This window comes from Candidatus Zixiibacteriota bacterium (genome assembly GCA_036480375.1).
Classification (GTDB): domain Bacteria; phylum Zixibacteria; class MSB-5A5; order GN15; family JAAZOE01; genus JAZGGI01.
Window position 1 is genome coordinate 57672 of record JAZGGI010000033.1, and the last position, 57671, is coordinate 115342.

At 46.5% G+C, this 57671-nt stretch carries 47 protein-coding genes, 1 tRNA gene and 1 pseudogene (2 of these 49 cut by a window edge); 9 read left to right on the plus strand and 40 right to left on the minus strand.

The features are described from left to right. The 3 genes from cmk to V3V99_10415 all read right to left on the minus strand — a co-directional run. Positions 1 to 127, minus strand: the beginning of a protein-coding gene (gene cmk, locus V3V99_10405) for a (d)CMP kinase (GenBank protein ID MEE9443063.1). It extends 575 nt beyond the left edge of the window; 127 of the gene's 702 nt are visible here — the first part of the coding sequence; the start codon lies at positions 125 to 127; the stop codon falls past the left edge of the window. Positions 128 to 286: 159 nt separating this feature from the next. Further along, positions 287 to 1075 carry a hypothetical protein gene (locus tag V3V99_10410; protein MEE9443064.1) on the minus strand — a complete coding sequence of 263 codons (789 nt, stop codon included), beginning with the start codon at positions 1073 to 1075 and terminating at the stop codon, positions 287 to 289. 428 nt (positions 1076 to 1503) lie between these two features. Then, a complete protein-coding gene (locus V3V99_10415) occupies positions 1504 to 2376 on the minus strand; it encodes a hypothetical protein (protein MEE9443065.1) in 873 nt (290 codons plus the stop codon). 260 nt (positions 2377 to 2636) lie between these two features. Between V3V99_10415 and V3V99_10420 the strand changes: the two genes are divergently transcribed. Further along, entirely contained in the window at positions 2637 to 3263 is a 627-nt protein-coding gene (locus V3V99_10420) for a DUF3365 domain-containing protein (protein ID MEE9443066.1), read from the plus strand. Positions 3264 to 3436: 173 nt separating this feature from the next. Here the strand turns inward: V3V99_10420 and fusA are convergent, their stop codons facing one another. The 24 genes and pseudogenes from fusA to V3V99_10540 form a co-directional block, all read right to left on the minus strand. Continuing rightward, positions 3437 to 5515 (minus strand): elongation factor G, encoded by a 2079-nt coding sequence (gene fusA / locus V3V99_10425; protein ID MEE9443067.1) that lies wholly within the window; start codon positions 5513 to 5515, stop codon positions 3437 to 3439. A gap of 295 nt (positions 5516 to 5810) precedes the next feature. Then, a complete protein-coding gene (locus V3V99_10430) occupies positions 5811 to 8234 on the minus strand; it encodes an ABC transporter permease (GenBank protein ID MEE9443068.1) in 2424 nt (807 codons plus the stop codon). 968 nt (positions 8235 to 9202) lie between these two features. Beyond that, positions 9203 to 10453 (minus strand): isocitrate dehydrogenase (NADP(+)), encoded by a 1251-nt coding sequence (icd, locus tag V3V99_10435; protein MEE9443069.1) that lies wholly within the window; start codon positions 10451 to 10453, stop codon positions 9203 to 9205. A gap of 13 nt (positions 10454 to 10466) precedes the next feature. Next, positions 10467 to 11393 (minus strand): malate dehydrogenase, encoded by a 927-nt coding sequence (mdh, locus tag V3V99_10440; protein ID MEE9443070.1) that lies wholly within the window; start codon positions 11391 to 11393, stop codon positions 10467 to 10469. Positions 11394 to 11425: 32 nt separating this feature from the next. Next, entirely contained in the window at positions 11426 to 12640 is a 1215-nt protein-coding gene (locus V3V99_10445; GenBank protein ID MEE9443071.1) for a lactate racemase domain-containing protein, read from the minus strand. A gap of 6 nt (positions 12641 to 12646) precedes the next feature. Further along, entirely contained in the window at positions 12647 to 13045 is a 399-nt protein-coding gene (gene ndk / locus V3V99_10450; protein MEE9443072.1) for a nucleoside-diphosphate kinase, read from the minus strand. Positions 13046 to 13053: 8 nt separating this feature from the next. Further along, positions 13054 to 13653 carry a 2-oxoacid:acceptor oxidoreductase family protein gene (locus V3V99_10455; protein ID MEE9443073.1) on the minus strand — a complete coding sequence of 200 codons (600 nt, stop codon included), beginning with the start codon at positions 13651 to 13653 and terminating at the stop codon, positions 13054 to 13056. 1 nt (position 13654) lies between these two features. Continuing rightward, complete coding sequence (locus V3V99_10460; GenBank protein ID MEE9443074.1) at positions 13655 to 14500, minus strand: 2-oxoacid:ferredoxin oxidoreductase subunit beta; 846 nt, start codon at positions 14498 to 14500, stop codon at positions 13655 to 13657. Further along, positions 14500 to 15645 carry a 2-oxoacid:acceptor oxidoreductase subunit alpha gene (locus tag V3V99_10465; GenBank protein MEE9443075.1) on the minus strand — a complete coding sequence of 382 codons (1146 nt, stop codon included), beginning with the start codon at positions 15643 to 15645 and terminating at the stop codon, positions 14500 to 14502. The genes V3V99_10460 and V3V99_10465 overlap by 1 nt, the downstream gene beginning before the upstream one ends. A 10-nt stretch (positions 15646 to 15655) precedes the next feature. Next, positions 15656 to 15931, minus strand: coding sequence for a 4Fe-4S dicluster domain-containing protein (locus V3V99_10470; GenBank protein MEE9443076.1), 276 nt, complete (start codon positions 15929 to 15931; stop codon positions 15656 to 15658). A gap of 31 nt (positions 15932 to 15962) precedes the next feature. Beyond that, complete coding sequence (gene sucD / locus V3V99_10475; protein MEE9443077.1) at positions 15963 to 16937, minus strand: succinate--CoA ligase subunit alpha; 975 nt, start codon at positions 16935 to 16937, stop codon at positions 15963 to 15965. Positions 16938 to 16946: 9 nt separating this feature from the next. Then, positions 16947 to 18089, minus strand: a complete 1143-nt coding sequence (sucC, locus tag V3V99_10480) for an ADP-forming succinate--CoA ligase subunit beta (protein ID MEE9443078.1) — start codon at positions 18087 to 18089, stop codon at positions 16947 to 16949. Between the two features lie 33 nt (positions 18090 to 18122). Beyond that, entirely contained in the window at positions 18123 to 19463 is a 1341-nt protein-coding gene (locus tag V3V99_10485; protein ID MEE9443079.1) for an HD domain-containing protein, read from the minus strand. A 25-nt stretch (positions 19464 to 19488) separates the two neighbouring features. Then, positions 19489 to 20451 carry a carbamate kinase gene (arcC, locus tag V3V99_10490; GenBank protein ID MEE9443080.1) on the minus strand — a complete coding sequence of 321 codons (963 nt, stop codon included), beginning with the start codon at positions 20449 to 20451 and terminating at the stop codon, positions 19489 to 19491. Positions 20452 to 20457: 6 nt separating this feature from the next. Then, positions 20458 to 21795 carry a cyclic 2,3-diphosphoglycerate synthase gene (locus tag V3V99_10495; GenBank protein ID MEE9443081.1) on the minus strand — a complete coding sequence of 446 codons (1338 nt, stop codon included), beginning with the start codon at positions 21793 to 21795 and terminating at the stop codon, positions 20458 to 20460. A 169-nt stretch (positions 21796 to 21964) separates the two neighbouring features. Then, the gene (locus tag V3V99_10500; protein MEE9443082.1) at positions 21965 to 23461 is read right to left on the minus strand and encodes an aldehyde dehydrogenase family protein; all 1497 of its coding nucleotides are present in this window, start codon (positions 23459 to 23461) and stop codon (positions 21965 to 21967) included. A gap of 272 nt (positions 23462 to 23733) precedes the next feature. After that, positions 23734 to 24513 carry a class I SAM-dependent methyltransferase gene (locus V3V99_10505; protein MEE9443083.1) on the minus strand — a complete coding sequence of 260 codons (780 nt, stop codon included), beginning with the start codon at positions 24511 to 24513 and terminating at the stop codon, positions 23734 to 23736. Further along, complete coding sequence (locus V3V99_10510) at positions 24488 to 25240, minus strand: class I SAM-dependent methyltransferase (GenBank protein MEE9443084.1); 753 nt, start codon at positions 25238 to 25240, stop codon at positions 24488 to 24490. The genes V3V99_10505 and V3V99_10510 overlap by 26 nt, the downstream gene beginning before the upstream one ends. Further along, on the minus strand, positions 25183 to 26337 hold the full coding sequence (locus tag V3V99_10515; GenBank protein MEE9443085.1) for a glycosyltransferase: 1155 nt from the start codon (positions 26335 to 26337) through the stop codon (positions 25183 to 25185). Before V3V99_10515 ends, V3V99_10510 begins: the two co-directional genes overlap by 58 nt. After that, positions 26330 to 27358, minus strand: a complete 1029-nt coding sequence (locus V3V99_10520) for a glycosyltransferase (protein MEE9443086.1) — start codon at positions 27356 to 27358, stop codon at positions 26330 to 26332. The genes V3V99_10515 and V3V99_10520 overlap by 8 nt, the downstream gene beginning before the upstream one ends. Further along, positions 27355 to 29259 (minus strand): DUF2723 domain-containing protein, encoded by a 1905-nt coding sequence (locus V3V99_10525; GenBank protein ID MEE9443087.1) that lies wholly within the window; start codon positions 29257 to 29259, stop codon positions 27355 to 27357. Before V3V99_10525 ends, V3V99_10520 begins: the two co-directional genes overlap by 4 nt. 88 nt (positions 29260 to 29347) lie before the next feature. Beyond that, complete coding sequence (locus tag V3V99_10530; protein MEE9443088.1) at positions 29348 to 29779, minus strand: prepilin-type N-terminal cleavage/methylation domain-containing protein; 432 nt, start codon at positions 29777 to 29779, stop codon at positions 29348 to 29350. Positions 29780 to 30123: 344 nt separating this feature from the next. Further along, a pseudogene (locus tag V3V99_10535) lies at positions 30124 to 30306 on the minus strand (prepilin-type N-terminal cleavage/methylation domain-containing protein). A 259-nt stretch (positions 30307 to 30565) separates the two neighbouring features. Then, positions 30566 to 31939, minus strand: a complete 1374-nt coding sequence (locus tag V3V99_10540; GenBank protein ID MEE9443089.1) for a sigma-54 dependent transcriptional regulator — start codon at positions 31937 to 31939, stop codon at positions 30566 to 30568. 279 nt (positions 31940 to 32218) lie between these two features. Between V3V99_10540 and V3V99_10545 the strand changes: the two genes are divergently transcribed. Next, complete coding sequence (locus tag V3V99_10545) at positions 32219 to 32674, plus strand: GAF domain-containing protein (GenBank protein ID MEE9443090.1); 456 nt, start codon at positions 32219 to 32221, stop codon at positions 32672 to 32674. A 10-nt stretch (positions 32675 to 32684) separates the two neighbouring features. Next, on the plus strand, positions 32685 to 32849 hold the full coding sequence (locus V3V99_10550) for a DUF5668 domain-containing protein (GenBank protein ID MEE9443091.1): 165 nt from the start codon (positions 32685 to 32687) through the stop codon (positions 32847 to 32849). A gap of 240 nt (positions 32850 to 33089) precedes the next feature. Here the strand turns inward: V3V99_10550 and V3V99_10555 are convergent, their stop codons facing one another. Continuing rightward, a complete protein-coding gene (locus tag V3V99_10555; protein ID MEE9443092.1) occupies positions 33090 to 33530 on the minus strand; it encodes a hypothetical protein in 441 nt (146 codons plus the stop codon). 61 nt (positions 33531 to 33591) lie between these two features. Here V3V99_10555 and V3V99_10560 point away from each other — a divergent pair, with 61 nt between their 5' ends. Both V3V99_10560 and V3V99_10565 read left to right on the plus strand, forming a co-directional pair. Next, positions 33592 to 34920 (plus strand): FG-GAP-like repeat-containing protein, encoded by a 1329-nt coding sequence (locus V3V99_10560; protein MEE9443093.1) that lies wholly within the window; start codon positions 33592 to 33594, stop codon positions 34918 to 34920. A gap of 203 nt (positions 34921 to 35123) precedes the next feature. Next, on the plus strand, positions 35124 to 38177 hold the full coding sequence (locus V3V99_10565) for a PKD domain-containing protein (GenBank protein ID MEE9443094.1): 3054 nt from the start codon (positions 35124 to 35126) through the stop codon (positions 38175 to 38177). A gap of 139 nt (positions 38178 to 38316) precedes the next feature. On the opposite strand, the gene V3V99_10570 is transcribed toward V3V99_10565, so the two are convergent. The 12 genes from V3V99_10570 to V3V99_10625 all read right to left on the minus strand — a co-directional run bounded on the left by V3V99_10570 (position 38317) and on the right by V3V99_10625 (position 55058). Continuing rightward, positions 38317 to 38589 (minus strand): hypothetical protein, encoded by a 273-nt coding sequence (locus V3V99_10570; GenBank protein MEE9443095.1) that lies wholly within the window; start codon positions 38587 to 38589, stop codon positions 38317 to 38319. A 200-nt stretch (positions 38590 to 38789) separates the two neighbouring features. Further along, positions 38790 to 38879, minus strand: a tRNA-Ser gene (locus V3V99_10575). Between the two features lie 92 nt (positions 38880 to 38971). Continuing rightward, positions 38972 to 39463: a hypothetical protein gene (locus V3V99_10580; GenBank protein ID MEE9443096.1), complete on the minus strand. Its 492-nt coding sequence runs from the start codon at positions 39461 to 39463 to the stop codon at positions 38972 to 38974. After that, a complete protein-coding gene (gene tadA, locus V3V99_10585; GenBank protein MEE9443097.1) occupies positions 39460 to 39942 on the minus strand; it encodes a tRNA adenosine(34) deaminase TadA in 483 nt (160 codons plus the stop codon). The genes V3V99_10580 and tadA overlap by 4 nt, the downstream gene beginning before the upstream one ends. A gap of 73 nt (positions 39943 to 40015) precedes the next feature. Next, positions 40016 to 40171 (minus strand): hypothetical protein, encoded by a 156-nt coding sequence (locus V3V99_10590; protein ID MEE9443098.1) that lies wholly within the window; start codon positions 40169 to 40171, stop codon positions 40016 to 40018. Positions 40172 to 40255: 84 nt separating this feature from the next. Beyond that, positions 40256 to 41242 carry an MBL fold metallo-hydrolase gene (locus tag V3V99_10595; protein ID MEE9443099.1) on the minus strand — a complete coding sequence of 329 codons (987 nt, stop codon included), beginning with the start codon at positions 41240 to 41242 and terminating at the stop codon, positions 40256 to 40258. Then, positions 41220 to 43874, minus strand: coding sequence for a protein kinase (locus V3V99_10600; GenBank protein ID MEE9443100.1), 2655 nt, complete (start codon positions 43872 to 43874; stop codon positions 41220 to 41222). Before V3V99_10600 ends, V3V99_10595 begins: the two co-directional genes overlap by 23 nt. Next, positions 43864 to 44061: a hypothetical protein gene (locus V3V99_10605; GenBank protein ID MEE9443101.1), complete on the minus strand. Its 198-nt coding sequence runs from the start codon at positions 44059 to 44061 to the stop codon at positions 43864 to 43866. The genes V3V99_10600 and V3V99_10605 overlap by 11 nt, the downstream gene beginning before the upstream one ends. Positions 44062 to 44070: 9 nt before the next feature. Beyond that, on the minus strand, positions 44071 to 46500 hold the full coding sequence (locus V3V99_10610; protein MEE9443102.1) for a protein kinase: 2430 nt from the start codon (positions 46498 to 46500) through the stop codon (positions 44071 to 44073). A 384-nt stretch (positions 46501 to 46884) separates the two neighbouring features. Then, the gene (locus tag V3V99_10615; GenBank protein ID MEE9443103.1) at positions 46885 to 50481 is read right to left on the minus strand and encodes a tetratricopeptide repeat protein; all 3597 of its coding nucleotides are present in this window, start codon (positions 50479 to 50481) and stop codon (positions 46885 to 46887) included. A gap of 290 nt (positions 50482 to 50771) precedes the next feature. Beyond that, positions 50772 to 52025 carry a dockerin type I domain-containing protein gene (locus V3V99_10620; GenBank protein ID MEE9443104.1) on the minus strand — a complete coding sequence of 418 codons (1254 nt, stop codon included), beginning with the start codon at positions 52023 to 52025 and terminating at the stop codon, positions 50772 to 50774. Between the two features lie 312 nt (positions 52026 to 52337). Then, positions 52338 to 55058, minus strand: coding sequence for a dockerin type I repeat-containing protein (locus V3V99_10625; protein ID MEE9443105.1), 2721 nt, complete (start codon positions 55056 to 55058; stop codon positions 52338 to 52340). A gap of 343 nt (positions 55059 to 55401) precedes the next feature. Between V3V99_10625 and panD the strand changes: the two genes are divergently transcribed. The 4 genes from panD to V3V99_10645 all read left to right on the plus strand — a co-directional run. Beyond that, entirely contained in the window at positions 55402 to 55755 is a 354-nt protein-coding gene (gene panD, locus V3V99_10630; GenBank protein MEE9443106.1) for an aspartate 1-decarboxylase, read from the plus strand. An 8-nt stretch (positions 55756 to 55763) separates the two neighbouring features. Continuing rightward, a complete protein-coding gene (locus tag V3V99_10635; GenBank protein MEE9443107.1) occupies positions 55764 to 56516 on the plus strand; it encodes an NTP transferase domain-containing protein in 753 nt (250 codons plus the stop codon). A gap of 116 nt (positions 56517 to 56632) precedes the next feature. Beyond that, the gene (locus V3V99_10640) at positions 56633 to 57109 is read left to right on the plus strand and encodes a hypothetical protein (protein MEE9443108.1); all 477 of its coding nucleotides are present in this window, start codon (positions 56633 to 56635) and stop codon (positions 57107 to 57109) included. 56 nt (positions 57110 to 57165) lie between these two features. After that, on the plus strand, positions 57166 to 57671 hold the 5' portion of the coding sequence (locus V3V99_10645; GenBank protein ID MEE9443109.1) for a LytR C-terminal domain-containing protein. The gene runs 16 nt beyond the window's last position; the window shows 506 of its 522 coding nt (coding positions 1–506); it begins with the start codon at positions 57166 to 57168; its stop codon lies off the right edge, out of view.

Here is a 57671-nt window from a genome sequence, read left to right on the forward strand (position 1 = left end):
TATCCAGGTATGTGAAGCCCAACCGATTTGCCAATTGTTTGGCAGTGGTTGATTTTCCCGAACCTGCCGGGCCATCAATGGCGATGATTTTTCCTTGAAAACTTAAGAGCTTAATTGGTACCGCCATAACAGCCCGACATAATAACAGAAATATATAAAAAAGCAAGGGTTAAATTTCGTAGCAAATCGGATATTTTCTTAACAAGGTCAACTAACCATTTTTTTCCACAGCAAGACTGCCGGCAACCGATAATATTTTATTTATCGAAACCAAAGGGTTTCCGATCTACAGACTTTTTACATCAACCTCATCAATCAGGCCATGAATCGAATTTAATCGAATTTTCATCGATCTGATGAGCGGGTAAATGGGAGCATCATCGAGCGTCAACTTGCTGCCCCACACGCTTTCAGGCACTAAATCTTTGGCGTAATCGCGGACCGCCTTATCCCAGGATTGCGCACCCGAAAAGGGATTTGGCATTTCGTCTGCATTAAGAAACCCAAGATACACAAGTACAACCGGGATGCCGAGAGTCGCGAGTTTCCAGCTCCACGCGAAGCGGTTACAGAGCTGGTAATGGTTTTCGTGAGATAAGTTCCAGCCATCCCGGACCTTGTTGAGACCGTCATTGGCCGCGTGAATGGCCTCTCCGATTCGTTCGAAATTCCTTTTATTGCTGGCGCCACAACGATCGTCTTGCTTCAACTCCTCATGATGTGCCTTAGCCTCAACCAGAAGTAAACCACATTTGCCATCAATAGTACAGGTGCTTGCGATATCCCAGTTTGGTGTCACCGAATTGCGCCTGGCAACGGCAAGCCACCACGACTTGAGCGCCTGACCATACGGATTTACATCGAGCAAACGCTGCGCATTGTGCAACTGGGCTTCTTTAACATCATCGAAGCCCTGCGGCATCCAGTTGTCGGTCGCCGCAACCAAACCCCACGGGGTGATCAACCTGGTCAACCGCTCGGCGACCTGCTCGGGAGCGCCGTGCGTTAATAGATGGCAACGCGGCTTACTACCAGCTCTTTGATTCGACTTCAGACTTTGCAATAAATTATTCATCGGTACAACCCCTTCTGCTTTGGCCCTGTACAAAACGCAGGTGTCCTACATCTTGCTGTGGAATTCGATTTATTGTCTCTATAATTCACATTATCTAAGATCATTTACCTCAGTGCCCCAAACGATACAATCCTGCAATAATTACTGCCTAAACCGCAGGGAGGTTAACTTACAAAATTAATAATGCCACAATTATATCTTAACGGCAAGATAAATTATGTTATCATGCTAGCGAAAGCTGGCTTCCATGCAGACTCATCGTCAACTGACAAACACAACAATTCTCCAAACGTAGTATGGATTCCCGACTCGTCTCCCGTGAAATGGGAGACTCTCGGGAATAACAGGGATTTAATCAGGACAACTCGATAGTTGTCGCTAATGGTTGAAGCCCGACGGGCTTCAGCCCTAAAGAACTTACGGCCGCGTCATCGGTTGGTTGGGAAAGCGGCTTCTACTTTAATACCGAAGACTCCACTTAAAAAATCATTCAAATCATCATCCAACGGAATCTGATAATACAGGGAAGGTCGGACCGGAAAATCGGTGATACCCATACCAATACCGACGAAATGGTCAAAGCGCTCCCCAAAATCATCAACATCACTGGTCACCGCGAAGACCCCCAGAAATTCTGCAAAGATAGCAACATTGGGCGCATCAAGCCCCATGGTCAAGCCGTAGTGCATCATTAATTCCGTATCATCATTATTATCGCCGGTCGGAATAAATAACTGCGGTCCCAGTTCAAATCCAAAGTATCCGCCGACATCCTCCGGCTCGCCGGTCAGCATCCAATAAGCGGCATTACCGCTGATAGTAAAAACCTCGGGTAAAATTCTCTGAGCCTCATACTCATTACAAATAAGGCCCATATAATGGGGAGCCCATTCATCTTTATCAGCCGTGGGAATGTTTACCCCAAATGAAAAAATGGTACCTTTAAATTTCTGAAATTCTTCAATCGGCTGATGATACTGAAAACCAAAATAAATATTACCAATCGCCTGTTTACTATCAATCGGATAAGGGGAATCATATCCTATACCGGAAAACGGGAATTTCAATTCGAGATTGATTTTAGGCGATACCGGCATGTTGACATATAAATCATACGTCCCGGTAAAAGTAGTAATATACGACTTGGCTTTATAATTCGGATGGAGAAAGCGAAAACCGACTTTTGTATTGTTTTCCGGAGGGGGCGTCGTTATAAATGTCTGTCCAACCGCTGATGACGCAAATACACAAAGAAGCATCAACAATAATGAGATTTGAACACAATCCGATTGTCTGTTCATAATGTGATTCCTTTCTTCCAACTATCTGCAACATTTTTACACTGCGAGGGGTGATCCCCCAAAGTAGAGCGATTAATAATAATTCATTTATCAAAAAACCGCAAGATATAATTTTGCATGTGCTCAGATGTGGACAGGCTGCCGCTCACATAACTCGTATATTTGACCTATTTATCCATTGCGTCATGTTTCGGGTGTAACTATCTTGCTACCCTAATACACTAAGCTGTCAACATAACTTCAGATAAGGAGGAAAACCCGTGCTCACAAACAAAATGTCCGTCAAATGGCTGGTGACGGCGGCTGTGCTGGCGATGGTAGTCCCAATAACTATGTCACTGGCTGAGCCGGAGAAAATGTCGAAACCGGAAACCGGGCAGAAGTGGCTGGACAAGAGCGGTGATGAAGAACTGGCCTATCTGCTGGTCAAGCTTGAGAAGCGAACCCGCGCGGTGATTGCCGGGCACTACGGTCGTATGCAGGACGGAGGCCCGGATGAAACTCTTGAATACAAAGAGACACTTATCCGAAACCGTATCCTGCCAGCGGCGGTGGCCGATCCTATCTTCGCGGAGGTAGTGCCCAAAGCTACCGGGGGTCGCGCCTGGGTCAGGATGGTTGTGCCCGAACCAAGGAATCCGAACAACATTGGTGACGATGTTGCCCTTGAAATACTGGCTGAGCTAAAACAGGGAGCCGAATCGGTCTGGCGCAACGCCGACGGCGCCGTGTATTACGGCGAACCGATTACGACAAAGCCGGGCTGTTTCACCTGCCATGGTGTACCGGCGGGCGAGGCGGACCCGTACTTTCCGCAGTACAAGAAAAACGGATGGAAGCCGGGCGAAGTGGTCGGGGGCGTGATCGCGCGCGTGGCGCCGGAGTAGTCTGACGAGCCCGGGCGATGTCGACATCTGCCTCGCACAGGCAAAAGCCTGTTTTTGGCTGTCGGGGATGTCATCCCTTTTTAGCTGTCGCGCGGTGTATCTAAAATATTTGGAATAAAAAAAAGGCGTACCTGCCGACGCGCCTTTGAAACTTCTTTGATTCGCCTGTATCTTTAGCTGTTTTTCTTTTCCCTTTGCTCTTCAATGACTTCTTCTTCGATGTTTTTGGGGAGCGGCAGATAACTCATAAATTCCATCGAAAAACTGGCCCGACCGCTTGAAAGCGTACGCAGAGTAGAGGCATATCCGAACATCTCCTTTAACGGTACTGCTCCATTTAGCTTTTGCGAGCCTTTTCTGAAACGACGAAGTCTCTCGATTTTGCCCCGGCGGCGGTTGATATCGGCAATGATATCGCCCATATATTTATCAGGAGTGTTTATTTCTATTTTCATTACCGGCTCCAGAAGCTGCGGTCCGGTTTTATGAATAATTTCTTTCAACGCCTGAACAGTACAAATCCGAAAGGCCATTTCGCTTGAATCAACATCATGATGCGAACCGTCGATGAGGACGAATTTCAAATCAACCATCGGGAATCCGGCCAAAAGCCCATCCTCGGCCGTTTTTCGAAATCCCTTCTCGACACCGGGAATATATTCTCTGGGAATATTTCCGCCCTTAATATGATTGATGAATTCCATTCCTTCACCGGGATTCGGTTCAATCCGAAATTCGATGTGCGCATACTGTCCCCTCCCGCCGGTTTGTTTTTTGTATTTATAATTATGCTGATACTCGGACGTAATCGTCTCCCGAAACGCCACCGCCGGTTCTCCGACTTTGACATCGACTTTATGTTCGGTTTTCAGCCGATCGACGATAACTTCAAGATGCAGCTCGCCCATCCCCGATATAATTGTCTCCTCGGTTTCCTCATCAAACCGGGCCGTAAACGACGGGTCTTCCAGAGATATTTTGCCGAGAGCCAGCCCCAGTTTATCCCGATATTTCTTGTCTTCCGGTTCGATCCGCAAATCAAGAACCGTTTCGGGGTAATGAATTTTCTCGAGAAGAATCGGATTTTCCTCATCGCTTAGCGTATCGCCGGTCGTGGTTGATTTCAATCCAATCAGCGCGGCGATATCCCCGGCTTTAATCTCCGTCATCTCTTTGCGGTCGCCGGCGTGGATGCGCATAATTCTCCCGACCCGTTCGCGTTTGCCACGAGAGGAATTGTAAATATAACTTCCCGCTTTCAACTCGCCCGAATAAACCCGGATAAAAGTCTGCTGGCCGACGTAGGCGTCATTTATAATCTTGAACGACAGCGCCGAAAACGGTCCATTGACCGAGGGACGACGGGTAATCGTCGTCTCGGGATCGTCAATATCGATGCCCCGAACGATTCCCCGATCAATCGGCGACGGCAGATAATTAACTACCGCGTCAAGCAAAAGCTGGATGCCTTTATTTTTAAAAGCCGAGCCACAAAAAACAGGCGTAATACAGTTCCCCAAAACGGCCGTGCGGGCGGCGCGCATAATATCTTCAGTCGATATATCCTGTTCGTTGAGATATTTATCCATGAGATTGTCATCGTAATCGGCCAGAGTCGCAATCATGCGGTCATGCAGCTCCTGAGCTCTGGGGAGCAAATCATCCGGAATGTCCTTTTCGACGCGCTGTAATCGGTCATAGAAAGTCGCCTTCATCGTTACCAAATCGATGATGCCCTCAAAATTATCCTCTTCCCCGATCGGCATCTGGAATGGAACGGCATTAGCGCCGAGCATCTCGTTCATAAGTTCAATGGTATGGAACATATTCGCGCCGGCGCGATCCATTTTATTGATAAACGCTATCCGGGGGACTTTGTACCTATCAGCCTGATGCCAGACAGTTTCGCTTTGAGGCTCGACGCCGCCAACGGCACAGAAGATCATGACGATACCGTCGAGCACCCGCAGGGAGCGTTCGACTTCGAGAGTAAAATCGATATGTCCGGGCGTATCGATAATATTGACTTTATGATCGTTCCAGTCGGCGGTTATCGCGGCGGATGAAATCGTGATGCCCCGTTCCTGTTCCTGCTTCATGAAATCCATGACGGCCTGGCCGTTATGCACCTCGCCCAGCCTGTGAATCATCCCCGTAAAAAAGAGGATTCGTTCGGTGGTCGTGGTTTTTCCGGCATCGATATGCGCGACGATTCCGATATTTCTAATCTTTTGTATAGTAGCCTGATCCATTATTTCCATTTCAAAAAAATACTTTCCGGTAATTAATCATCAAGTAAGGAGACCGGCGAAGATAATCATTTTTTTGAATTCGTCAAGCCTTATTTACACACTCGGGATGAATCTCTGAATATTGTTGAATAAATGACCTGATAATCAGTTCCGGCAACCTTATTTTCCTATGGAGAAACGGGTAATTAGGTAATTTGCTCCGGATTTTTCCCCTACAGCAAAGCCGTGGACCACTCGAGCTATGTTAGTTCAAGACAGGAAGCGAAAGTCATAATCCCGGCCCGTGTCCGCGCCATCATTCATGCTTCAACGCATCAACCGGATTCGCCCGTGCTGCATTTACTGCGCGAACACATATCGTGGCTCCAGCCAGAACCAATGTAATGACTCCCGCTAGGAAGAAAAGCTCAAGGCCGATCTGGGTTCGAACCGCGTACTCTTCCAGCCAGCCTTTGGCGAGCAAGTACGCGGCGGGCCAGGCCAACGCATTGGCAATAGCAACCAGGATTATAAAGTTCCGGGCAACAAGCCAGATTACGCGGGGGACAGATGACCCCAGCACTTTACGGATACCGATCTCTTTCGTGCGTTGTTCAACCAGGAATGACACCAACCCAAAAAGACCCAGACAGGCAATACCGATTGCCAGAATCGTCGCATAAGAAAAGATATCCTTAGTTCTCTCGATTGAGCCGAATTGCCAGTCGAAATTCTCATCGAGAAAGAAATAGTTGAAAGGTTCATCCGGAATGATTGACTTCCAGTTCGTCTCAAGGCCGGCAACCACACTTTCCACCTGGTCTGGCTCGAACCTGACTGTGATCAAGCTAAGTTTGTTATAATACGGCGGGTAATCAAGGTCGTTGCCGATATAAACTGGTTCGATGTTAGTCGCGACTGATCGTTGCGAAAAGTCCTTGACTACTCCGATTACAGTCTTGAGCAGCCATTCGTATTCTTCGGAAGAACTTTCTGGGTCAATCGACATAATCGTTTTTCCGATCGGATCGTCCCAGCCAAACTGTTTGGCCGCTGTTTCATTAATTATCACGGCATTGCGCTCGGACGCACCCGATTCTGAGGAGAAGTTCCTCCCCCGGACTATCTCCATTCCCATAATCGGAATGTAATTTTCATCCACATTCAGTTCCAACATGCGCTGTTCCTGGTTTCTTGGGTACCCTTCCGGAATCTTGCCGTTGGTTGGCCCACCCCAGCCCGGAATACTCGATGATGCCGCTGCGCCGACCACACCCGGTACGTTCGCCAGAGTATTCCTGACAATCTGGGGACTTACGGACGGGTTCCTTCCGATCTGAACAACCAGCACATTCTCCTTGTCAAAACCGGTATCCACATCCTTCAAGTGGGTGAGTTGCTGACCGACGATGCCGGAAAGGACAATTAGGGCACATGATGCCGTGAACTGACCGATGATCATGGCGTTACGAACTAATGTTCTTGGACGACCGGTTCTGGTCTGCCCTTTCATCAAGTTCGTCGGCGTAGACGATGAGAGAAAAAACGCCGGATAACTGCCGGCAATGAATCCTATAAAAAGCGTCAATCCCACCATCGCCGGAACCGTCCAGAAAGTCTCCACAGCCGAGAAACTGAGCTGCTCACCGGTTATCGCCGAGACATGCGGAAGCGTCAATTCTACCAACACCAAAGCCACCAAGAGTGCGATGGTACAGAGTAACATCGCCTCACCGAGGAATTGGATCATGATCTTACGTCGACCCGCGCCGAGCACCTTCCGCATACCAACTTCTCGAACTCGGGACATCGAATTGGCCGTGACAATATTCGCGAAATTGACACATGCTATGACCAAAATAATGAGCGCCAGACCAGTGAAGATATAAACGTAGAACAAGGGCCCAGTGTTTTGTCCGATGGGGCGCAGATATATGTCTCTGAGGGGATGAAGAAAGAGCTCGCATTTGAGGCCGCTGGCATCCATTTTCTCGCGGGCATATTTGTCAGTGAGATTACTAACTTTCGCAGTAAGGCTTTTATAATCGACGCCGTTTCGCAATAGCGCATAAGTTCTGAAATTGAATGACATCCAATCAGTCAGCTGACTTGAGGCCGGACCATCGGATGTGTATAGAGTGCTGAACGAACAGAGGGCCTCCGGTCTGAGATGAGAATTGGAAGGGATATTCTCCATAATGCCGGTGACGGTGTAGTCTGCACCATCAGCCAGTTTCAGAACTTTTCCAACCGGATCCTGGCTATCGAAAACCCTGGTCGCTGCATCTTCAGAAATCACTATCGAATGCGGATCAGCCAAAACTGTTTCAATGTTGCCGGTGATTAAAGGCCATGTAAAGACGTTGAATACCGATGGGTCGGCATAACTTATTCGGCTAATTCGGAATTTCTCACTTTCGTAGGCTATACTCGAACCTGGACCTCTGCCAAGGCGAACGGCATACTCCACCTCTGGAAAATCGCTCTTCAGAGCGTCTGCCGTAACCCCGTTACTGGAGCCCCACCACAGTTCTTTCCCATTGTCCTCAAATCGGGCACAAACCCGAAAGATCCGGTCGCCCTTATCATGGTAATTGTCAATGCTGAGTTCAGACCGAACATAGCTGAATATCATTATGCAGCCGGCAAGGCCAATAGACAGGCCTATAATATTGACAGAATTGTACAGCTTGTTCTTCCGGATCTGCCTGAAGGCCAGTTTGAAAAAGTGTCTGATCATCGGTGTCTCCTTTCAAATTCGTTCATGACATCTCAATTATCGCAGAAAGTGTCGCATCATCCGTCTATTGTGTAGAGGCAGATGCAAACCCACCCACCTAACTACTGACATTATTCTAGCAAATTTAATGCCAAATCGCTACGACGCTATAGTCCAAGTACTTAATAAAACCGAAATCTTCCGGCAGTGTTCATTTTCGCGCATAGAGCGTCCGTCTACGGACAAGGCTATTTATAGTATACGCGTTAGATGTCCATAACTGTCCGTAATCACCATCAAACTAATAGCAAATAGCTAAAAATGGACCGGTGGCCCACTGCAACTTGTTGCGGTGGGTTCCCGCACAGAGCATCTGCAATTACCCAACCAATACACTGTATTTTCCGAATTCATCCTTATATGTAGATGAAACATATTACAATTAAGCAATCGCACGTAGCAGCGCGATTTCCGCGCCCGCGCGGATATATTAACTATATTTTTTGCGGACCGGGAAACCCGGCGCCTACAGAAAAACAGGCCATCGCCTGTCGTAATCACCACCGATTTGATATGACCAAAAACGTTAATCTGAGGAAACAAACCCATTTTAGAAGTTGCTCACTGTTCCGTCGGTTCCTTAGCGAAGCGGCGAACCGACGGTAGGCCATCTACGCGACAGCCAAAAAGGGATGATATCCCCGACAGCCAAAAAGGGATGACATCCCCGACAGCTGAAAACAGGCCTTTGCCTGAAAAAGGACAAAACGAACCCAATTCCCTGTAACTCATACGGGAACATTTACATATAAGGAATTTCCAGAAATGCAATTGTGGATAACTCTACTGGATTCCCGACTCGTCCCCGTTTCACAGGGACTCTCGGGAATGACAGGCTTGTAGTCTAATACAAAAAAAGCAGGAGCTTCGAAAAAAGCTCCTGCCTGTGATAGCAAATTATGTCGATCAAAGATGCAATATCACATAGTCTATCTCATATTCTTAATAATCGCTTCGGCGTATTTGGAAGTCGAAAGTTTTTTGGCGCCTTTCATCAGACGATGCAGATCATATGTAACCGTCTTTTTCTGAATCGTCTTTTGAATCGCCTTGACCACCATTGTCGCCGCCTTATCCCAGCCGAGATACTCAAGCATCATCACACCGGAAAGAATCAGCGAACCCGGATTGACCATGTCTTTGTCGGCGTATTTCGGCGCAGTGCCGTGAGTAGCCTCAAAGAGACCGACATAATCGCCAATATTGGCGCCGGGAGCCATGCCCAGCCCGCCTACCTGCGCGGCGGCGGCGTCGGACATGTAATCGCCGTTCAGATTCGGCGTCGCGATAATATCGTACTCGTCGGTGCGGGTCAGAATCTGCTGGAACATCGAATCGGCGATGCGATCCTTGATGACAATTTTGCCTTTCGGCTGTTTGCCATTGTATTTGCTCCAGAGTTCATCTTCGGTGATGGTCTTTTTCGGAAATTCCTTTTTAGCCAGTTTATAACCCCAGTCGCGGAAAGCGCCCTCGGTGTATTTCATGATGTTGCCTTTGTGCATCAGCGTCACCGATTTCAGCTTGCGGTCGATGGCGTACCGAATCGCTTTGCGGACGAGGTTATTGGTGTTTCTTACCGAAATCGGCTTGATGCCAATACCGGAATCGAGACGGATGCTGCGCTTCATATTCTTGTTGATCCAGTTGATGACCTTCCTGGCGTCCCTGGTGCCTTTCTTCCATTCGATTCCGGCATAAACGTCTTCGGTATTTTCACGGAAAATAACGACATCCATCTTTTCCGGATTTTTCACCGGCGAGGGAACGCCTTTGAAATAGCGCACCGGACGGACGCAGGCATAAAGGTTCAGAACCTGACGCAACGTCACGTTGAGCGAACGAAAACCGCCGCCAATCGGAGTGGTCAGAGGGCCCTTGAGAGCGACATAATAATACTTGATAGCGTCAAAAGTTTCCTGCGGAGCCCACTCTTTGTAAATTCGGTTGGCGTTTTCACCGGCGTAAACATCCATCCAGGCGATTTTCTTTCTGCCTTTGTACGCCTTTTTGACGGCGGTATCAAGAACGATGCGCGTCGCTTTCATGATGTCGCGGCCGATACCATCCCCTTCAATAACCGGGATAATCGGCTTGTTGGGGATTCTGAGTTTTTTATTCTTAACAGTTATTCGTTGTCCGTTTTCGGGAATCTTAATATGCTTAAATTTTGGTGCCACAATTATCCTCCGATTAATAGCCGATTTCCTTCAATACGCCGCCGTACTTTTTGGCTGACGTCTGCAGATCTTTCATTTCTTTTTTGGTCAAATTCAGTTCAATTATTTTCTCCACGCCCTTGCCACCGAGAACCGCCGGGACGCCAATATAGATATCTTTGACGCCGTATTGGCCGCTCAGGTAACACGAACACGGCAGAACACGTTTTTCGTCGCACAGGATGGAACGAGCCATCTGAACCGAGGCCGCCGCAGGAGCGTAATAGGCTGAACCGGTCTTGAGCAGTTTGACGATTTCGCCGCCACCGAAACGGGTGCGTTCGGAGATTTCCCTAATCCGTTTGGCGTCGATCAGTTCCTTGATCGGAATACCGGACACGGTCGTATATCTCGGGAGTGGAACCATGGTATCGCCGTGCCCACCGAGAACCATCGCCTGAACATCGGTGTAGGCAACGCCGAGTTCCATAGCGATAAAAGCGCGGAAACGGGTCGAATCCAAGATACCCGCCTGGCCGCAGACACGATTCTGCGGGAAGCCGGTAACTTTCCACATATGATAAGTCATAATGTCGAGAGGATTGGATACGACGATAACAAACGCTTTGGGTGCGTATTTTTTGACATTCTTGGCCGCGCCGCCAACAATTTTGGCATTCATATTAAGTAGATCTTCGCGCGACATGCCGGGTTTACGAGCCAGTCCGGCGGTCATGATGACGATATCGGCGCCCTTGATATCTTTATAATCGTTACTGCCGGTAACCATGCCGTTGTATCCGCGGACCGACGCGGCCTGAGTCAAATCGAGAGCCTTGCCCTGTGGGAATCCCTCAATAATATCAATCATGACAACTTCGGCCAGATTAGCTTCCGCGGCGTATTGGGCCACCGAAGCGCCCACATTTCCCGCCCCGATAACTGCGATTTTCTTATTCATTAATTGCCTCCGATTCTATTTGTTTGTTAGTCCTATTTAGCAACCATTTGTCCGGCATCCCGGACAATCAATATATTTAAATTTTCTTTTTGGTATCTTAATTTTTGAATTTCGGCGTCAATCGATACCGCCGGTTCCCAATAAATCTGTTCTACTATTTCCGGTTTCAGACCGGTCAGCGCTCTGACGTTAATCCGTTTTGACATCATGATAATACGCGACAGTTTGTGAATTCCCATCGGCGGATTATCCATCGCGGCGTGCGAGAGAACCATACTTTCATCAGATAGTTTTCCCGCCAGCCGATAAAATTCATCGTTTCCAATACCTTCGGAACAAGAGGAAACCGCCAAAACCGTGCCTCCGTCGGCAACAACCATCTGACAATTTTCGACGGCCTTTTGCAACTGGTACAGATTTCTGTCTAACGGCGGAAGCATCTCGGCGATGACAAGGTCGAAAGAATGGGACGCTTTGTAGGCATATAAATCTTCAACAATCGAAACCGCTTCGTCAAACGAAGTTTTTAAATCTCCCGCAAAGGCATCGATTATTTTATGATTGCGGTTTAGGACCAGTTGAATCGAAATCAACGGCGGCAGAGAAATGATATCGATCAAATCCTGCAAATTCTCCGCCATCGGATTGCCATTTAGCCGTAGCGGCTGAGCTTCCGGAGAAACGGCAAGGGCGTGATTTCGCCGAGTCGTTTCAAAATCAGCCAATCCCGGTATGATGGATTTGCGTCCGCCAGTGAAGCCGGCAAAGTAATGGGGTTCGACCGATCCGATAATAATAATTGCCGGATACTCAAAGAGAAGCTTATTTACAAGTACAGGTCTCCTCTCAAATTCTCCCCCATTACGCATCGATTCCGGATTTCGGGAATCGTGGGAAAATATTCTTTCACCCTCGCCGAGCTTATATCCGGAAAAAATCATGGCGACATCATCATCATCGGGGGCCGGATGATTGCCGCAGGCAATAAGGTAATCGGCCTGAAATTCAGGATACCACTTTTTAAGATGAGAAAGAACTGTTCCGGTCGGCGTCGGTCGGAAGGCGTCATTGACGATCACCAGGGGCCGGTTTTCGATAAAACTATCAAAACCAGCTTCCTTTAGCCGTTCCTGAAAAACCGTTTCGTCAAGAAGCGGTACATCATCGGACGGCTCGGCGATAATTAATGTATCTCCCGACTCTATCGAGAAGGAATGTTGTTCATTCCCGAAAGCAACCGAAGGCATAATCACCTATGTGAAGAAAAACGGAATTTCGATTTCGGCCGATTCAGTAGAATCGGAAGCATGAACCGAGTTCCGTTGTTTATCTATTCCGATCTCGTCGCGTAATGTCCCACAATCGGCTTCGGCGGGATCGGTGGCGCCAATTAATGTCCTCAAATCCGCGATAGCATTATCTTTTTCAAGAACCATGGGAACAATTCGCACCGACGACATATAGTCAGTCAAGGCATTGAAAAAAGGGCGTTCCTTGTGGACAAAATAAAACTCCCCGGCTTCCTCTTTGGAAAGCTTTACCATCTTCATTTCGACAATGGTAAAATTAGCCTTTTCCAGCCAGCTGATGATATGGCCGATCAAGTTTCTTTCCGTCGCGTCCGGCTTGATAATCAATAATGTTCGTTCCATTATTATCCCTATGGCTGCTTGACCTTTTTGGCCAGTTTGAATCCGATTTCCAGAGCTTTTAGGTTTTTCTCTTCGGTACCCTTGGGAGCGCGCTCCTTGACGACCTGTCTAATAGAGTCGCGAGTGACGATCCTGGTCAGTTCAACGATTACTCCCAGGGCCATCACATTGGCGACCATCGGATGACCGACCTGTTCTCGGGCATTGCGAATAAAGGGAAACCCATGGCTGTTCTTAAGCGGAATCTTGGTTACCATATTGGATTCGACAATGAGAATACCGTCGGATTTTAAATCCTTATAGTATTTGTCGCACGCTTCCTGAGTAAAGGCCAGAAGCAAATCAAGCTTCATGGTCTTGGGATAATAAATTTCGCCTTTGGAAATTACGACATCGGCGCGGCTGGCCCCTCCGCGCGCTTCCGGACCATAGCTTTGTGTCTGAACGACGTTCAATTTTTGGTCTGAGGCAGTAGCCTGGGCCAATAAGATGGCCGCCAGGATAACGCCGTGTCCGCCGGATCCGGAGATTCGGATTTCATACCGATCGTCTGAAGGCGATTTTTTCTTTTTATTTATATGCGCCTTTTCTTGAGTTGTCGTAGCCATATCAGTCTCGCTCTTCTTTCTGGAATCTTTGAATTATCTTTTCGTATTCATCGCAGAATTCCGGTTTTTCGATATCCCATAAAACACCGGTCAAAAATTTTCCTTCCAGTTTTTCGGGGGGAAGCGATTTGGCCGCTTTGATCGGCATCGCATGCGATTTCATCCATTTGAGCATTGCCACGGCGTCGCCTTCTTTATTCATGCGTCCGTAGTATGTATGACAGTTAGACACCGCTTCGATTAATGAAAAACCTTTCTTTTCGAGGGCGCCGATAATCAGTTTATCCAGTTGCTGAACATGATATACGGTTCCGCGGGCAACGTAGGTCGCTCCCGCGCCTTTGGCCAGAGCGGCGGCATCAAAGTTGTTCTCTACATTTCCATAAGGCGCCGTGGTCGCAAAAGACTTCGACGGGGTCGCAGGACTGCATTGACCGCCGGTCATGCCGTAAATCTGGTTGTTTATCATTATCGTAGTGATATCGATATTGCGGCGGCAGGCGTGGATGAAGTGATTGCCTCCGATAGCCATCGCGTCACCGTCGCCGGTGACAACGATAACCTTCAGGTTGGGCCTGGCCAGCTTGACGCCGGTCGCGAATCCAATCGCCCGGCCATGCGTCGTATGCAGGGTATTGAAATCACAATAGACCGGAAGGCGGCTGCTGCAGCCGATTCCGGACACGATCGCGATATTATTCTTGCGATATTCCAATTTATTGATAGCGCGGATGATTGATCCCATGACGATTCCGATACCGCAACCCGGGCACCAGACGTTGGGAAAATTCTTCTTTACCCTTAGATAGTGATGGATAACATCCGAAGCTTGTACTGTGCCGGGCATTATTTTACCTCCAGTATTTTCTTGAAAATTTCAACCGGGTTGAGAACTTCGCCGTCGTAGCGGTTTAGCTGTTCGACTTTACATCCGCGCGGAGCGATGCGCCTGATCTCGTTGACCAACTGACCCATATTCAATTCCGCGACGAGAACCTTGCGAGCGTGCGATAAATGCTCCCGTATCTGTTCATCGGGGAATGGCCAAATAGTAATGGGGCGAATCAAACCGGCGTGGATTCTCTTTTCCCGAGCCATATGCACTGCCTGGCGAGCCGCCCGGGCGGCGATACCATAGGCGATTACGCAAATTCTGGCATCTTCGGTCATTTCCGTCTCGAGCTGAACCAGTTCGTCGGCGAAGCGCATAATCTTATTGCGGAGTTTATCCAGTTTTTGCTGAATTTCTACCGGCTTGGCGGTTGGAAATCCTTCCTGGTCGTGAGTCAATCCGGTAACATGGAATCTGTAACCATCACCGTAACCGGCCATAGGTGAAATCAGGCTGGGCGTTATTTCAAAATGATGATACCATTCCGTGGGGACGTCCGGCCTTTCGCGATCGATGACTTCCAGTTCGCCTTCTTCCGGTAAAACGATTGTTTCGCGCATATGCCCAATAACTTCATCGGTCAGAATAGTAACCGGAGTACGGAATCGTTCGGCAAAATTGAAGGCCTTAACGGTTTGCTCAAAACATTCCCTGACGGAAGCCGGGGCAACCGCTATCGCAGTATAATCGCCGTGAGTTCCCCAACGGGCCTGCATCGTATCAGACTGAGAAACTTTGGTGGGAAGACCCGTAGAAGGTCCACCTCTTTGGACGTTGACGATGACGCAGGGAGTTTCGGTCATATAGGCGTAGCCGATATTTTCCTGCATCAACGAATATCCGGGTCCGCTGGTCGCGGTCATTGATTTGACGCCGGCAATAGAAGCTCCCACAACAGCGGCCATGGAACCGATTTCATCTTCCATTTGAATGAAACGGCCACCGTACTTGGGGAGCATCCGAGCCAACCCTTCGGCGATTTCGGTCGAAGGGGTAATCGGGTATCCGCCGAAGAAACGGCATCCAGAATAAATCGCGGCGAGTGCGCAGGCTTCATTACCCTGGATTAACTTGCGGACGGAATTTTTATTGTTCGACATTACACCATCCTCACTTGTAGTTCGAGGTTATGACAAAATCAGGGCAATGCAGCCAGCAGATGGCACATTGCGAACACTGTTCGGGTCTGGCCAGTATCGGTTTTCCGTCCCGGTCAGGATCAAAGACGTCCAGGGGACAGAAGGCGATACAGATATTGCAGGCCTTACACCAGTGCAAATATAGGTTTAAGGGCGGGAGGCCTTTGCCTTCCTGATAAGGATACTTGATCTTCTTTTCCTTAGTTGCCTCTTTGGAAGACTGACCTTTCGTTTTTTCCTCAGCCATGATGTACTCCTGAGTATTCACTGCTTGATATTTATTTTTTTCTGGCGGTCGCTTTTTTGGTTTTTTTAGCGGCCGTCTTTTTGACTGTTTTCCTGGTTGATTTTCTGGCAGTCCCCTTCTTCGCTACCTTCTTCTTCTCTTTCATTTTTTCGGCCATAAGACCGGGTAAATCCAGTGGAGAAGTGGCGACAGGGATACCGGCTTTGTTCAGAGCGGCCACTTTATCGGCGGCAGTTCCCGAAGAACCCGAAATTATCGCTCCGGCGTGACCCATTCTTTTTCCGGGAGGGGCTGTCCGGCCGGCGATAAAGGCCACGACCGGTTTGGTCATTTTCTTCTTTATGTAACGAGCGGCATCCTCCTCATCCGATCCGCCGATTTCACCAATCATGACTACGCCTTTGGTCGAGCGATCATTTTCGAAAGCCTCGAGGCAATCGATGAAATTGGTTCCAATGACCTGATCTCCTCCGATACCGATACAGGTTGACTGACCCATTCCTCCAGCGGTTAAGGCAAAAATAACTTCATAAGTCAGCGTTCCACTTCGGGAGACGACGCCAATATTCCCGCGTTTGCATATTTTGCCGGGAATAATTCCAACTTTTGACAGTTCGGGTGAAATGATACCGGGGCAGTTCGGCCCTATCAGGCGAACACCGCGATGCTTGATATAGTGATAAACTTTCATCATATCATTGGCCGGTATTCCTTCGGTAATGCAGACCACGGTTTTTATACCGGCATCGACCGCTTCATAAATTGAATCGGCGGCGAACGCCGGAGGAACGTAAATTACCGATGTATTCACATTGGTTTTGGCGACGGCATCGGCGACTTTATTAAATACGGGAATTCCCGAAATTTTTGTACCGCCTTTACCCGGGGTGACTCCGGCGATGACATTGGTTCCATATTTTTTCATTTGTTGAGCATGAAAGGAACCATCGCGGCCGGTAATTCCCTGGACAACGACTTTGGTTTTTTTATCTACAAAAATGGCCATAATTTTCTCCTACTCCTCATTCAGCCCGGCCTGTTTAATTGCCTTTTGCACGACTTCATCGAGAGTCGGAGCGGTGGGCAAGTTGATCGCTTTCATGATTTTTCTGGCGGCAGCTTCGTTGGTGCCGGTTAGCCGAGTTACTACCGGTACATCCGGGTTCAACTCCTTAAAGGCGGCAACAATTCCATTGGCAACGTCATCGCAACGAGTAATTCCACCGAAGATATTTATCAGGATTGCTTTAACGTTGGAGTCGCTTAGAATAATTCTCATTGCCTTGAGAACTTTTTCCGGGTTAGAGGAACCACCGATATCAAGGAAATTAGCCGGGTCGCCGCCATAATGCTTGACCAGGTCCATGGTTGTCATCGCCAAACCGGCGCCGTTTACGATACATCCGATACTACCATCTAATTTGATAAACGACAGCCCGGCTTCACGAGCCTCGACTTCGGCGGGAATTTCGGCGTCAATATCGCGCATGGCTTCAATTTCCTTCTGACGAAACAGACCATTATCGTCAATATTGAGCTTGGCGTCAATAGCGATGACCTGATTTATCGGAGTAGTAATCAAAGGATTGATTTCTATCAGGGAAGCGTCAACTTTCCAGAAGATGTCATACAATTTCAAAATGATATCAGAGACTTGACGAACCAGTTTAATATCGCGGAAAACTCTATAAGCCAAATTACGGGCCTCAAAGGGGCGCAAACCGACTTGCGGATTGACGGTCAATTTATGAATTTTCTCCGGTGTCTTGGCAGCCACTTCCTCAATATCAATACCGCCCGCAGCCGAAATCATTATCACCGGCATTTTGGTCGCGCGATCAAGAATAATTCCAAGATATGTTTCTGAAGTAATCTCTACCGCTTCGGTAATTAAAACCCTTTTGACCGGCAGGCCCTTAATTTCCATACCGAGAATTCTCTGGGCCCAAATTTTCGCGTCTTCGAGATTTTCAGCGTATTTGACGCCCCCGGCTTTGCCTCTGCCGCCAACATGCACTTGAGCCTTAACCATCACCGGGCGAGCCAGCCTGTCGGCAATTTCCACAGCTTCCTGTACGGTCGTGGCGATTTTTCCTTGCGGCACGGGAATTCCGGCCGCTTGAAAAATCTCCTTAGCCTGATATTCATGAACTTTCATCAAACAGCTCCATTGGTTATATCTATTCCAAAATTATTTGTTTTCCAAGTACTCCCGGGCGTAGTTTAACAAAATCTCAGATGTATTGTCTTCCGGATTATCCAACACCTTTTCCAGAAGATAGTCGATAACCTCCCCTATCACGGGTGATTCGTCCATCCCAAATACACATTGCAAATCATTTCCATCGATTTTTAAATCCGAGCGTCCAAAAGGCGGTTTGCGCTTGATTTCTTCTTTGATAGCTTGCTCCATCTCGTCAACATCTTCGATTGTTCCTCCCATTCCCTGGGCGATTACATCGGCCCGGCGAAGATCCAGCAAATCGGGAATCAAACGCTGGCCGATGCGGCGAATAAAGCGCCTGAGACCTTTGGGGCCTACTTCGGTAGTGAACATATGGCGGTCAACGAGAAGCGCGACGTCTTTAATTAAATCATTCGAATAGCGCAGACGTTTCATTACTTTTTGGGCAACATTGGCGCCCGTGCCTTCATGCCCGTAGAACGTCGCTCCCGAATCCGTAACCCGCTTATGTTTGGGTTTGGTAATGTCATGGAACAGAGCCGCCAACCTCAATGCCAGCCTTGGAGGACAGGCGTCCACGATATGCAGAGTGTGCTCAAAAACATCATAAGCATGAAACCCGCCGGGTTGCTCGCACCCCATAGCCGGCAATAATTCGGGAATGATAAATTCCAACAGGCCGCTCATCTCCATTAATCTCAAACCTATCGACGGCTTCTCAGCCCGCAGGAATATTTTATTCAATTCTTCAGCTATGCGTTCGGGAGATACCGATTCAATTAAATGGGCGTTATCTTTCAATGATTGAAAAGTTGATGTTTCGATTTCGAATTCGAAACGAGCCGCGAATTGAACCGCGCGCAGCATCCGTAAAGGATCGTCATTGAATGAATTCTCAGAAACGACGCGAATAATTTTCTTTTCAATATCAATCTGCCCGCCGAAAGGATCGATTATTGAACCGTCGGCCAGGCTGCGAGCCATAGCGTTGATGGAAAAATCCCGTCGTAATAAATCTTTTTCAACCGGCAGGTCGGGATTAAAATCGACATCGAAATCGGTATGGGCCGGACCGGTAGAGATTTCAGCGCGGGGAAGCGAAACATCGTAAGTTACGGGAACTTCTGATAACATAGATTTTTGACATGGCGTGAATTTAATCACACCGAACGACCGACCAACCAGATCGACCCGGCCGTGTTTAAGCATTAATTGCCTGAGACGTTGAAACGGTATTCCGGTCACAAGATAGTCGAGATCTTTCATATCGACTTTTCGATTCATCAAAGAATCGCGTACACAGCCGCCAACTTCGTAAATGTGCCCTTCCCGTAAAATTTCCTGCACTATGTTTTCCTTCAAAGGCAAATTCCTAATCGGGCACTATGCGGGTTCCGTGCTTTCCGGCCAGCGCATCAGTCGCCTTTTCGATTGAGGTAATAATAACCTCTTTACCTCCGTTATTCAAAAAATCAATCGCCGCTTCCATTTTGGGTCCCATCGACCCAGGCGGAAATTGGCCCTCACTCAGATAATTTTTCGCTTCGGTAACGATAATGTTATCGAGCCATTGTTGATTATCCTGTCCGAAATTTATAGCGACTCGATCAACCGATGTCAGGATAATTAAAATTTCCGCGCCGATTTCTCGACCCAAAACGGCTGAGGCACGATCTTTGTCTATTACCGCGTCAACGCCTTCCAGTCCCAGTACGGGATCGACATAAACCGGTATTCCCCCTCCGCCGGCGGCCAGGACAATCACATGATTGTCAAGAAGCAGTTTGATTATATCTTTCTCGACACAGGTTTGCGGGATGGGAGAAGCGACAACGCGCCTCCATCCGCGATCGGCGTCTTTTTTGACCTTCCATCCACTTTCAAAGGCAAGTTGTTTCGCATTTTCTTCGGTATAAAATTGACCGATATATTTGGTTGGATTTTTTATCGAGGGGTCGTTGTGATCGACAATCATTTGAGTAATAATCGTGCAAACCTGCCGATCCAACCCCTCTTTGATCAGGCGGTTCTGGAGTGATTGCTCAATCATATAACCCATACCGCCTTCGGTATCGGCAACGCATATTCCCAGCGGCAAAATGGGCGCTTTCCCGCGGCCAAGCTCTACTCTAAGTATGGCGTTACCCACCTGGGGACCATTGCCGTGGGTGATGCAAAGATCATACCCACGGCTTATAAGATCTAAAACCGGAGCCAGTGACAGGCGAGTATTGCCAAACTGATTGGATATCGTGTCTTCAATATCCTGGCGCGTTATAGCGTTTCCGCCCAGGGCGATAATCGCCCGTTTATTATGCGACTCACTTTCACTCATTGGCTTCTATTTTTTCTTTCTTGTTTTCTTCGCGAAGGCATTACCAAGGACATCGGCCAAATCAGGATGGCCAATTTCCTGAAGATTATACGTGACCCGCACGGTGGGATGCTTGATATTCACAACCCGACGGAGATCAATCGGAGTTCCAATTACAACCAGATCACATTTTGTCGCGTTGATGGTTTTTTCCATATCCCTGATCTGCTGACCCGAATAACCCATGGCCGGAAGAAGAATACCGATATCGGGATACTTTTCGAAAGTTTCCGTAATTTTCCCGATGGTATACGGTCGAGGGTCGACCAGTTCGGCAGCGCCATATTTTTCGGCTGCCACAATGCCGGCGCCGTAAGTCATCTCACCATGAGTAAGAGTCGGGCCGTCTTCAACGACGAGGACTTTTTTGCCAAGAATTTTCTCGCCATTCTCAACATCCAGCGGTGAGGCGGCATCAATGATAACGGCATTTGGGTTTACAGTCCTGACGTTGGAGCGAACCTCTTCAATACCTTCCGGAGGGGCAGAATCAATTTTATTGATTACGACGACGTCGGCCAGATAAACATTGGTAAGACCGGGATAATAAGTCAATTCATGGCCTGGACGATGGGGATCGACGACTGTGATATAAACGTCGGCCTTGTAGAATGACATATCGTTATTGCCGCCATCCCAGACAATCACATCGGCTTCTTTTTCGGCTTCGCGAAGAATCATTTCATAATCGACACCGGCGTAAACGATGACGCCGCGGTCAATATGAGGTTCGTACTCTTCCCGTTCCTCGATCGTGCATTTGTGCTTATCAAGATCGGAATATTTGGCAAATCTCTGGCAAGCCTGTTTGGCGAGGTCGCCATAAGGCATGGGGTGACGAATGGCAACTACTTTTTTACCCATGTCCTGCAAAACCTGGCATACGCGCCGAGTGGTTTGAGATTTACCGCAGCCGGTACGGGCGGCGCATACGGCGACGACCGGCTTTTTGCTTTTAACCATGGTGGGTTCGCCGCCGACCATCGAGAAAGCCGCTCCGGCAGCGATAACCTGAGAACATTTGGCCATTACTTCATTAAACGCAATATCACTGTATGAGAATACGACCTCGTCGACCTTGTTCTTAACGATAAGCTTAAGAAGATCGGCCTCATCGTAAATTGGAATATCTTTCGGATATAGTTTTCCGGCCAGAGATTTTGGGTATTTACGCCCTTCGATATCGGGAATTTGCGTCGCTGTAAAAGCTACAACTTCATAATCTTTATTGTCGCGATACAGACAATTGAAGTTGTGAAAATCTCTTCCCGCGGCTCCCATTATTATAATTTTTCTTCGTGCCATTTTTTATTTCTCCATGTTCAGTTTCGGTTTAATCAAATTACGTACCATTTTCGTTTTCACGAGTATTATATGGCTGAAGCGTGCCAGACGGTTCGGATAAGAAATCTTCTCCAGTCGGCACGATACAGTTTTTTCTCTTCTCGGTTCATATGCACTATCAAAATCTCATTTACTGGTTATCGATTTGAGCCCGTTGAATGGTTCCCGAAAAATCGACGTAAACCGATTTCCATTCGGAGAACACTTCCAGAGCCTGGGTGCAGGCTTCACGATGACCGTTACCGGTATGCTTGACGCCTCCAAAGGGGAGATGCGTTTCGGCTCCGATGGTAGGAGCGTTGACATAAAAGATTCCGGTATAAACATCACGCATGGCTGAAAAAGCCCGGTTAACATCCTGAGTATAAATCGAAGCCGATAAGCCATAAGCGCAGTCATTGGCCAGTTTAATGGCATGGTCATAACTGCGGGCCGGAATCAAGTCGGTCACCGAGCCGAAAATTTCTTCTTTGAAGATGCGCATCCTGTTGGTCACATCGCCAAAAATAGTCGGTTGTGTATACCAGCCCTTATTGTATTTTCCGCCTTTAAGCCGGCCGCCGCCGCAGAGGAGTTTGGCGCCGTCGTCTTCTTTGCCGATGCGTATATATTCGAGAACGGTATTCATCTGCGATTCATTAATGGCCGGACCCATTTCTGTTTTTTCATTGAGACCGTTGCCGATCTTCAATGCTTTGGCGCGAGCAATGAATTTGCGCGAGAATTTATTATAGATTTTCTTATGCAGAATGATGCGGGATGAAGCGGTGCAGCGTTGGCCGGTCGTGCCGAAGGCTCCCCAGAGCGCACCATCAACGGCGAGGTCTATTTTGGCGTCATCCATGACGATGATGCAGTTTTTGCCGCCCATCTCGAGATGGCAATGTTTGAAATCCGGAGCGCACGCTTCGGCAATCTTGCGGCCGATTTCAGTCGAGCCGGTAAAGGAAATACATCCGACTCGTTCATCACGCATCAATGGTTCGCCGACCGATCCGCCGGACCCGGTAACCATGTTGACGACGCCCGCCGGAAGACCCTCTTCGTGCATAACCTTGACGAGATTGACAACCGATAACGGAGTATCCGTGGCCGGTTTGATCACGACCGTATTTCCCATAACAATGGCCGGTATCATTTTCCATGACGGAATCGCCATGGGGAAATTCCAGGGAGTAATCATTCCGCACACACCGAGAGGCTGACGAACCGACATGCAAAATTTATTATACATTTCCGAGGGCGTGGTTTGCCCGAATGACCGACGGCCTTCACCGGCCATATAGAAAGTCATGTCAATCGCTTCCTGAACATCGCCTCGGGTTTCAGGTAATATCTTACCCATCTCACGCGTCATATCGCGCGATAGCTGTTCTTTTTCTTTAAGTAATCGCTGGGCGATTTTATATAAAATCTCTCCGCGTTTAGGAGCCGGAACCAGTCGCCAGGTTTTGTATGCTTCGGCAGCGGTGGTGATAGCATCGTTAACGTCCCGTTCATCCGATTTTTGGAAATATCCAATGACATCAGTAGTATCCGCCGGATTAATGTTTGGAAAAGTCTTTCCGGTATGAGATTTTACCCATTGACCGTTAATGAAATTTTTATGGGTTTTCGGCCTCGCCATTCCGTCCTCCTAAATCTATATTCGCCAACAAATTTGTGTTTTTCCCTTTCGACCGGTAGGTGAAATATTTCACTATCTCAGTCAGGACAGATAATATATTCGTTTAAAATTGAAAGTCAAATCATTTAGGTGTTTTAGTCTATATTATTAGCGTTGCGGGATAATAAGTTACGAGAGTTTTTTAATGAAAGTTGAATGTCATAATTTTGGCCTGTATAATTTGCCGAATAATTAATTTTGAGAAGTTATTTTCTGTACGTTTTAAGGAATGATTATGACTTATCCCCGGGGCGAATCACAAACACCCAGGCCGGTAGAAGGGGATAAACAATTTTAAACATCCAACGCGGCATACGGGCTAAAAATGAATTTGGTTTGATAACATCATCGGCATAGAATTTTTCGGGATCATCTATAAGCTTCTTAGTGTAATCTATCATTTCGAAATTGCATAACAATTTTCGGAGGTTACGCAGGGATAACAGATAGACATCATATTTGACTTTACGGCCCATCAGATTCAAATATATATGCGACACCCATAAAGGCATCCATGACAGGCACGGTAAAAAATAATGACCTTCGATAAAGACGAAACGATTTCCAGCGCCGAAGTAACAAAAACCATTGGGCGATAATAAACGATTGATTTCATTTGCCAAACCGGGTTGGTTCTCGACATGCTCATAAACCTGATTGCATATGATGACATCGACCGTGCCTTCTTTCAGGGCCGAATTGGTTCCGTCACTGCATAAATAATCGATATTTGAGGCTGAAGTCTTTCGCTTACCCGATCTCAATCCTACGTCATCTACATCCAGCGCAATCACCCGTTTGAAATGTTGGGCAAAAAATCCGGTCATGATAGAAGTGGATGCTCCGAGATCGAGAGCGACTAATTCATTCAGTGGCCGGGAAGAATAATCCTGGCAAACGGCGATAACTTTGGCCGCTTTTTTATTGCGCTGATCTTCATTGAAAAGAACGGGAAATCGTTCGGAAAAAGTTCCGTCCTTTTCATAATCATATTTTATCTGTGTTGTACTCATTTGGCTCCAACATGTAGATTTGCGAGAGAGAAAACAATCCGGGCATTAGCCGGGCCAGCATCTTTCCCAGCGGCTGCATAAATTTCCATTGAGGCGGGAATATCGAAACCGGAATTGCTTTAATTATTGTCAATCCTGTTATTGAAAACAATTCTTTGGCTCGTTTCGGGGAAAACAATCGGATATGTGATTCCTCGAAATGACCGAGATGACTTTTCCCCAATAGTAATTTTATCCGTGATAACAGATGAAATTCATTCGGGACGGAGATAATGAGACAACCATTTGCGTAGAGAGCCTGTTTGAATTTTCGAACGATTTTAACCGAATCAAAAACCTGCTGCAAAACTTCCAGGCACATTATAATGTCATATTTTCCAGGTAAAGGATCCGATTCAAGGTCGCAGATAAAAGCGTCATAGCCATGGCGAGTTAATTCATTTATAGTGTCGGTCGAAATATCGCATCCGCTGACAACGTATCCACGCTGTCGCAAATAAATTAAAATGGTGCCTCGGCCACATCCGACATCAATTATTTTTTGGCCTTTATCTTTGTGCAGTAATGATTCAACGAATGTGGCCCGCTGATGTGAACGGGCGTCGGCGCTCGATATATCGCGAGTACCCCAGTAATTATTGAAGTACGCTTTTTTTTGTGAAACATCATTTAGCATAGCGCGGGTTCCTTCTGATTTGCCCCATGCGATAAATGATTTTTCAGCCATTCTGTAAACGTATCGGCAGACCGATCAACATCAAGCTCTTCGACACATAAAGCAAAACGGCGAGTATCAAATGACATTCCCTGAATTATATTTTTCATCGCGTTCGCGAGCTCTTTTGGGGAATTAGGCGGAACGACAATGCCGGTGTGGTATTTTTCCGTAAAATGTTTCAAATCGCCGATATCGGTTACTATCACCGGTTTTTTTAACTGCATCGCCTCACTAAAAGTGAGTGGCAGTGAATCGACATGCGTCGGTATCACTGCCGCCGCGGCGCTTGATATAATACGAAACATCTTTTCCCGCGGCAAAAATCCCAAATTTTTTACCCGGCTCTGTAAACCGAGAGTTTTTATTTTGTTTTGAAGTTTACTTATATCCGGGCCATCTCCAATGTAACACAGCGACCATGAGGGAAATTCCTTTATAATTAGATGAAACGCTTCCAGCAGATCGAATACGCCTTTTGATTTACAAACACGGCCGGGACAAACAAAAAGATTTTCCGTCCCTGCCTGCTCTTCCTCCCGGAAATCGACCTTCCGCATTGATGGCAAAAAATGACATTCTCTGCCCGCCAGCTTTTCGGCCATTTCACTAAGAGCAATGCCATCGCTGTAAGAACGGTCGGCCGCCTGAATAACTTCGATTATTTTCTTCCCCACAACAGGAAGTTGGGCGTAGGAATGGATATCGGAACCAAGGCACCAAACCGCATAAGGCATACCATACATATCTTTTAGTTTTTTGGCGAAGATACCCGAAGGAGCGGACCATAAGGCCAGAGTGAAATCGAAGTTATTTTTTTCATGTAAAGCTATTGACTGGCTGACACCATTTTTAAAATATTTATAAATTTTGTACCAGCTAAGCGGTGAATATTTGGAAAGAGAGCCGATTGTCTTTTTTGCTTCCGACCATTTAAATCTTATGGCATTGTATTCGTCATCGTATCGGTCGGCTTTGTGATAAGGAGTCAGTACCGTTACGTCGATGTCCTTTTGCCTGAGACGTTTGACAAAATCAAAGACAAACGGAGAAGCACCGTCATCGGGATGAGCCGGGTAACGATTGGATATGAGGAGAAGTTTAATCAACGCTCACTCTTTGTTTTTCATCTTCTTTTTCAATTTGCGGTTCATCCTTATTTTCAATCTTTTTGATTGATTGAATTATCTCACCCTGTCGTCGCTGCATGCGAAAAATTTCGCGGCGCAAACTGACCAGCAGCGAGCCCAAAAAGCCGAATAGTAAAACCTGCATCCCGGCCAAAAGAACAATTATCATCAATGTCATCAAGGGGCGATTGGGATTTAGCTGAGCGTTCTGCCACAGATAGATTATGTAGCTTCCCATCCCCAGACCGGCCAATATCAAAAGCGATCCTACTACGCCAAAGAGTATCGAAGGCTTTTCAAAAACTGAAAAGAGAATATGCGACAATGCCGTAGCCTTAAATCGGAATTTTGATTTGCCTTTTGCCCGTCCGGTTAATTCGGCGGGGAATTCAATATGGCGGAAACCGGCCGCGATGCTTTTGGATAATATTTCGAGATGAATTTCTTTGCCGTCCGATTCCAAATCCAACGATTGAATCGCCGAGGCTTTATACCCTCTTAATATTCCCGTCACGGTTCGGAGATTGCCCGGCATGATGCGCGATAAAAACAAATTAGCCATCCGGCTGATAAAAAGTCTCCTGGAGGGTACGTTTTTTGTCGAGCCGCCTTCCATATAGGGAGACCCGATTACCATATCGGGCGCTTCCGGCAGACTCAGGATTTGATACATAGCCGGCAAATAAGCCTCATCGTAGGAAAGATCGGCGTCACAGGTGAGGATATATTTTCCTCGGGCATGAGCGATTCCGGTACGCAGGGCTCTCCCCCGCCCCGAATTATCGGGATAACCAACCGGACGCAGGGTATCATCCTGCCGAGCCATAGCCTGCAATTTTCCCATAGTATTATCTTTTGAACCATCGTCAACCGCGATAATTTCAAACGGCATATTGGTAATTTTCAGAGCGGTTCGAATCATTTCGATGTTGCCCGGCAAATTGTCGGCTTCGTTATACATCGGGACGACGATAGATATTTCGATATGATCTTTATTCATTTCAAACTTAATTTCCTTCCGGATAATTTATTAAGTAATTGTTCGGCTTCGGGACATCCCTCTCCGATTTTAGTCGCCTGTTCCAGCAGTAAAACGGCATCGGCGGTCCGGCCGGAATTCAGCATGGCTATTCCGAGTCTCAAAAAATATTCCGGATTTTCATCGTCGGTCCGGATAGCATATTCAAAATATTCCAGGGCATAATTCGGGAGGCGGCGCCGGTCATAAAAAGTACCCAGATTAAAGGCATTGCGAGCAACAAATTCCCTGGTCAATAAATCGGCTGCGTTGCCAGCTATATTCTCCAGAATTGTTTTTTGCTCTTCTATTTTATCGGAATTTATTTCTTGTTTTTCCTCGCTGAGGCAAAATAGAAATCCATCGGGATGAATATGTTCCGGATTTATTCCGGGCACTCCGTATTGAATGTAGATTGGCCGTAGAGGAAAATTCAAATCGCATAAATATGAGATATATTCAGGCAGCGAAATTATCTTGTTTTGGTCGATTACTTCCGGCAGCAAAAGATCGGGATAATTGATTTCTAATTGTCCTCGATAATCCGGCCGATACAGGGCTCCCGCCGATATTACCGCGATATCGCTTCTTTTATTCTGGGCGTAGCAATGATTCCACAGAGGTAGAACGACATTATCTTCATTGACAATCAAAAGCGATTTCCGAGGTGCCCGATCGAGGATAGATTCGGCCAAAATATCGGAACCTCTGGCTGCGGACAAATCGGAAGCGTATAAATTTTCATAGAGCTGGAAAAACGCGAGGATGACAAAAACGGCAGGTATGAATTTTCCGAAATTTGATTTGTTCTTTATTTGTTCCGCTAATGAGAACAATCCCGATATGGAGATGATAATAAGTACGGCAAGGGGAATCCCTGTATAAGCCACGATATCAAAATTGAATAGTCTGAATTCGGCGGCCCATATCACCAGCAGGAATCCGAGAGGAAACAAAGATGCCATTAACACCAAATCCCATCGTCGGTTTCTGAATACCCGGAAGAGACAAGCAATCAAGCCTATCAAAATCAAGCTTCCTGTTTGATCGTATATAAACCGGACTAATGCTCCAGCCCTCTCAGCATAATTGGGTACGGCTGCTTGTGATGCAGGGATGAAATCCTGGCCGGTTCTTGTTATCGCTTTGAATGTCGCGGAGATTGTCTTGGGTTGACCGGAATTTACTGCGGGATCGAGATTGGCTCGAATCGGCAAATAGATATATGCGCTCAATGCAATCGCAAATATTACCATTCCAGTAGAAACTATTTTTCCAACAAACCCAAAATCGAATTTTTGAGTCAGGTGGAATACCATTCCAATAAATAGAGGCAAAGTGATTAACGCCAAAAGTGAATGATTGGTAAATGCTAACCCTTGAATAAAAATAGCGAGGAAACAAAGTTTCACTTTTTGACGATTGGATTTCTCACTTAGAATTTTCAGATATAAAAACATTATTAGCGCAAGAAGGAGGTTATTCAGGGCGTAAACTTCGGCACGAAGGGATGACTGCCAAACCGGCAAGGTCAACCCGATCATGATTGCTCCGCAAGAGGCAACCAGTTTGGAATTAATTGAACCACTTATAATTCTGCTCATGAATGATAAAAGGATAAAATAAATGACCACTCCTGCAAATGAAGACGCGACGGCCGAATAGAGATTGCTGTCAAAAGCCGGACCGCCAGGGCTGATTAAATGAAAGGCTTTCCCGATAATCGTATAAATGGGAAAACTCGGTGAATGAGGCAATCCCAGTATTTCATTGCAGGTGGCAAAAGCGGCTGAATCGACCCAGAAATTCCCTGGGGCAATCGTCCAAAGATAAATTGCCAACAAAATTATAAAAACGGAAGCTGGAGCCGTAACTTGTTTCATAAACTATATTTCGGCTGATATGAAAAAGATTTGACCAATAAAAAAAGCGGGCATTGCCTGCTTTATGGATTTTTATACACGAAGGGTATTAAAAATCGGCGTCATTACTGACGCAAATAAGATTCCCGCCTTCATCTATAGTCCACGTATCGACGTCGTCGTCGTCGTCAAGAATACCGCAGGTGGCGGTAACTAACAAGTCGGTATCATCGGCGGTGTTGATGGTATAGGTATAAATCGCGCTGGGCATGATTTCAACCATAATACCCTCGAAAGCAGTCGGTGCCACGGCGGAGCCGGTCACTCCCGCTCCCCAATAAGAGGTATGATCAAGACGATACTGGCGTTCCATACTGTATAATTGTTTCAGCATCTGCTTGGCTTCGACCTGTTTGGATTTAGTCGAGACTCTCATGAATCGAGGTACAGCCAGGGCGGCCAATATGCCGACAATAACAACAACAATCATCAGTTCAATTAGCGTAAACCCCTTTTGATTCCGACGGAATATGGAAAACATTTTAAACCTCCACGTCAGATTTCAATAATCGATTCGTACCTAAAAAAAGGGCGGAAGTGACTGCTTCCGCCCAAAAGGTGCTTTTTATCAATTTAGTTTAAGACAACATCATCTGCGGTACAAAGCAGCTCGCCTCTTTCATCGATAGTCCAGGAATCTACCTGAACATCATCATCAAGAATACCACAGGTGGCCGTCACGAGAAGATCGGTGCCATCGGCTGTGGTGATGGTGTAGGAATAAATAGCGGTCGGCATAATTTCGACACCAATGGTATTGAAGGTGTTAGGCGCTGCGGCTGAAGAAGTTATACCAGCTCCCCAATAGGTGCTGTGATCCTGACGATAGGTACGTTCCATAGTATAAATCTGTTTTAATACCTGTTTGGCTTCAGACTGTTTTGACTTGGTTGAAGCCCTCATGAAACGAGGAATAGCCAGAGCAGCCAAAATACCGATGATTACGACAACGATCATGAGCTCGATGAGGGTGAAACCTCTTTGACGATTGTGGAATTTTGAGAACATTGAAAACCTCCTAATACTTTAACGTTGGTTCTTTGTGTTGGTTACTTTTCATACTGTCTTCACTATTGCAAGGGATATGCCATTTGAAGATAAAGTTCAAATTTGCTTGAGCGATTTCCATAACCTTCTATCCTACAATACCTTTTCCCTTGAAAATTTATCCCGGTATTATCATTTTTGGCCATATATGGGTTTGAGGCTATATATTTTCGTTTGTATTCTGCCCACATAATTGCATTTTGCCATAGTCCAGCCAGGATTATTTAGCCTTTTCCTTTATCCCTCCGGTTTTATATTTTTCCAGTTTTCTATACAAAGTCGAAGCGTCTATTCCCAATACCTTGGCCGCTTTTGATTTATTGCCGTCGGATTGATCCAGGACCCAGTGGATATAGGCTTTTTCTATAAATTCAAGAGGAGGTGTTTTCTGGTCAGCCGGGCCGACTAAAGAATCCTGCTTGCCGGTCACAACATTGTCGGGGAATGATGCAGGCGCCAGTATATTATCTTTGGAAAGCAATACCGCTCTCTCAATAGTATTCTCAAGTTCACGGACATTACCGGGCCAGAAATAAGCCGAAAGAAGGCTATATACTTCAGGCTGAATTTCTTTCTTCTCCAAACCGTGGCGGCGGCAGAATTTATTGACAAAAAAGTCAATTAGAAGCGGAATGTCGTCAGCTCTTTCGCGAAGAGGCGGTATATGAATCGGAATTACGTTTAGGCGATAGTACAAATCGGCCCGGAAGCGGCCTTCCTTGACTTCTTGTTCCAAATTGGCGTTGGTGGCCGTGATAAGACGAACATCAACCGATATAGGAGTCGTCTCTCCAATCGGCGTTATCTTCTTTTCTTCAAGAACCCGAAGAAGTTTGGCCTGTATTGAAGGCGAAGTATCGCCTATTTCATCGAGGAAAAATGTCCCGCCGTCGGCGACTTTGAACTGACCTTCCTTGGCCTTAACAGCTCCGGTAAAAGCTCCTTTGCCATGACCGAATAATTCGGATTCCAATAGAGTTTCCGGAATAGCGGCGCAATTGATACTAACAAAGCGTCCGTCGCTTCGGTCGGATATTAAATGCAGACCTCGGGCGACTAAATCCTTTCCGGTTCCGGATTCGCCCCGAATTAGAACCGTGGAATCGGCCCGGGCAACCTGTTTGATCAATTCCTTCAGCCGGATAATTGGCTCGGAAATTCCTACTATACTATCCAAACCCTGAGTTTGAGCCAACTGCTTGCGCAGGCTAATATTCTCGCCGACTATTATATTATGAGAAACGACCTTTTCAATGGCCAGTTTGATTTCGTCTATCTTAAATGGTTTGGTGATGTAGTCACAGGCCCCCAGCTTCATCGCCTCAATCGCCGATTCCACCGAGGCGAAGGCGGTCATGACGATAAAATCCTGATGCTCTTTTTTATCTTTAACCTGATTGAGAAGTTCCAGCCCGGACATTTCCGGCATCATCATATCAGTGATGACGAGATCATAATCATTGTCGCAAATCCGTTTTACGGCATCATTTCCATTAGTGCTGGTCTCGACCTCATACCCCTCCTTCTGGAGCATGATAGCCATGAAGTTGCACATGGATTCTTCATCATCGACAACGAAAATTCTATTAGCCATGTTCTTTTTCTTCCCTTTATGGAAACTGTGGTTGGAGAAAAGCTTCCATTACAGGAAATCGGCAATAGACATAGGCCCTAAAGGCTGGATTAGCATTTTGCAATATATTTTAACAGATATGCGAAGTAGCTATATCCACGCTGTAAGTTGTATAATAGCAACCAAATACACCTGTGTAAGAGTTCTACGGGCAAGACTGTAATCCCAAATATTTTGAGAGGATTCTTGATTTATATTTATTAACGCTTTTTATTGTAGTTTTAGACTCGGGAGCTATTAATGATGGAAAATTCTTTACTTGCTGAAATCAGAAAGATCGCCGAAAATACCGGTGAAAAATCTGATTTCCTGATGAAAGCGGCCCAGACAATTCAAAACAATTATCCTCAATATAACTGGATCGGATTCTATTTCTTAAAAGAAGAAAAGTTACATGTCGGGCCGTATGTCGGCAAGCCGACACCCCATACTATAATTGATCTTAATAGCGGAGTCTGCGGGGCGGCTGTCAGCCAACAGGAGACTATTGTTGTAGATGACGTCAATGCCGATCCGAGATACCTGGCCTGTTCTCTTGAGACGAAATCCGAAATTGTGATACCCATAAGATGCAATGGCGAGATAATCGGTGAATTGGATATAGACTCGAATAAAAAAGCGGCCTTTACCGAAGATGATAAAATGATTTTAGAAGAGGCTGCGGAATTAATCGGCGATATATTGAGTAAGTACTAATCGGGAGGAAATGATGTTTTTTGGAATAGTTCTGGTTATCCTGGGAGTTCTATTACTGTTAAAGGAAGTCGGCATAATCCACTGGACATTTTGGGGATATTTCTGGCCGATTCTGATTATCGCCCTCGGAGCCCGCATGATTATGGGCGGTAAAAAAAACACATCAATTGATTAATTGCTCCGCGGTTTCCACTTTGGATCAAGATGGAACAGGCTTATGGATTTTAGCCGGGGAGAAAAACACCAGATTGATGCTATTGCGGATTACATCGTGCAGCAACTCTTTATAAATCCTCAGCGTCTTTTAATAGAAGCAAAATGTAAGGATAACCCTACTGATATTTCTGTTACACGAAATGTCGGGGGCGTGTTGAAGGATGTTGGTGAATATTGGCATAAGGGTGTAACCGGTAATCTACATTTTCATTTTAAGAATTCTTATCCGTTTTTGAACATCATATTTTTCCCGTAATTCCGCATCGACATTTATCCAGATTGAATCAAATAATTCATATTGCTCGATAGCTTTATCATACCAGTTCGATTTTTCGTAGGCAAGGCCCAGATAATAATGCGACAAGACATCCCAAATTTGCCAGGTTCCTCGTGGCGAGATGTAAATGGTTTGCAAATGCTGAAACTCGGCGACGGCCTGGCCTATATTTTCATTCTCGAAATAGGCCAGTGCTTTCATAAATTGCCAATCGAAATTATGTGTTTGAATTGACAGCTTATCAAAGTATTCAAGGGCCGGACCGGGATTATTCGCCCCTAATTCGGCACAACCTTTGGAGTACCAATAATACTGTAAATCAGATCCTAAATTTCCTAAATATGTCTTAAGCAATTCATTCACGCGCTCGGCCTCCTCCATTTCCCCTGTTTTCCCCAGCAAGTACTGTTACGCAACCAAAGGTATGCATTCCATCACACAAAATTTATATTATTTAAATAACGGTGACGCCAGTTTTTCAAAAATCACCGATGATATCGTTTCCACCGATTTAGGAGCCTCATACACATCGATCTTGATCGATTATGACAATGACGGCAATTTGGATATTTTTGTGGCCGATCAAGGCACCATGCCACCCTCCGGACCATGCTATGACCAGCTATATCATGGCGAGGGAGACGGGAGTTTTACGAAAGTTGTTTCCGGAGAGATAGTTGATGACTCGGTGCATTCCCATGGAATTGCCTGCGCTGATTTCGATAATGATGGGGATCAGGATTTGATGGTTCTCAAGTATAATGCCGAAAATGTAATGTTTGAAAATAACGGCGGTGAATTTACGGCAATTACCGGAGCCAATTTCCTCAGCGATGTCTTTGCGTCCGGTATTAGCTGGGGCGACTGCGATAATGACGGCGATTTGGATTTATTCGTAGCCTGTTATCAGGGATATAATAACGCGCTTTATCTAAACAATGGCGACGGCACATTTTTAGAAATTACCGGCGAAAATATTGTTAATGACGGCGCCTGGTCTTCGGGCAGTTGCTGGGGGGATTTTGATAATGACGGCGATCTTGACTTATACGTCACGAATTATCGGACCGGCTATGCTTCGCCAAATTATCTATATTTAAATGATGGACAAGCCAATTTTACATTAATCGAAGAACCAAACTATGTAAACATTCCGGGGCAGTCAGGAATGGTGGCCTCAGCCGATTACGACCATGACGGCTATCTTGATCTTTATCATATCAATTGGTCTGAGGGAGAACCGAATGTATTGTATCGCAATAACGGCTGGAATAATAATTGGTTAAACGTTAAATGCATAGGTACTTCTTCAAATGGGTCAGCTATCGGAGCAAAGATAATAGCCTACGCGCAAATAAACGGATCCAGCGTTCAGCAATTAAGAGAAATAACCTCGCTTACCGGCAATGGATCGCAGAACAACCTTAACGCTCATTTTGGATTGGGCGACGCTACTATTGTTGATACCGTCAAGGTTATATGGCCGAGCGGAGTCGTCAATGTTTTAAACGACGTTGCCATAAATCAGTTTATAGAGATACTTGAAGTATGCGGTGACGCCAATGACGATCTGGGAGTAAACGTGGGTGACGCGGTCTATATCATTAACCACGTTTTCAAAGGCGGCCCAGCCCCTGAGCCGCTAATAGCTGGAGATGCCAATTGCGACGGCGAGTGCAATGTTGGCGATGCAGTATATTTAATAAATCATGTCTTCAAAGGCGACCCGGGACCGTGTTCCGAATGCAATTAAAGGAATACAGATAATGGGGGGTAATATACTTGACTAATGGCGAACAGTACAGTATATTACAGTACAGTATATTGCAGGACAGTATATTATACCACCGCCTGTAATTAGCAGTCATATGCAATTAAGGCAACGGTTTATAAATACTCGAATGTATTGCTGTATTGCCAACAAAATATCCTGGGGAGATTCTGGCGGAGTATATCATGATTAACGAATTGCCCGGGGCTAGGAAGCGACTTTTTCAATTAAGAACTAATTTTCCATTAGTATTGGTTATACTGATTTTTCAAATCACATGTTTTCCGAAAAATGCAATTGCACAGGAAGATAGCGCAGAACAGCATGGTGGTTGCGCGACGCAATATTTGTGGGAGCAGGTTAAAGATCAGGTAAAAATATATGACAAAAACGCTGATTGTCCGACATACGGCCCTTGCGACGACCCCGCAGTTCGGGATACTCATATTCCGGATGAAAATACGCCAATTAAATATATTTCTCTGTATTTTCAGAATGTTTGCAACGATGATGGCTCAAATCCTGCTGGTGACTATAGCGATGTGTTAACAATGGTAACTGATCTAAATGCCGACTTTGAACCTTGGCGCATCCAGTTTGTCTACGACTGGCGGTACGTTTACTCTACGGAGTATCGCGAAGTTGAAGTGTTTAGTACGGATTACGATCTAAAATTCAATTTCGCCGTTGATCCTTTGAATAATCTCAATACATTCGTGACTACAAGTTGGGGCTTCTGGAATGACGACTATTACGTTTGGTCGTATACGGCGAGAGATCCGTGGAATGGGGGGGAAACTTACGCTGGTGGCATCGTTATGAACCCTTCCAAAACTAGCGATGCCGGGTTGTTTTCCCATGAAGTGGGTCATTGTCTCGGCTTGTACCACCCATTCGCGTACGATGGAACAGCCTCGGGGGGCGGAGAGCCCTGCGGTCCCTGCTACGATTCCCCTGGTGGCATTGATCAGGACATCAAAGGCGATAAGTGTTCCGATACCCCGCCTACGACCTGCAGCTACTACTGCGGCGATCCGGGAGGGATCGACAACTGTTCGGGTCAACCTTGGGGAGCAACCGGCTGGTCAAACTATATGGGGTATGCCGAACCTTGGAGCTGCAAAGACCATTTCACACCCCAGCAGGCTGGTCGTGTGCATTGCTGGGCGGAGGACGCACTGGCTGGTTGGATCTCGTATGCCAAGATAGAAGCTTATTCGAATTTCGGCCCTGCTCCTCTTGACGTTCAGTTCGAGGGGTTCACATCAATGACCCCGTACAGCTGGGATTGGGATTTTGGAGATGAAGTATCCGGCAGCGGTCAAACTCCGATTCATACCTATACTGAGCCTGGTGTTTATAATACATCGGTTTTGCTTGACGCTGTAGAAGGCACCTTTGATGCCACAATTGCCCGTGATATTTGGGTTTATGCCGATACGGTGAAGGTCCGAAACGCCATGGCCTCAGCATGGCAGCCGGTTAGAGTTGATATTTGCGCCCGCATCTCAGTACCGGTAGATTATATAGTACTCCCCCTGAACTGGTCGGGTCCGGGTTATTTGATGCTGGATTCTATCAGCACAACCGGCCTTCGAACAGAATCATGTTTTCCCCCGACCTGGCTGGAACTTGACCAGATGAATGGCGGCGCTCTTAAGCTTCAGACAGTAGTAGATGGATTAGCTATGGTACCGGATACCGGGGCCATTGTAAGTTTATGGTTCACGCCGGTTGTACCGGGATCATATGCCGAGAATGAGATTCGCATAGAGCCATATTCTTCTTCATATGTTTTTGAGTTTTCCACTATCAGGGGATTATATACTCCGGAAGCAGTAAATGGACAGGTCATTGTATGTGAACCCGGTGTAAATTGTGGGGATTGTTTTGATACTGATCAGGACGGCTATGGCAATCCCGGTTATGGCAATGTTTGTCCGGATGACAATTGTCCATATGCATATAATCCCGACCAATTGGACAGCGACGGTGATGGGATAGGTGATGCATGTTATTATTGTATTGACACCGATGGTGACGGATATGGTGATCCCGGATATGGCAATGTTTGTCCGGATGATAATTGTCCCGATCTTTATAACCCCGACCAAACTGACAGTGATGGAGATGGCATTGGCGACGCCTGCTTCTATGTTGCAACAGTTACGGATACAGTAGAAACCGGCTGTGTCAAATTGGCCGTTGCTAATAATGGCGCATTTGGAGAATTTGACGGCGCAACTATGGATTATTATGATCAAGGGGATTGTTATCCCGAATACCTTGATCTCGGTTCGACAATAATTACTTATAAAAAACCAGGTGATGCCTATTTGGCGAATCATTCAATATCAGGTTTAAGGCCGATAGCTGGGATGAGGGATATGATAAGTACCCAGACATTGCCAGATTATGGGATTTTTGAAACCGGTACTATGATTACCGAAGATTCTACTTTTGGTTTGGAGATTACCTGGTGGTCGCCTTCAGGGGAAGATAATTGTCACTTCATTATACAAAGAAAGAAAATATTTAAGTATTCGGACAATCCTTACGACAGTTTATTTGTAGGCGATGTCGCAAATTGGGAGTTACCGGATTCTGTAGGCCAAAACCTGGGGGGAAGTGATAGTGTTTATAATCTGCTTTATATAAGCGGTCATGGCGTCGGTTGTCAGGATAATGAGCGCCGCTATGGTGGGTTAACATTTCTATGTTCATATCTTAACGATACTTCCACGCTAATAACAGTTCCGTACGGGGCTCAGATAGAACCTATTTCGGGAATTGTTGAATCTGGTTTCGATCCATTTTATATATTTAATCTTATAAGTCAACCAAATTATTCCGTATGGCCGACCAGAGATAATCTTTTAAGCACTATGACTTATGCCGACAATCTAAGTATGACTAATATTGATACCTTTTATACATACTCTGCCTTGATTTCTTTGCGTGATGGAACTGTTAATGATCTCCGCGAAAATGTTATTCGGGCCAGGAACTGGGCAAGTAATTATCTGGGTTTACCCTATTTTTATGTAAAAGGCGATGCCAATGGTGACGGCGATGTCAATATCGGTGATGCCGTTTTCATCATAAACACTGTTTTCAAAGGCGGCCCATCTCCAAGTCCACTTGATGCCGGCGATGCCAATTGCGATTACGCTGTTAATATCGGCGATGCCGTATATTTAATAAATCATGTTTTTAAAGGCGGTCCTAGGCCGTGTTAAGAATGCCAATAATAGTTTTCTAAAAAAAGAACCAATGCCTTGAGAATTTTGATTCATTATTTGAATATCGCACCAAAATTCTGTCCGCTGCGTCACCCTGTCCCTGGGAACAGTCCGTCGCGACGCTGATAGATTGCTGTTACCATACACACGATTCCATTGTGAAAATATGAGTTCTAAGTTTCATATGACTAATATATTCCTGAAGAAAATCATCAATATTTTTATCTTTTGTAGCCAGACCAGGTTTTTTCAATCTTTCAGAGTTTCTCAGAGAATCGATTTTTCCGGCCAGTTCCTTTGCCTGTTTTTGTGTTCCAGCTTTAATCCATTTATGCTTTCCGCGATAGGAAACGACAACATAATAAGTTCTTTTACCTGTTTTTGACTTCTTAAATTGAATACTCGGCATATTAATTCCGGAAAATAAAGTTAGAGCTATGTTAGAAAATCTAAAAACCGGAGAGACATTTATCGATAACTAATTGCAATTCAAGGAAATTAATTGTTAGAAATAATTATGGCGGAGAGGCAGGGGAACATATAGAACTTCGATTACTGAGAAATAAAAGCCAGGACATTTATGCGACAGCTGAAAACATGATATATTCATGGCGGAGAGGCAGGGATTCGAACCCTGGGAACCCGTAAAGGCTCAACGGTTTTCGAGACCGCCCCGTTCAACCGCTCCGGCACCTCTCCGTATATCAATAAAATCGGGCAAAAATGCCCGCGACGAATCCCATATTAATCAAATATCTCTCAATGGTAAAGAGAAAACTTGAAGTAAAATTTCAATCGACAGCTTCTATCTTTTTGCACAAATAATCGACTAAGTTTTTTCTCGGCCTAAATAATTGATAACTGACAAATGTCAAAGCGACAAACAACATCATAATTTCAATGGCGGCTCCCAAAAGATAGAGCGCCAGTCCGTAGAGAGCATGCATCAAATTCAGGCTATATACCACTACCGAAATCGTGACCATCTGCCTGGTAAAAAACTCATAAGCGTCAATATCAGGCGGGCACGGCCGGGAACTGAAACTCTTGCGGATAAAATAAGCCGCCACGAAATCGGCAATGCTGATAAATAGCAGGGCATAAAACAGAATATGAATTTGAGAACTGGGAAAATACGGAGCATTTTCCGCCGATTGAAAACCATGTCCCTTGATAAAAGCAGCAACAAAAAATATCGCGGCCGGCCCAAGGACATTCATGAACAGACCCAGATATGTTGATTTTATAATCGCCTTTTGTTTTTCAATATCTGAAATAATCAACCGCCACCCCCTTTATTGTTTCGGATTTCCCGGAAAAACGAACGCATCATCTCGGAAATCTCATCAGCCATAACTCCGCCTTCAAGCTCAATCCGATGATTGAGGCGAGGTTCGGCCGGGATATTGAAAATCGACCCGCAGGCGCCAAACCTGGGATCGGAAGGCCCGAAAACGATTCTTTTAATTCTAGCCAATACGGCCGCTCCGGCGCACATCGAACACGGCTCGAGCGTGCTATACATGACGGCGTTTTCCAGCCGCCAGTCTCCGATAGCTTCGCAGGCCGAAGTAATCGCCAATATTTCGGCGTGAGCGGTTGGGTCTTTAAGGCGTTCCGTTTGATTGTAACCCCGTCCCAACAGTTGATTATCAAGTACAATTGCCGCCCCGACCGGAACTTCACCTATCCGATATGCCTTTTGCGCTTCCTGTAATGCTATCCGCATCCAGAAATTACTATCAAAGTTTTCATCAATCATTTTTGAAATTTAGTACCGGGGATTTTTTATGGCAAGGATTAATATATAGTCACACTTGCCTAATTGTTTCATCTTAAAAAATTGACAATGAGTTTAAACAATCAACGCCGCCATCGTTAAAATGCCCGATGACGCCGGCGCCGATTTTCTCGACTATCCGGTAATGCCCCACCATCATTCCTTTCGTCAGGATGATGTGCGATTGTGTCTTGTCGTCATTATTTCCCATCTGTCTTCTCATACTTTTCGATCAATGCCTGAAAGCTCGGCAGGTCGTTAACAAAAACTATTCCCGCCAATTATTTTCCGCGTTTCAAAAAACATCAAGGTCATTACCGGAGACAACCTTTCCGTCGTATCCCTGCCTGATTTCCGACAGCAGTTCTTCGTCTGTGGCGCCCCAGTAAAGCTGATGATAGAGTATTAGCAATTCCGGTTTTGCCCTTGAGGCCAGCTCAGCAAGTTCATGAGTCGAAGTATGTGAACTGGAATGATACTCCTTCCAGACCGGCAATCGAGTCTCGAATTTAACAGCCGAGTAGACTTCGTGAATCAGAACGTCGCAACCATCGCACTTCTCCACGATACTTTCCGATGGCACCGCGTCGCCGGAGATTACAATCTTGCGATCCGGAGTGGTGAAGACGAAGCCATATGCTTCCGGCCATGAGCCATGTTTCACAACGAAAGCCTCGACCGTGACATTGGTATCCTGATATATGATTCCGGGTTTGATATCGTGCGTATTAACCCGGTAGCCTGAATCGTTGGCAGGTTCCAGACCATCGAGACGGATCCTAATATCCTGCTCGTAGGCCGCTAGAATATGCTCGGTCATCTCGGCGATTCCGTTCGGGCCATATACCTCGAGCGGAGCATCTCGACCCAATACCCAGGGAGTTAAGATAAGATCAGAGTAACCCGCGGTGTGATCGGAATGAAGGTGCGTGACAAACAGTGTTTTCAGATTTTCGACTTTCAGGCCGTCAACACCCGATTTGTGAGCTGCGGCTGCGCGCCGCACGATTCCGGGGCCGCAATCGATCAGGTACGGAGTATCGTTGACAACAATGGCGATTGCCGGGCCGGAGCGTTCCGGATTAGCGTTTGGGGTTCCGGTTCCTAAGAGGACTATCCTGGTCACCTCCTGACCTCCGGTGTTTGAATTTGTATCGTCAATGGCATCAATCATTCCTGCTTGAAAAAAGAAGATAGCAATGACAAATAGTAATTTCAGGCATTGTGTGATACGCGGTCGAACCATCGGTATTAAGCGCCTATCGCGGACTATTGTCATCATACTTCTCCAGTAGCGCTTGGAAGCGTGGGTGGTCGCGGAGGGGGTCAAATATGGGATCGAGTCTCAATGTTTGCACACTGTATACAAACGGCATTGAGAGAATAGAATCGAGCGTCTCGATAGCCAGTTCATGCTTCCCCGTGAGGATGTACACTTCAGCCATGTCAGACAACACCACAGGGTATAGCAGAGCATCTTCCATATCCGAAATGAGGCTGAAAACTGTTTCGCATTCCCGGATAGCATCTTTTTCTCGTCCCATACCGGCATATGCAATAGCCAATTGAGAGTGATGAGGGGAATAGCTGGGAGCTTCAGCGACGGCGTTCTCGAACCTGACTCTTGCCGAATCGAAGTATGAAACACTGGCTGACTTGTCGTTCATGAGCAAGTAGGTCCATCCCTTGAAGAGATAGTAGTCAAAATCATCGTCGGCAAGAGCAGCATCCGCTGTGGGTCGATGTTTCAAGGCTGATTGAAAATCACGGTCATAAATATCCAGGAGTTCAAACTCCTCGGCCAACTGGCCCGGGCCAATCAATCGCTGTCCATCTTCAAGAACCTTACGCGCACGGCGCGTGTCACCATAGGCCACTATACACCGCCAGGACTCTCTCTCGTAGAGATCCTTTGCATCTGGTGCGATTGTGCAACCCAACTCGAAGTATTGCCTCGCCAGGTCATATCGCCTCATGACCAGCGAGCTGAGCTGCATCTCAGTCATCTTCTTAACTGAACGTGGATCCAGTTCTGCGGCACGCTGCAGGGTCTTTAGAGATTCTTCCCATCTCCCGAGCCGACGTTGGATATAGGCGGTTGCCTCCATCGCGTCGCTATTGTTTGGTTGTTCCACCAGCACATGAGAGAAATGCTCCAGGGCTAGCTGGTAATCCCTGCAGCCATAATAGTAGTAATATCCCATTGCCATGTGACCTTCCGGACCCTGATTACTCAGCCGGAAGGCAGTTTTCGCAGCTTTCTCAGCCAGTTCCAGTTTCTCAGATCCTTTTTCCGGCCAATTGAAATATGAGTACGAATGTGCTCGGGCCAGCCATGCATAGGCGAGGGCAAACGAGGAATCCAGCTCAATCGCCCGTTCCCACATTCTGATAGCGAGTTCATCACGATTACGCTGCCCGCCTCGCTCAAAGTACTCCCTTCCGCGCAGGAAATAATCGTATGCCTCAACATTCGTAGTTGGCTCGGTTTCCATTCGCAGTCTCTCCGATTTTCCCAGCGCGACATTGAGAGCTGCGGCAACATGATTGGCGATCTCCGACTGAACGGCGAATATCTGTGTTAGACTCCGTTCATAGTTGTCAGCCCACAGGTGACGGTCATCGGAAACTCTTATGAACTGCGGTGTGATGCGCACCCGGTCAGTATCACCCGTTTTGTCCCAGCGGATGGTGCCTTCGAGGATATAGTCTACGCCCAGTTGGCGAGCTATCTCCGGGAGAGTTTTCTCGGAATCTTTGAAGGTATGGGCACTGGTACGAGATATCACGCCTATGCCTTGAACCAAGGCTAATCGAGATGTGATTTCATCCGTTATCCCGTCTGCGAAATACTCGTCTTCCGGCGAACCCAGATTCTCAAAAGGCAACACCGCAAGCATGATCTTGTCCGGTTGATCGGATGCTGTCTCGGTGTCCCAGGGTTTCGTTAAAGTTAAGACAATTGCTGCTGCAATAACTACAAAAGCGGCTACAACCCACCGTGTTCGCATTGTATGGCGAGACGGCGACGCATTTGAGACAATCGATAGCCCGGAATCAAGCGACCGCTTGATCCGCATCAAATCGGACAGCATTCCATCGGCATGCTGATAACGCGTCTTGACGTCCTTTTCTAATGCTTTGTCGATGATAGCTTGCAGCCCATCCGGAAGTCCTGACTTAAATCGAGCCAGAGGCTCCGGCGCGTCATCACTCACTGCCTTCAGCGTTGCTGCCTCAGTGTCACGCTTGAAGGGATTCATCTTAGCAATTAGCTCATACAAAACTACACCAAGGGAAAACAGGTCGCTGCGGTGATCAATTTCCTGTCCCCTTACCTGTTCGGGCGACATATAGCCGATTGTGCCAAGTGTCGAACCGGTCTTCGTGAGATGCTCCCCGCCCTGAATAGCCGCCAAGCCAAAGTCCAATATCTTCGGACGGCCATAAGCGTCAATGACTATATTGGAGGGCTTGATATCTCGGTGGACAACTTTCTTGTCATGAGCTGCGCTCAGGCCATCACAGACCTGTATAGCCAACTCAATGATTCTGTCAACGCCAAGCTCTTTCCCCTTTGTTAAATCGCGCAGCGATTGACCTTCCACGTGCTGCATGGCGAAGAACGGCCGACCTTGGTACTCACTCACTTCGTGGATGGTGACAATATTAGGGTGATCCAGCTTGGCGGCGGCCTGCGCCTCGCGCTTGAATCGAGCGCGGCAATCTTCATCCTGACACAGATGCGGGGGCAGAAACTTGAGAGCAACTTCGCGATTAAGTTTGGTGTCTTCAGCCAGATAGACCTCACCCATTCCACCGGCACCAATTTTTTCAACTATGCGGTAATGCGACACCATCGTTCCTTTGCTTAGGATGATGTGCGATTGTGTCTTATCGTCGTCAGATTCCATGTTCATTCTCATACTTTTTTATTAGAGCTTTAAACCGCGGGTAGTCGCGGAGGGGATCGAAAAACGGCTCAAGCTGCAGCGTGTGGGCTGTATATGGAGACTCGATTGAAATCAAGTATTCAAGTTCATCTATTGCTTTGTCATACTCTGCAGCTATTATGTAAATCTCGGTCATGACCATGACCACAATCGGTCCTCACCAGTGGCAGCCGTCAACCGACATCAGCTCCTTTGCTTTTTTTCCCTCCTCAATCGCTTGCTCATATTCACCAAGACACGCCAGAGCATACGCCATTGCGATGTGCAATCCGTATTCATTGGACGCATATTTGAGTTGCTCTTGAAGCAATGACTTTGCCGAATCACAATGCGCCATCATTATCCCGGTTTGTCCCACCGATGAATATCCTTCGGCTATGGTGAGGTAAAACAATCCCGACAACTCGGTACTCCGGAACATTCTAACATAATCGGCAACCAGAGAATCAACCGGCGTATCTACGAGATTAAACCCCCAGAATCTTTGGCTGATTATCTCGACCGGTTCGATATACTTGCAGGCCTCATGGAAAACGTCGCGCATCCCGTCAATGTCTCCCCGCCCATTCAGCAAGCAGTGCATTTTTTCAACGTAGTAGATTGCCCGATCCGGTTTCAGTGCAATTGCCCGGTCGATAACGCTGATGGCTTCCCGGTACTCTTTCGTATATGTCAGAATCTTGGCTAAATCAAAATAGTAAAATGATGTGAGTGGATCGAGTTCGATTGCCTTGCGCATATTTGTCTGAGCTTCATAAAATTTTCCCTGTCGAAATTGCACGAGTGCAATTGCGTATAGCAACCCGGAGTTACTGTGCATCTCCGACCGGGCCTTGGCAAACTCTTCGAGAGCACGATCGTAATCTCCCGCCACCAGATTATAATAGGTTCCCATCGCTAAGTGACCCAGGGAGAGTTCCGGTTCCAGCCTCAGCGCCATTTCCGCAGCCTGAATTGCCGGCGCTCTGTGGCTGATAGGATCCGTAACGAGACTGCCCCTTTTAAAGGTTGCCCAGGAGTGTGCTATCGACTTATGGGCATAAGCAAGTGCAAAACCCGGATCGAGTGCGATAGCACTGTCAAAAAGTGCAATCAAGCGGCGAATCTCCGGGCGATCGATCTCCGGGTCTTTAATTTCGCTGACTGCTTTCAGGTAATAGGTATATGCTTCGGGATTGTCGGTCGGCTGTCTGGCAAGTACGGTGCGGACCCTTTCTACCAGCGTCAGATCGAGTTGATTGACGATCTGCACGGCAATATCGGCCTGAACCGCAAACACCTCCATAAGATCGCGTTCATAGTTATCCGCCCACATATGACGGTCATCGGAAACACGGATTAGCTGGGGAGTAATCCTGACTTTTGTTTGTTCTCCCTCTTTACTCCAACGGATAGTACCTTCGAGGATATAGTCAACGCCTAATTCCTTGCCGATTTCACTGAGTTGCATGTCGGCATTCTTATATTTGATGGCGCTGGTGCGGGAAATCACTCCCAGACCTTGAATACCGGCCAGTCGTGATGTGATTTCTTCGGTCATGCCGTCGGCAAAATACTCATCTTCCGGTGGACCGAGATTGTCAAAAGGCAGTACGGCTATCAGAGGGACATCATCATTGACAGGTGTCTGACGCCAAGGTTGCGATAAGAGCAGAGCAGTCACTGCTATCACGACAATAGCACCTGCTGCCCACAAACCAAGTCTACTTTTCTTAGCGGGGCTGGATTCTACCTTGAGGCGCTTTAGGTCCGCCAGCATCCCGTCGGCGTGCTGATAGCGAAGGGAGGGATTTTTAGACAGAGCCTTGTCGACTATCTGTTGAAGCTCACCCGTTGTTCCGGATTTGTAGCGGGCGACCGGATCAGGGTTCGTGTCGGTGATTGAGCGGGCAACAGCGGCATCATTATCACCCTCGAATGGACGGCGACCGGTCAGCATTTCATACAGAATCACACCAACCGAGAAGAGATCAGAACGGTGATCAATATTCTTCCCCTTAATCTGCTCTGGTGACATGTATCCTACTGTGCCGAGGGTTGAACCGGTCTTGGTCAGTTGCTCTTCACCCGATACCGTTGCGAGGCCGAAGTCCAAAATGCGAGCACGACCTTCACTGTCGATATTGATGTTTCCGGGTTTTATATCACGATGGACTACGCCTGACTCATGCGCTTTATGCAGCCCTTCGCATATCTGCATGGTCATTTCGATTGCATCGGAGATTGAGAGTTTACCTTCTTTGATTACCTTCCTAAGAGACTTGCCCGCGATATGTGCCATGGCAAAGAATGGTCGTCTTTGAAACTCACCAACTTCATAAACCGGGACTATATTGGGATGATCCAGCTTGGCGGCGGCTTTGGCTTCACGGGTGAATCGGGCACGACTGGCTTCGTCTTGTGAGAGATTGGGGGAAAGAAACTTGAGAGCAACTTTACGATCTAACTGAGAGTCTTCAGCCAGATACACTTCACCCATGCCACCGGCGCCGATCTTCTCGATGATTTTGTAGTGACCGACAATAGTCCCTTTGGTAAGAACGATGTGTGTGTGGGTTTTATCGTTGTCATCAAAATTTGCCAACATGCGGACGCCCCTTTAATCTTAACATTGAAGATTGTCCCAAGTGCGATGATAATATAGACTTAATAATTCTTGATGGCAATCAGAATCTTACTGAGTAATACCACACATGAAAATAAGTACTAATTAGAGAAAATCTCATGGTAATCCAAAGAGATACATTGAGTTATGAATTGGCGTGCCGTAGTTGAAGATCTTCGAAATTATTTGAGACAGGTCGTATGATCAGATATTCGTAATAATTGTGTTGTGGCACAAGAGCTTACACCGTTTCGTGACTAGCTTGTGATCGTATTTTTGCCTATACTTAAACACCTGCCCCAATGCACTTTTTCATACTTTTCAATTAGCACCTGAAACCGCGGGTGGTCATGGAGAGGAAATAGATTAATATCCCAAATCATTCAATCTTTTTAGTTCTGCTTTGGCCATCCTATATTCTAAGATATTATCCTTTTCGTGATCTAAACATTTTTCAAGATATTCTAATGCCATACTTGTGTCAGGTTGACTTGATTTTGTGTTATTGCCAATATTCAACAGGTATGACATGCCCAGATAATAATACATTTCCCCCTTCCTCTTGCTTTCGGTTGAGTTTGGGTATTCCCTTTCGGAGGCAACCGCCAGTGCATTCTCATCTATATTACAATTAAGGAAATGTGTAATGATTGCCGGCCATGTCCGATCTTCAAGCGTCAATGAATACTGAGCAAGATACTCCTTTGCTTCTTCCGACCTACCAGCCTGATAAAGCGCCAGGAAGTAAAACAGGTGACTGTAAACATCAGTGGAATCGAGCCTGATACTCTCCATATACTCTGAAGCGGCGTCTTCATATTTACCCATTGATAAGTAGTGCATGCCGAATAACAGCCCATTATAGGCATTTAAAGGCTGGAGAGCCTTTATCTTATCAATTACATTAACTAATTCATCGTATTTTCCCTGATTTGCCCGTATTGCTGCAATATTTGAATATGCGGCGGCAGTAGAAAATCGCCTGGTATCGGGATCCAGCCGGATCACCTCTTTATACTCACGAATTGCTCCGACTTCATCATTTAATGAACTGAGGACTTCGGCAAAATATGTTCTAAGATATACATTGTTGGGATTGATATTAATGGCACTCTCAAACCAGGGAATTGCATCTTCAGTTTTATCCAAATTATAATATGCTCGCCAAAGATAGTAATAAGGGCCGATAAAGTACGGATCTACTTTGATAGCATCTACCAATTCTGACACCGATTTGTCGTATTCGCCTCTCTTAAAATAAATCCTTCCTATCGCTGAGCGGACTGCTACCTCTCTATTGTTTTCTGTGCCATATTCCGCAGCCTTCTGATAATACTCTATCGCATCATCAAAAGAATTATTAGTTTCGCTGACCCAGCCCAACCAGTAATAAGCATCACCGTATTCAGGATCAAGTTGGATAAGTTTTTTAAACTGCTCTATCGCATTGACAGTATCGCCTATATCATAGAATAGTCTGCCATACTGTAGTCGGAGTTGTCTGCTTTCGGGATTCTGGGAAATCACCTCATTAAACCAGGCGATTGCTTCTTCACTTTTACCGGTCTGAATATATGCCCGCCTAAGGTTTATATAAGACATACGATTGTCATAATCTAAAGCAATTGCCGTTTGGTATTCTGTTATAGCGCCGGCCGTGTCGCCCAAACTTTTGTGGAGTTCTCCATACTCCCTATGAAGCTGTGCGTTCTCCGGATTCAGAGTTTCCGCCTGCTGAAATAATGCCAGTGCTTTATCTCCTTTTCCTAATTCCACGTAGGCTTCTCCCAGTAATCTAATATTGGGTACATACCATGGATAAAGCTCCAGAGCATTACAGTGGGATGCGACAGCCATCTCGTATTCGCCTTGCTTCGAATAAACCCTTCCAAGTGTAAAGTGTGGCGCAAACTCGCCCCACCAATTTGTGCCAACCCGAATGGCACTTTCATAGTTAAGGATGGCCATTTCAAGTGAATCCGAAAATTCGTATATCCATCCCAATCCGTAGAAGGAATCACCGTTCTCGGGATCTGTATCAATCGCTTTTTTATGTTCGGTAATGGCTTCGCTTACGCGACCCAAGCGCCATAGTGCCCACCCCAGATGGGTGCGGAGTCGCTCGTTGTCGGGATATTCTGTAATAGAATTTTTAAGAAAAGTTGCCGCCAGCTCTTTTTGCCCAGCATAGCTATGTGCGCCTGCAACTTGAAATTGTAACATTTCATTTCCGGGATTATGAGTCAGGGATTTTTGTAGAATCGTAAGGGCCGAATCATACATACCCTGCATGCTGTAATATCGTCCTAATTTATAGGCCACACGAACCGAAACTGTATCCAATAAATAGGCCTTCCAATAGGACTCAATCGCCTGCACTCGTTTCCCGGCTTGATTAAGCAAATCTCCTCTAAGGATAAAGCATTCAATCGACGGCTGTGATATTTTATCGAGAATTTCATGTGACTTTTCCAAATCCTGTTTTCCATGGTACCTGGCCGCAACCATTAACGCCATATCCCCCACTTCACTTGCTTTGGACTTTCGCAATGCCAATTGATTTGGTTCTTCAAGATTAGCTTCCAAAGCTGTTAAAGACGCGTCGCCGATAGGATTTTGTTCATGCTTTACAGCTGTGATGTTGGGCTGAATTTCAACTTCCCCGCGCAAAACAATTACTTCACCCCAGAGGACAATTGATGCCTCGTGTTTTTCTCCCAAGGCCATTGCTTCCTCATGGGTACCCGGGATTTCGCTTATATCTTTCCCCAGAATTATGACATCATCCTCTCCTCCTAATTGATTGAGTATCTCTCGTTCAATGAGAGCCTGCATTACCGTGCCTTCTGCAATAGCTTCATCGCTGCGGCCAAAAAACGGAGCAATGACAACAACGAATGGCTCCTGTTCAACCTGTATTTCGCAAATTCCGCGTTCCGTCGATGAAATCAGCCACCGCCACAAATTCTTCATTTTATCAGGCATAATTATACTGGTTAGTAGTAAGCCAACAACTACTGCCAGCAGAAAACTTGCTCCAGTATAATAGACCCGACGTTTTCGTTTTCCTGATTGTGACTCAGGAAAACTGCTAAATTCTAATTCTTGAGATAGACTATTCAGGTCGATTGCAAGGTCTACAACAGCCTGATAACGATTGTTCACATCTTTTTTCAAGGCATTATCAATCAGATGTTGCATAACCTCCGGTATGTTTTTCCTATAACCTTCAAGCGGTTTCGGCTTTTCATTTAGAATTGAATAAATTATGGCAGCGTCACGTTCTCCTTCGAATGGCAAACGACCGGTTACCATCTCATATAAAACTACACCGAGAGAAAATATATCTGCGCGGTGATCAACATCTTCGCCGCGCACCTGCTCTGGCGACATATAGCCTACAGTGCCCGTCGTAGAACCCGTCCTGGTGATTTTCTCTGCTCCTTCAATTGTAGCCAGACCAAAATCAAGCAATTTAGCACAACCATCATTATCGATGATAATATTAGATGGCTTTATATCACGATGAGTAATTCCGGCCTCGTGCGCCTTAATCAGACCTATGCAAATTTGGGCACCTATCTCCAAAACTCTTTTAAGAGGCAGTTCTCCGGATTTAATTATGTCCTTTAGGGATTGACCTTCGACGTATTCCATGACGATAAACGGACGTCCCTTGTGCTCATCAACTTCGTGAACAACTACAATATGCGGGTTGCTCAGCCTGGCTGCGGCGCGAGCTTCGCGCTTAAAGCGGGTACGGCAATCATCGTCCTGATCCAGATGCGGGGGAAGGAATTTCAGTGCCACCTTACGATCGAGTTCGGTGTCTTCCGCCAAGTACACCTCACCCATCCCACCGGCGCCGATCTTCTCGATGATCTTGTAGTGCGATACTTCAGTGCCCGCGTTCAGGACGATATAAGAACGCGTTTTATCATTGTCGTCTCGAGTCGAAGACATTCGCGTTACCCCTAAAATTTAATCAATGAAGAATGCCCCAAGTGCGATGATAATATAGACTTAATAATTCTTAATGGCAATCAGAATCTTACCCCAAGGATTGACCATGAATTACAAAGGGAAGGGTATAATCTCAAAGAATATATAGGGGCTTTATATTTGTGAGAAGAATAATAAAAGACCCCCTTTTGGTTAAAAACCAGTTTCCTAATAGGCCCACAAAAACAAGACCAAATTCAAGGGGGCGATGGAATATAAGATAAAGTGGACCTTCTGTCATGAAAGTCCATTTATTCACACCCCGCACATGGCGCCGGGCCGCCTTTGAATACATGGTTGATGATATAAACGGCATCGCCGACATCGGTATTGCCGTCACAATTGGCATCACCAGCGACAACAGGGTCAGGAGCCGGGCCGCCCTTGAAAACATGATTGATAATGAAAACCGCATCGCCAATATCAGGATTCCTGTCGCCATTGGCGTCGCCGCAAACGTAATCGCAGGCGTCGCCAATGTCATTATCATTGGAATCTTCTTGATTGGGATTATATACATCGACGCAATTATCACAGCCATCGGGCACCCCGTCGTCATCTTGATCCATACTGTCATCAAAACCGGGGCAGATATCGCATACGTTGCCCCTGCCATCTTGGTCTAAATCTGATTGGTCGGGATTGTAGTCATCCGGACAGTTGTCCCATAACGAGAGTATCTCATCACCATCGGGGTCACCAAGCGGGATAAAGACTACGGTGTTATCACCTTGGCAAGCCACCGCTAGTACATCATCCTGTGAGTTATAGCAGCAGCCGGCCGGTATAGAATGCGGCCAGGAAAGCAGCTGCGCCCCGCCGTCGTACTGGCCGTTCCACATATAGATCTTGCCGGAGCCTTCGTGTGAGGAAAGGAAGACCATACCATCATCCCTCATACAGATGCCATCCAATTTACCGGGTGCATCAGCCATGGCCGATGAAAGGGAAAGATCGGAGAGATTAATGGCCAAGAGCGAATTCAAGGTAGTCCATCTCGCGACCAGCAGCCGGTTGTTAGCGCCGTCATACACTATGTCCTGTGGAAGTGACGCTAAACCCACCAACGTGCTGTACGTCTGAGCGGCAATATCTACTTTGAGAATCCTGCCATTTACGTCCACAACGTAAAGGAATTCCTCACCGTCCCATGTAATCCCATCCAGGCATATTGCAGTATTTACAGCAAGGTTCATGACTATCGCACCACTGGTCAGATCGAGGCCGACAAGGTAGTCATTACCGAACCAGTCTTCAACCGATACGTACAGCGTATTTCCGGCTATCTGGGCGCCCAGGCAATGAGCCCAGCTAGTATTGAAGTAGCTATGATCCCCATTCTGGTCGATTTGCACAATGGTGCCGTTATAATAGTTCGATACAAAGTACCTATTGTTGATCTCGTCGAAAACCACACTCTCAGGGCCTCTGTACAACTCTTGCGAGTTAACAACAGAGGTTCCCAGTATAAATAGCCCGCAGATCAGACCACAAATCGCCTTCATTTTCTTTCTCCGTTTGCATTAAATGATTGGTATTTATTGTAATATAATGATACATTTACGTTTTGTCAATTGGATAATACCGGGCCATTCCCCGCAAGCGGTGTCAAGCCTCGCTCCAGGCAAGTAATAGCAACTATTTGAAATTATAATAATCTATAATTCTTCAATGACTTACGACTTTATCCCAAAAATTGATGTGGCAATAATTTTGATGTTTTTGGGGGCATAATGTTGAACTACCTTATATCAAATCAATAAATCTACTCCAAAAGGCCGATTATCGGACTTTATTGTATGAAAAATCGGTCTTTTCTAATCGCAATCAGCACATGGTGCCGGACCGCCTTTAAAGGCGTGACTTATTAGGTATACGGCATCCCCAATGTTGCAGTCCCCATCGCAATTGGCATCACCCGCTTCAATTGGGTCAGGGGCCGGACCGCCTTTGAAAACGCAGTTGATTATATATACCGCGTCGCCGACGTTTACATCTCCGTCACCATTGGCATCGCCGCAATTAACAATTCCCCAGGAGGTGCGTCGAGCAAAGATGTCCGGGTTGTTGTAGCCTTCGCGATAGTCTTCCCAGACAATGACCAACTGGCTGCATCCCGTGGCTGCAACCGGGTAGCTCTGTCGCTCACCACTAAGATCGCTGTTGATCAACATTGGTTCATCCAGAAGATCGCCGGAGGAACCGAATCTCTGCGCATAGATTTCTTCGTCGGCATCTCCAACACTATACCAAATCCCAAGGAACTCGTGGTTGGGACCTGCCGCAACTCGGGCACTCGGATAATGGAAGAAATCCTCATGATCATAATACTGGACCTGGGGACTCAGAGGTACACCGGTGCTATTAAAAATGCGCGTCCAGAGGCCGAGGTAGTCCTGATTGCTACCACCGGTCCAGGCGATAGCATACTCTCCGAACTCATTTACGGCAATATCAGGGGGGATCTCCTCGTTGCCACTATTCACTACGCCATTCAAGGTTTCGCTGACCAGCACGTTACCTCCCAGCGGAGACCATGGGGAATCGAAGAACTGGGCAACGATGAAATAATCATCCCAGAATGTCCAGGCCTGATCCCGCATCTCTATCCAGGCAATCGCGAATCCTCCATCGGGGCGCATTGCTATTCGTGGAGCATAGTCAAACAGAAGCCCGTCGAGCCCCATGCCGATTTCCTGACCTGCAGCTTCATTGATATTGAATATTCCTGAGACGTTCTCTATGTCTGCACTATACGCCGCTATATAGGTACCTGTGACGTAGCTGTCGGTTTCCTGCTGACGCCAGGTGAGCACCATTGATCGATCTAACGCCACCGCGACGTCGGGCCAATAGTACCTGAAGGATGTAATGTGGGTTAGCACCGTTACATTTGGTCCAGTTGGATTGAAATCTACACCATCCAATACCTGAAACACGACAGATCGACCGCCAGCCGTGGTGTTCCTGACCCAGATTGCGACTGCTCGATCTAAGCCATTGGAAGACACTTCTAACTGACTGCAACCGCCAACTCCAGGCGCATCATCATTAATCTTGAAGTTTACTCCCATCGGATTGCCATCAGCATCGTATCGCTGACCCCAGACGTCCCCAGAATAAGATTCTCGACTGTCGATCCACAATACAATGAAGCCACCGGAAGAATCAAAGGCTGTAACAGGGAAATTCTGCGCGGCACCGACGTCATCGTGCACACGGCGCAGGTCGAAAAGGCCGGTACCGTCGCGCTCGAAACCCTGGGTAACTACATCCCCGGCAGCACTGGAGCCTGAGGAGGAACGCCAGGTCAGTGCCAGGGAGTTATCAGATATCGGTGCAATCATCAGATTGTTGTGGTAGTTGCCCGAATCGTCGGGAACTATGGTGGTTGGGGGATTCGGAGCCAGTCCGTCAAGATCGAATTCATGCAGGTAGAACTTATCCGGCCAGATGCGTCCGACAATACTGAAACCAGAGCCTGATGCTGCGATATCAGAATGAGAACCAGACCCAGTCGTAGCGGTATTCTCCAGCACCCCATGTCGTTCCACAAGTAGTGCTCCGGATATGTCGATCATGCGGATAAATGTTGTGTCACAGCGATAGGAGTAAGCGTGATACCCGATCTCATCCCAGTACGTACCTGACCATAGAAGACAGGCAATGCCGCCAGGATGTATCTCTAACATTGGATCCTCTGTGTCGTAGCGGTATTCTCCGGGTACTTCATAAGACGTGTCGATAACTGTTTCCGGCAGGATTAAGGGATCCGGATACGCCCCGGAGTTGAATGCGATGTGTATCTTGCCCATGTCGTTACCGGCCCATACGCAGAAAACATGATCCCCATTGCCAATCGCCACTTTAGGAGGGGTGTCATAGTCCGGTTCCCATGCCTCGCCAATAACGAAATTCTGACCGACCGGTCCGTATGAGAAGTCGATGTGCTGACCGATTACCTGATAGTTATCCTCGGTTGATTGTTTTGCTCGGAATATTACAGTAATGTGCCCCAGGTCGTTCATGGCGATGCCGAAATTATGGCAGAATTGAATGTTTAACCCAATACCCGACACCTGCAAAGCCGGGCTTAATAGGTTGCCGCTTGCATCGTAGCGAGCCAGGTGAATCTCGGAGAAACTCTGCCTGTAGACGATCACAAATTCACCGGATTGATTCATTGCGACTACCGGCACCGGATCGCCGGTACCGCTGTTTACGGCAGCCACCTCCTTGTTTTCCCCGAGGGGTTGACCGGCAGCGTCAAAACGCTGGAAGTAGACCCATGCCAAACCTTTACGAAAATCACGCCAACACACTACGTAATTCCCCTGGCCGTCATAGGCAACTGACGACTTATCCTGCTTGAAAGCGCCAGGATAATCTTCCTCGTTAACCATGAAATCGGTGGATTCTGTGGTCGATGCGAAAGCCATTACCACCAGGCCCGTTAGAGCCATACAGAGAGCATGCTTCAGGGACATTTCTCTCCTCCTCGATTTGATGCCGGAAATATCGTAATCAAACAAGATCATTACGACCATCCCGCGACGATACTGGAGACTGATAACATTGGTGACTGCCGACCCTTCCTCAATATGCTGCAAAATACGCTTTCTGTCAAGGAGTAATCGATGCAGAGTTTGAGGGTAAGTATGAGGCATACAATGGCTTTCTCATTTATCCATCTTCCAGATGGAATTTGTATTTAGTTTGTAAAACTCTCAAGCGAATTAAAAAATTTGCCCCTTCTCGAGAATTCTGAAAATGGTTATTTTGTCAAGGTTTCTAACGGCAAAAACCCATGAAACCATTTGCCATCTGGCGGGTTAATGTTATATTGGTTGCTTGCGACAAGGCTGTGAAAAGGGTAATGTTATGATGATAACAGTTTGCCGGGCCAAAATACACAGGGCGACGGTCACCGACGCCAATCCGGATTATCAGGGCTCGATTACGATAGATAAAGATTTAATTGACGCCGCCGGATTATTTGTTTATGAAAAGGTGCAGGTCGTAAATATCAATAACGGCGAACGGTTTGAGACCTTTGTCATCGAGGGCAAGCCGGGCAGCGGAGAGATTTGCTTAAATGGCGCCGCCGCGAGATTGGGATTGCCGGGAGACAAAGTAATAATTATTTCTTACGCTCAATTGCACACTGACGAAATAGCCGATTTTAAGCCAAATATCGTACAGGTTGACGAAAACAATAAAATAATAGAAGCATAAATAATCATATGAAAAACGCCGCCATAATATTGGCTGCCGGAAAAGGCAAACGAATGAAATCGGACCTGCCCAAGGTCTTACACGAAATCATGGGCCGGCCAATGGTTGAGCATCTCATCGACACCCTGTTATCTCTAAGTATGGATAAAATCGTTGTCGTCGTAGGGTACAAAGCTGATTTGGTTAAAGAAAAACTGTCAGATTATTCTAATAAAGTGGAATTTACTCTTCAATCGGAACAACTGGGCACCGGACACGCCGTTTTGGTCACGGAAGAGCATTTCCGGGATTTTGAGGGAAATATATTGGTGGTTGCCGGAGATGTTCCGTTTTTGTCGGCTAAAACACTGCTCCATTTAATCGCCATTCATACCGATGAAAAGGTGGCCGCGACGGTGCTTTCCTCATCCCCGCCGGATCCCTCTGGTTATGGCCGCATTGTACGAACCAAAGACACCAACATTGTCGAATATATTGTCGAACATAAGGACGCGAATGACGACGAATTGACAATCGGCGAGATTAACACCGGAACATTTTGTTTCGACAGTAAATATTTATTCGATAGTCTGAAAGAAATCAGAGCCGACAATAGCCAAAACGAGTACTACCTGACCAATATTATGGAGATTTTACGGCGCAGGGGACTCAAGGCGGCGATATATATGACCGATGACCCGTATGAGGCATTGGGAGTCAATTCGGTCGAGCAAATGGCCGATTTGGAGACCCGCTTTGGCGAAAAAGGTCGAAATTTATAATCTGATTTTATACTTTTGACGTATAATAAATAGTGGATGATTGATAATTAGTGTTTTATATTTGTTGACAAAGTGATTTGACACTCATTAATTTGGGTTAAAGTTGGGAGAAAGATATGAAATCCTCATTAATTGTGTTTGGCGTCTTATTTTTCATGATGGGATCTATGAGTTTCGGTCAAATGGCCGATAACGCTGAGGTCAGGGAACTGACTGAAAAATACGATATGGGTCTGGGCAAGCAGCCTTCATTTTCGTTATTTAATCTCTCCCGCCTGAATTTGTCGCATTCTTATTCGTTAAGTTTCTTTTCCGGGGCCGGTATATCCGGATCTCAGGGATTATATCATGGTACGCTTACTTACCGGCTCTCTAAACCCCTAACTCTGACTCTCGGTTTGGGAATTCTTCATGATCCCGGTTCACTTATCGGCGGTGATAGAAGTACACACAATAGCGCTTTATTTTTGCCTTCCGGTTATCTGGATTGGAAGCCTTCGGATAATTTCAGGATGTCAATAGGATTTGAAACCGTCCCGGCCTACGGCTTTGGACAGTATAATTTGGGGAGGAATAGTTTTTGGCGGCATTAGCACGTGGAAATTTATTTAACGAGCACGTAATTTATCCTACCTCTCAATAGAATCTCATGGCAAGAAAATCAAAAAAATCAAAGGGTGGTTCGGCTTATCGCATAAAGCGGGCCAAAAATAAAAAACCGATTCGGTTTTTGGAACTAAGCATTGTTTTCCTTTTGGTCGTCGTTGGCACCTACGCAGCTTCATTTATGGTCCAGATTTCCGATGGCTATTCCAGGGAAAATCCGCCGACGGAATACTATATTAACCTGCAGGTTCTCAACGGCTGCGGTGAAAAAGGAATCGCCAACAAATTGGCTAATAGGATTGAGGTTTCGGTCGAGAAACCTCTGGCGGTGCGGGTTATCGACACTGATAATTTTGATAATTTTGGCGTCGAAAAGACATTTGTAATATCTCGAAAGAGTGATCTCGAGGCGGCCAATCTGCTGGCGGAGCAGCTGAATATTGGCCCGGCGGTTACTTATCGGGAAATTGAAGATAATTATCTTGACATCGGGGCAACTCTGATTCTCGGAGCTGACTATCGGGACGTATTCGGGCTGGATGAAAAGAG

Excerpts from the sequence above, each read along its gene's own strand:
- V3V99_10565 (MEE9443094.1), top strand. The coding sequence starts at position 35,124 with ATGATTAACGAATTGCCCGGGGCTAGGAAGCGACTTTTTCAATTAAGA.
- V3V99_10545 (MEE9443090.1), top strand. The coding sequence starts at position 32,219 with ATGATGGAAAATTCTTTACTTGCTGAAATCAGAAAGATCGCCGAAAAT.
- V3V99_10590 (MEE9443098.1), bottom strand. The coding sequence starts at position 40,171 with ATGGGAAATAATGACGACAAGACACAATCGCACATCATCCTGACGAAA.
- V3V99_10570 (MEE9443095.1), bottom strand. The coding sequence starts at position 38,589 with ATGCCGAGTATTCAATTTAAGAAGTCAAAAACAGGTAAAAGAACTTAT.
- V3V99_10640 (MEE9443108.1), top strand. The coding sequence starts at position 56,633 with ATGAAATCCTCATTAATTGTGTTTGGCGTCTTATTTTTCATGATGGGA.
- V3V99_10540 (MEE9443089.1), bottom strand. The coding sequence starts at position 31,939 with ATGGCTAATAGAATTTTCGTTGTCGATGATGAAGAATCCATGTGCAAC.
- V3V99_10430 (MEE9443068.1), bottom strand. The coding sequence starts at position 8,234 with ATGATCAGACACTTTTTCAAACTGGCCTTCAGGCAGATCCGGAAGAAC.
- V3V99_10520 (MEE9443086.1), bottom strand. The coding sequence starts at position 27,358 with ATGAATAAAGATCATATCGAAATATCTATCGTCGTCCCGATGTATAAC.
- V3V99_10455 (MEE9443073.1), bottom strand. The coding sequence starts at position 13,653 with ATGGCTACGACAACTCAAGAAAAGGCGCATATAAATAAAAAGAAAAAA.
- arcC (MEE9443080.1), bottom strand. The coding sequence starts at position 20,451 with ATGAGTGAAAGTGAGTCGCATAATAAACGGGCGATTATCGCCCTGGGC.
- V3V99_10610 (MEE9443102.1), bottom strand. The coding sequence starts at position 46,500 with ATGTTGGCAAATTTTGATGACAACGATAAAACCCACACACACATCGTT.
- mdh (MEE9443070.1), bottom strand. The coding sequence starts at position 11,393 with ATGAATAAGAAAATCGCAGTTATCGGGGCGGGAAATGTGGGCGCTTCG.
- fusA (MEE9443067.1), bottom strand. The coding sequence starts at position 5,515 with ATGGATCAGGCTACTATACAAAAGATTAGAAATATCGGAATCGTCGCG.
- V3V99_10415 (MEE9443065.1), bottom strand. The coding sequence starts at position 2,376 with ATGAACAGACAATCGGATTGTGTTCAAATCTCATTATTGTTGATGCTT.
- V3V99_10495 (MEE9443081.1), bottom strand. The coding sequence starts at position 21,795 with ATGGCACGAAGAAAAATTATAATAATGGGAGCCGCGGGAAGAGATTTT.
- V3V99_10595 (MEE9443099.1), bottom strand. The coding sequence starts at position 41,242 with ATGATGACAATAGTCCGCGATAGGCGCTTAATACCGATGGTTCGACCG.
- V3V99_10500 (MEE9443082.1), bottom strand. The coding sequence starts at position 23,461 with ATGGCGAGGCCGAAAACCCATAAAAATTTCATTAACGGTCAATGGGTA.
- V3V99_10530 (MEE9443088.1), bottom strand. The coding sequence starts at position 29,779 with ATGTTTTCCATATTCCGTCGGAATCAAAAGGGGTTTACGCTAATTGAA.
- V3V99_10505 (MEE9443083.1), bottom strand. The coding sequence starts at position 24,513 with ATGAGTACAACACAGATAAAATATGATTATGAAAAGGACGGAACTTTT.
- V3V99_10560 (MEE9443093.1), top strand. The coding sequence starts at position 33,592 with ATGCATTCCATCACACAAAATTTATATTATTTAAATAACGGTGACGCC.
- V3V99_10615 (MEE9443103.1), bottom strand. The coding sequence starts at position 50,481 with ATGTCTTCGACTCGAGACGACAATGATAAAACGCGTTCTTATATCGTC.
- ndk (MEE9443072.1), bottom strand. The coding sequence starts at position 13,045 with ATGGAACGAACATTATTGATTATCAAGCCGGACGCGACGGAAAGAAAC.
- tadA (MEE9443097.1), bottom strand. The coding sequence starts at position 39,942 with ATGATTGATGAAAACTTTGATAGTAATTTCTGGATGCGGATAGCATTA.
- V3V99_10465 (MEE9443075.1), bottom strand. The coding sequence starts at position 15,645 with ATGTCGAACAATAAAAATTCCGTCCGCAAGTTAATCCAGGGTAATGAA.
- sucC (MEE9443078.1), bottom strand. The coding sequence starts at position 18,089 with ATGAAAGTTCATGAATATCAGGCTAAGGAGATTTTTCAAGCGGCCGGA.
- V3V99_10550 (MEE9443091.1), top strand. The coding sequence starts at position 32,685 with ATGATGTTTTTTGGAATAGTTCTGGTTATCCTGGGAGTTCTATTACTG.
- V3V99_10525 (MEE9443087.1), bottom strand. The coding sequence starts at position 29,259 with ATGAAACAAGTTACGGCTCCAGCTTCCGTTTTTATAATTTTGTTGGCA.
- V3V99_10620 (MEE9443104.1), bottom strand. The coding sequence starts at position 52,025 with ATGAAGGCGATTTGTGGTCTGATCTGCGGGCTATTTATACTGGGAACC.
- V3V99_10445 (MEE9443071.1), bottom strand. The coding sequence starts at position 12,640 with ATGCCTTCGGTTGCTTTCGGGAATGAACAACATTCCTTCTCGATAGAG.
- V3V99_10600 (MEE9443100.1), bottom strand. The coding sequence starts at position 43,874 with ATGGAATCTGACGACGATAAGACACAATCGCACATCATCCTAAGCAAA.
- V3V99_10460 (MEE9443074.1), bottom strand. The coding sequence starts at position 14,500 with ATGCCCGGCACAGTACAAGCTTCGGATGTTATCCATCACTATCTAAGG.
- V3V99_10410 (MEE9443064.1), bottom strand. The coding sequence starts at position 1,075 with ATGAATAATTTATTGCAAAGTCTGAAGTCGAATCAAAGAGCTGGTAGT.
- panD (MEE9443106.1), top strand. The coding sequence starts at position 55,402 with ATGATGATAACAGTTTGCCGGGCCAAAATACACAGGGCGACGGTCACC.
- V3V99_10625 (MEE9443105.1), bottom strand. The coding sequence starts at position 55,058 with ATGATCTTGTTTGATTACGATATTTCCGGCATCAAATCGAGGAGGAGA.
- sucD (MEE9443077.1), bottom strand. The coding sequence starts at position 16,937 with ATGGCCATTTTTGTAGATAAAAAAACCAAAGTCGTTGTCCAGGGAATT.
- V3V99_10510 (MEE9443084.1), bottom strand. The coding sequence starts at position 25,240 with ATGGCTGAAAAATCATTTATCGCATGGGGCAAATCAGAAGGAACCCGC.
- V3V99_10635 (MEE9443107.1), top strand. The coding sequence starts at position 55,764 with ATGAAAAACGCCGCCATAATATTGGCTGCCGGAAAAGGCAAACGAATG.
- V3V99_10470 (MEE9443076.1), bottom strand. The coding sequence starts at position 15,931 with ATGGCTGAGGAAAAAACGAAAGGTCAGTCTTCCAAAGAGGCAACTAAG.